General features: G+C 66.5%; 33 protein-coding genes. 19 read left to right on the top strand and 14 right to left on the bottom strand.

The window, feature by feature from the left end:
- Nucleotides 1-386 precede the first annotated feature (386 nt).
- The 6 genes from ppsA (at nucleotide 387) to DQ229_RS04685 (ending at nucleotide 16,173) form a co-directional block, all read left to right on the top strand.
- Complete coding sequence (gene ppsA, locus DQ229_RS04710; RefSeq protein WP_114965125.1) at nucleotides 387-2,777, top strand: phosphoenolpyruvate synthase; 2,391 nt, start codon at nucleotides 387-389, stop codon at nucleotides 2,775-2,777.
- Complete coding sequence (gene pdhA / locus DQ229_RS04705; RefSeq protein ID WP_114965124.1) at nucleotides 2,774-4,777, top strand: pyruvate dehydrogenase (acetyl-transferring) E1 component subunit alpha; 2,004 nt, start codon at nucleotides 2,774-2,776, stop codon at nucleotides 4,775-4,777. Before ppsA ends, pdhA begins: the two co-directional genes overlap by 4 nt.
- Nucleotides 4,774-6,066, top strand: coding sequence for a dihydrolipoamide acetyltransferase family protein (locus DQ229_RS04700; protein ID WP_114965123.1), 1,293 nt, complete (start codon nucleotides 4,774-4,776; stop codon nucleotides 6,064-6,066). Before pdhA ends, DQ229_RS04700 begins: the two co-directional genes overlap by 4 nt.
- Nucleotides 6,063-6,308 (top strand): phosphopantetheine-binding protein, encoded by a 246-nt coding sequence (locus tag DQ229_RS04695; RefSeq protein WP_114965122.1) that lies wholly within the window; start codon nucleotides 6,063-6,065, stop codon nucleotides 6,306-6,308. The genes DQ229_RS04700 and DQ229_RS04695 overlap by 4 nt, the downstream gene beginning before the upstream one ends.
- 311 nt (nucleotides 6,309-6,619) lie before the next feature.
- Complete coding sequence (locus DQ229_RS04690; protein ID WP_114965121.1) at nucleotides 6,620-7,660, top strand: universal stress protein; 1,041 nt, start codon at nucleotides 6,620-6,622, stop codon at nucleotides 7,658-7,660.
- Complete coding sequence (locus tag DQ229_RS04685) at nucleotides 7,657-16,173, top strand: GH36-type glycosyl hydrolase domain-containing protein (RefSeq protein WP_114965120.1); 8,517 nt, start codon at nucleotides 7,657-7,659, stop codon at nucleotides 16,171-16,173. Before DQ229_RS04690 ends, DQ229_RS04685 begins: the two co-directional genes overlap by 4 nt.
- Before the next feature lie 43 nt (nucleotides 16,174-16,216).
- Here the strand turns inward: DQ229_RS04685 and DQ229_RS04680 are convergent, their stop codons facing one another.
- The 7 genes from DQ229_RS04680 to DQ229_RS04650 form a co-directional block, all read right to left on the bottom strand.
- A complete protein-coding gene (locus DQ229_RS04680; protein WP_114965119.1) occupies nucleotides 16,217-17,026 on the bottom strand; it encodes an ABC transporter substrate-binding protein in 810 nt (269 codons plus the stop codon).
- An 8-nt stretch (nucleotides 17,027-17,034) separates the two neighbouring features.
- Nucleotides 17,035-17,751 (bottom strand): ATP-binding cassette domain-containing protein, encoded by a 717-nt coding sequence (locus DQ229_RS04675; protein WP_114965118.1) that lies wholly within the window; start codon nucleotides 17,749-17,751, stop codon nucleotides 17,035-17,037.
- Nucleotides 17,745-18,449, bottom strand: a complete 705-nt coding sequence (locus DQ229_RS04670; RefSeq protein ID WP_114965117.1) for an ABC transporter permease — start codon at nucleotides 18,447-18,449, stop codon at nucleotides 17,745-17,747. Before DQ229_RS04670 ends, DQ229_RS04675 begins: the two co-directional genes overlap by 7 nt.
- 109 nt (nucleotides 18,450-18,558) lie before the next feature.
- The gene (locus tag DQ229_RS04665; RefSeq protein ID WP_114965116.1) at nucleotides 18,559-19,038 is read right to left on the bottom strand and encodes a DUF6505 family protein; all 480 of its coding nucleotides are present in this window, start codon (nucleotides 19,036-19,038) and stop codon (nucleotides 18,559-18,561) included.
- A gap of 1 nt (nucleotide 19,039) precedes the next feature.
- Nucleotides 19,040-19,765: a biotin/lipoate--protein ligase family protein gene (locus DQ229_RS04660; protein ID WP_114965115.1), complete on the bottom strand. Its 726-nt coding sequence runs from the start codon at nucleotides 19,763-19,765 to the stop codon at nucleotides 19,040-19,042.
- Nucleotides 19,762-20,838, bottom strand: a complete 1,077-nt coding sequence (locus tag DQ229_RS04655) for an Mrp/NBP35 family ATP-binding protein (RefSeq protein WP_114965114.1) — start codon at nucleotides 20,836-20,838, stop codon at nucleotides 19,762-19,764. Before DQ229_RS04655 ends, DQ229_RS04660 begins: the two co-directional genes overlap by 4 nt.
- A complete protein-coding gene (locus DQ229_RS04650) occupies nucleotides 20,835-21,047 on the bottom strand; it encodes a DUF6494 family protein (RefSeq protein WP_114965113.1) in 213 nt (70 codons plus the stop codon). Before DQ229_RS04650 ends, DQ229_RS04655 begins: the two co-directional genes overlap by 4 nt.
- A gap of 117 nt (nucleotides 21,048-21,164) precedes the next feature.
- Here DQ229_RS04650 and DQ229_RS04645 point away from each other — a divergent pair, with 117 nt between their 5' ends.
- Nucleotides 21,165-21,965 carry a cytochrome c family protein gene (locus DQ229_RS04645; protein ID WP_155326444.1) on the top strand — a complete coding sequence of 267 codons (801 nt, stop codon included), beginning with the start codon at nucleotides 21,165-21,167 and terminating at the stop codon, nucleotides 21,963-21,965.
- Here DQ229_RS04645 and DQ229_RS04640 read toward each other — a convergent pair.
- Entirely contained in the window at nucleotides 21,959-23,938 is a 1,980-nt protein-coding gene (locus DQ229_RS04640) for a 4Fe-4S binding protein (protein WP_114965111.1), read from the bottom strand. The two genes, DQ229_RS04645 and DQ229_RS04640, sit on opposite strands and share 7 nt — an antisense overlap.
- A gap of 380 nt (nucleotides 23,939-24,318) precedes the next feature.
- Between DQ229_RS04640 and DQ229_RS04635 the strand changes: the two genes are divergently transcribed.
- The 10 genes from DQ229_RS04635 to DQ229_RS04595 all read left to right on the top strand — a co-directional run bounded on the left by DQ229_RS04635 (nucleotide 24,319) and on the right by DQ229_RS04595 (nucleotide 35,021).
- Nucleotides 24,319-24,855, top strand: a complete 537-nt coding sequence (locus DQ229_RS04635) for a DUF3305 domain-containing protein (RefSeq protein WP_114965110.1) — start codon at nucleotides 24,319-24,321, stop codon at nucleotides 24,853-24,855.
- Nucleotides 24,855-25,550, top strand: coding sequence for a DUF3306 domain-containing protein (locus DQ229_RS04630; RefSeq protein WP_114965109.1), 696 nt, complete (start codon nucleotides 24,855-24,857; stop codon nucleotides 25,548-25,550). The genes DQ229_RS04635 and DQ229_RS04630 overlap by 1 nt, the downstream gene beginning before the upstream one ends.
- Entirely contained in the window at nucleotides 25,547-26,167 is a 621-nt protein-coding gene (locus DQ229_RS04625; protein ID WP_114965108.1) for a TorD/DmsD family molecular chaperone, read from the top strand. Before DQ229_RS04630 ends, DQ229_RS04625 begins: the two co-directional genes overlap by 4 nt.
- An 86-nt stretch (nucleotides 26,168-26,253) precedes the next feature.
- Nucleotides 26,254-26,451, top strand: a complete 198-nt coding sequence (locus DQ229_RS04620) for a twin-arginine translocation signal domain-containing protein (protein WP_114965107.1) — start codon at nucleotides 26,254-26,256, stop codon at nucleotides 26,449-26,451.
- A gap of 91 nt (nucleotides 26,452-26,542) precedes the next feature.
- Nucleotides 26,543-29,437, top strand: coding sequence for a formate dehydrogenase subunit alpha (locus tag DQ229_RS04615; protein ID WP_114965106.1), 2,895 nt, complete (start codon nucleotides 26,543-26,545; stop codon nucleotides 29,435-29,437).
- A gap of 12 nt (nucleotides 29,438-29,449) precedes the next feature.
- Nucleotides 29,450-30,055 (top strand): formate dehydrogenase FDH3 subunit beta, encoded by a 606-nt coding sequence (gene fdh3B / locus DQ229_RS04610; RefSeq protein WP_114965105.1) that lies wholly within the window; start codon nucleotides 29,450-29,452, stop codon nucleotides 30,053-30,055.
- Nucleotides 30,056-30,213: 158 nt separating this feature from the next.
- On the top strand, nucleotides 30,214-31,443 hold the full coding sequence (locus DQ229_RS04605; RefSeq protein ID WP_114965104.1) for a formate dehydrogenase subunit gamma: 1,230 nt from the start codon (nucleotides 30,214-30,216) through the stop codon (nucleotides 31,441-31,443).
- A 59-nt stretch (nucleotides 31,444-31,502) separates the two neighbouring features.
- A complete protein-coding gene (locus DQ229_RS16890) occupies nucleotides 31,503-31,628 on the top strand; it encodes a hypothetical protein (RefSeq protein ID WP_274378822.1) in 126 nt (41 codons plus the stop codon).
- Between the two features lie 29 nt (nucleotides 31,629-31,657).
- Nucleotides 31,658-33,052 (top strand): sigma-54-dependent transcriptional regulator, encoded by a 1,395-nt coding sequence (locus tag DQ229_RS04600; protein WP_114965103.1) that lies wholly within the window; start codon nucleotides 31,658-31,660, stop codon nucleotides 33,050-33,052.
- Nucleotides 33,045-35,021 carry a sensor histidine kinase gene (locus DQ229_RS04595; protein ID WP_238380959.1) on the top strand — a complete coding sequence of 659 codons (1,977 nt, stop codon included), beginning with the start codon at nucleotides 33,045-33,047 and terminating at the stop codon, nucleotides 35,019-35,021. Before DQ229_RS04600 ends, DQ229_RS04595 begins: the two co-directional genes overlap by 8 nt.
- Nucleotides 35,022-35,261: 240 nt before the next feature.
- Here DQ229_RS04595 and DQ229_RS04590 read toward each other — a convergent pair whose 3' ends face one another.
- From DQ229_RS04590 to DQ229_RS04565, 6 genes are read right to left on the bottom strand one after another with little or no spacing between them, the layout of a single operon-like run.
- Nucleotides 35,262-36,893, bottom strand: a complete 1,632-nt coding sequence (locus tag DQ229_RS04590; RefSeq protein ID WP_238380958.1) for an FAD-dependent monooxygenase — start codon at nucleotides 36,891-36,893, stop codon at nucleotides 35,262-35,264.
- A gap of 9 nt (nucleotides 36,894-36,902) precedes the next feature.
- Nucleotides 36,903-38,342, bottom strand: a complete 1,440-nt coding sequence (locus DQ229_RS04585) for an aldehyde dehydrogenase family protein (protein ID WP_114965127.1) — start codon at nucleotides 38,340-38,342, stop codon at nucleotides 36,903-36,905.
- Between the two features lie 11 nt (nucleotides 38,343-38,353).
- Nucleotides 38,354-39,370 (bottom strand): amidohydrolase family protein, encoded by a 1,017-nt coding sequence (locus DQ229_RS04580; protein ID WP_114965100.1) that lies wholly within the window; start codon nucleotides 39,368-39,370, stop codon nucleotides 38,354-38,356.
- Nucleotides 39,371-39,387: 17 nt separating this feature from the next.
- The gene (locus DQ229_RS04575) at nucleotides 39,388-40,197 is read right to left on the bottom strand and encodes an IclR family transcriptional regulator (RefSeq protein WP_114965099.1); all 810 of its coding nucleotides are present in this window, start codon (nucleotides 40,195-40,197) and stop codon (nucleotides 39,388-39,390) included.
- Nucleotides 40,198-40,200: 3 nt separating this feature from the next.
- On the bottom strand, nucleotides 40,201-42,135 hold the full coding sequence (locus tag DQ229_RS04570; protein WP_114965098.1) for a TRAP transporter permease: 1,935 nt from the start codon (nucleotides 42,133-42,135) through the stop codon (nucleotides 40,201-40,203).
- A gap of 9 nt (nucleotides 42,136-42,144) precedes the next feature.
- Nucleotides 42,145-43,104, bottom strand: a complete 960-nt coding sequence (locus DQ229_RS04565; protein ID WP_114965097.1) for a TAXI family TRAP transporter solute-binding subunit — start codon at nucleotides 43,102-43,104, stop codon at nucleotides 42,145-42,147.
- Nucleotides 43,105-43,297: 193 nt separating this feature from the next.
- Between DQ229_RS04565 and DQ229_RS04560 the strand changes: the two genes are divergently transcribed.
- Both DQ229_RS04560 and DQ229_RS04555 read left to right on the top strand, forming a co-directional pair.
- Nucleotides 43,298-45,037: a thiamine pyrophosphate-requiring protein gene (locus DQ229_RS04560; RefSeq protein WP_238380957.1), complete on the top strand. Its 1,740-nt coding sequence runs from the start codon at nucleotides 43,298-43,300 to the stop codon at nucleotides 45,035-45,037.
- Nucleotides 45,038-45,299: 262 nt separating this feature from the next.
- Nucleotides 45,300-46,001, top strand: a complete 702-nt coding sequence (locus DQ229_RS04555; RefSeq protein WP_114965096.1) for an aldehyde dehydrogenase family protein — start codon at nucleotides 45,300-45,302, stop codon at nucleotides 45,999-46,001.
- The last annotated feature ends 105 nt before the right edge of the window (nucleotides 46,002-46,106 follow it).

Here is a 46,106-nt window from a genome sequence, read left to right as displayed (position 1 = left end):
TGCTATTTGCAACGTCGCAATGCGCCCTCCCGGGGGGAAGGTCGGGCGCGGCCCGGGCTGGTCACCCGGGCGGGACCTGTGGCGGGCGTGGTGTGAAACAGTTTCCCGGTGCCGAGTTTGGAATCGGTTTGGCGCGACACTTTTCAGCAGCCTGATAGCGCCTTGTCCATTGATTGTCTGGCAAGACGGGTGCGGGGGAGACCCCGTTGCCCTCCTCGCAGCGTGTGCCCGTCCCGGAGCCGCGCGGTGCGGAGCGCCGCCTTGATGCACATCAAAGTGTTTCTGCATAGTCATGTTAAGAACGACCGGTGTTTGACGTTTGCTGGCGGATGGTTTGGCAGTGCGCCCCGCCAGCCGCGGCCTGTTCCAGCGCGTCGGGGGGATGCATGGACGATACCGGCAGACAGATCATCCGTTTTGATGACCTCGGGCGCGGCGATGTCGCGCGGGTGGGGGGCAAGAATGCCTCGCTGGGCGAGATGGTGCGCCATCTGGGCGAAAAGGGCGTGGCGGTACCGCCGGGATTTGCCACAACGTCGCACGCCTACTGGCAGTTCGTCGATGCAGGCGGCCTGCGCGAGGTTGTCGCCGGGGCGCTGGATATGATGCACGCGGGCAAGGCCACGCTGGCAGAGACCGGATCGAGGCTGCGCGATGCCTTCCTCAAGACCGACTGGCCCGAAGAGACAGCCGCCGCGATCCGCGCCGAGTATGACGCGCTGTGCAACCGCATCGGCCGTGCGGATGCCGATGTCGCGGTGCGATCCTCGGCCACGGCCGAGGATCTGCCGGATGCCAGTTTCGCGGGCCAGCAGGAGACGTTCCTCAATATCCGCGGCGCGGATGCGCTGCTCGATGCCTGTCGGCGCTGCTATGCCTCGCTCTTTACAGACCGGGCGATCAGCTACCGCGAGGCCAAGGGCTTCGATCACCTCAAGGTTGCGCTGTCGGTCGGCGTGCAGGCGATGGTGCGGTCCGACATTGGCGGCTCGGGTGTGATGTTTTCCATCGATACCGAAACCGGGTTCGAGCGTGTCGCGGTGATCGATGCCGCCTGGGGCCTGGGTGAAACGGTGGTGCAGGGCACCGTGGACCCCGATGAATACCAGGTGTTCAAGCCGCTTCTAGTTCGCGATGGCGTCGTGCCGATTGTCGAAAAGCGCCTCGGCGCCAAGGCGCAGAAGATGATCTATGCGCGGGCGGGCGAAGGCACCACCCGCACCGTGCCCACCTCGAAGGCCGAGCGCGCGGGCTATGTGCTTTCCGACGCCGAAATCGTGCAGCTTGCCCGCTGGGCCTGCGTGATCGAGGATCATTACGGCTGCCCGATGGATATCGAATGGGCCAGGGATGGCGAAAGCGGCGCGCTGTTCATCGTTCAGGCCCGGCCCGAAACCGTGCAATCGCGCCGCGAGGCCGGCGCCTACCGCAGCTACAGCGTGACATCAAAGGGCCGCAAGCTGGTCACAGGGCTGAGCATTGGCGACGCGGCGGTGGCCGGGCGGGTCTGTCTGCTGGACAGCCCGCGCGACATCGACAAGTTCGTCGATGGTGGCGTGCTGGTGACCGGCAATACCGACCCGGATTGGGTGCCGATCATGAAACGCGCCGCCGCCATCGTCACCGACCGCGGCGGGCGCACCAGCCATGCCGCCATCGTCAGCCGCGAACTGGGTCTGCCGGCCATCGTCGGCGCGGGCAATGCCACGCATGTCCTGCATGACGAACAGGAAGTCACCGTCTCCTGCGCCGAGGGCGATCAGGGCTTCGTCTACGAGGGCACGGCCGAGATCGAGGAGGAGATGCTGGATCCCGCGGCGGTGCCCGAAACCCGCACCCAGGTGATGCTCAACCTCGCCAATCCGGCAGCGGCGTTTCGCTGGTGGCGGCTGCCCGCCGATGGCGTGGGGCTGGCGCGGATGGAATTCGTCATCAACAACCATGTGCGCATACACCCCATGGCGCTGATCCATTTCGACCAGTTGGAGGATGCCGAGGCCAGGGAGAAGATCGCCCGGATCACCGCAGGCCACGACAACAAGGCCGAGTACTTCATTGACCGCCTGTCGCGCGGGCTGGCGCGGATCGCGGCGGCGCTGCACCCAAAGCCGGTTATCATCCGGATGAGCGATTTCAAGACCAACGAATACGCCGACCTGATCGGCGGCGCGCAGTTCGAGCCCCACGAGGAGAACCCGATGCTGGGGTTTCGCGGCGCCTCGCGCTACACCTCGCCGCGCTACCGCGAGGGGTTCGCGCTGGAATGCCGCGCCATCCGGCGGCTGCGCGATGAAATGGGCTTCGACAATGTCGTGGTGATGATCCCCTTCTGCCGCTCGGTGGCCGAGGCCGACCGGGTGCTGGCGGTCATGGCCGAGGAGGGGCTGGAGCGCGGCAAGGACGGGCTGGAGGTCTATGTCATGGCCGAAATCCCCTCCAACGTGGTGCAGGCGCCCGCATTCGCGGAACGCTTCGACGGGTTTTCGATCGGCTCCAACGACCTGACGCAGCTTACCCTGGGCGTGGACCGCGATTCCGAGGCGCTGGCCGAGTTGTTCGACGAACAGGACCCGGCGGTGAAATGGATGATCGGACATGTCATCACGGCGGCGCATGATGCCGGGGCAAAGATCGGTCTATGCGGCCAGGGGCCCAGCGACCACCCGGAATTTGCCCGCTTTCTGGTCGAATGTGGGATCGACTCGATTTCGGTCACGCCCGACAGCTTCATCCGCGTGAAAGAGCAGGTGGCCCGTGCCGAAAGGGGCGAGACATGAGCGACCCCACCAAGCCAAAGCTCGATCACGCCCATATCCGCGACCTGCTGCGCGGAATGCTGCGCATCCGACGGTTCGAGGGCAAATGCGCCGAGCTTTACACCCAGGAAAAGATCCGCGGCTTCCTGCACCTCTATGATGGCGAAGAGGCCGTGGCCGTGGGCGTGATGGCGGCACTGGAGGAGCGCGACCGCATCGTTTCAACCTATCGCGAACACGGCCATGCGCTGGCGCGCGGCATCTCGATGGAGGCCGCGCTGGCCGAGATGTATGGCAAGGCCACCGGCTGCTCGGGCGGGCGCGGTGGCTCGATGCACCTTTTCGACCATGAAACCAATTTCTACGGCGGCAACGCGATTGTCGGGGGCGGGCTGCCGCTGGCCACCGGGCTGGCGCTGGGCGACATGATGCAGGGCGAAGACCGCGTCACGGTGTGCTTCTTCGGCGATGGCGCGGTGGCCGAGGGCGAGTTTCACGAGGCGATGAACCTGGCCGCGCTGTGGAAACTGCCGGTTCTGTTCATCTGCGAAAACAACCTCTACGCCATGGGCACGGCACTTGAGCGCGCCCAGGCCGAGACCGACATCGCCATGCGCGCGGCCAGCTACGGCATGCCAGCCGAGGCCGTGGACGGCATGAGCGTTACCGCCATGGAGGCCGCGACGCGCCGCGCCGTGGCCGCGATACGCGAGAGCCCGCACCCGCAGTTCATCGAGGCGCGCACCTATCGCTTCCGCGCGCATTCGATGTTCGACCCCGAGCTTTACCGCGACAAGGCCGAAGTCGGGGAATGGCGCAAGCGCGACCCGATCGAACGCTTCAAGGGCTGGCTGCTGGAAAACAACCTGATCCACGAGGACGAGATCGCCGAGATTGAGGCCGAGGTTGAAGCACAGATCGCCAATGCCGTCGCGGCCGCCGAACAGGCCCCGTGGGAGCCGGTCGAGGAGCTGGAACGCGATGTCGTCGCCGCCGAGCGCCCCGCGCCGCCAGCCCCCTCCAAACCGTCGGGCGAGGTTGCGCAGACCACCTATCGCGAGGCCGTGCGCGCGGGGATCATGGACGCGATGCTGCGCGACGAGCGCGTGTTCCTGATGGGCGAGGATGTGGGCGCCTATGGCGGTACCTATGCCGTTTCCAAGGGCTTGCTGGCCGAGTTCGGCGAAGACCGCATCCGCGACACGCCGCTGTCGGAGTCCGGCTTCACCGGGGCCGGGATCGGGGCCGCGATGGTGGGTATGAAGCCCATCGTCGAGATCATGACGGTCAATTTCAGCCTGCTGGCGCTTGATCAGATCCTCAATACCGCCGCTACCATCCGGCACATGTCGGGCGGGCAGTTTGCTGCGCCGGTGGTGATCCGCATGGCGACGGGCGGCGGGCGGCAGCTCGCCGCGCAGCATTCGCACAGCCTTGAAGGGTGGTATGCGCATATTCCGGGGTTGCGCGTGCTTGCGCCGGCCACGCTGGAAGATGCGCGCGGGATGCTCTGGACGGCGCTGCACGACCCCGACCCGGTGCTGATCTTCGAGAACCTGCTGCTTTACAACCAAACGAGCGATCTGGCGGTCGATGCCGGAGCGGTCGAGATCGATCACGCGGCCATTCGCCGGCCCGGGCGCGACCTGAGCCTGATCACCTATGGCGGCTCGCTCTACAAGACGCTGGAGGCCGCCGAGGCCCTGGCCGCCGAGGGCATCGAGGCCGAGGTGATCGACCTGCGCGTGCTGCGCCCGCTGGATGACGAGACGATCATGGCCTCGGTTGCGCGCACCCGCCGCGCGGTGGTGGTGGACGAGGGCTGGCGAACCGGCTCGCTCTCGGCCGAGATTGCCGCGCGGATCATGGAGCAGGGCTTCTGGCGTCTGGATGCGCCGGTCGGGCGGGTGTGCTCGGCCGAAGTGCCGATCCCCTATCCCAAACACCTGGAAGCGGCCGCGATCCCGCAGGTGGCCGATATCATGGCCGCTGCCCGCGCGACGTTGGGGGGGCAGCCATGAGCGTATTCAAGATGCCCTCGCTGGGCGCGGACATGGAGGAAGGCAAGCTGGTCGAATGGCTGGTGAAGCCCGGCGACGAGGTGGCGCATGGCGATGTCGTCGCTGTTGTCGAAACCCAGAAGGGCGCGATCGAGATCGAGATTTTCGAGGCCGGCACCGTCGAAAAGCTGCTGGCCGAGCCGGGCGAGACCTTGCCCGTTGGCGCGCCGCTCGCGCATGTGCGCGCGCCGGGCGAGGAGGCGGCAGAAGAGACTGAGGAGGCCGAGATAAGCAAACAGGCCGCGCCGCCCGAAACACCGGCAGGGAAACCCGCGCCCGCGAGATCTGCGCCGGAAAAGCCGGTGGCAAAGCCCGCCGCACCGCCGCCACCGCGCACCGGTGAAAGTCCGCCACCCGCCTCGCCCGCCGCCCGTGCGCTGGCGGCTAAGGAAGGGGTCGGGCTGGACGACATCACCGGCAGCGGGCCGGGGGGCGCGATTCTGCTGTCGGACGTGGAGGCGTGTCTCGCCGCGCCCCGCGGCGCGCAGAGCGCAGAAGATACGCCCGGCGCGCGCCCCGAAGCCGGCGGGAAACCGGCCGGGATTGCCGGCGGGGGGACGCCGGCCACGGGCAAGCCGGGCCTCGATATGGGCGCCATGCGCCAGGCCATCGCGGCGGCGATGAGCCGCTCGAAGCGTGAAATCCCGCATTACTACCTTGAGCGCACCATCGACCTTCAGCCCGCCACCGACTGGCTGGCCGTGCAGAACGAAGGGCGCGATCCCGACGCGCGGCTGCTGATGGGCGTGCTGTTTCTGCGCGCCACGGCACTGGCGGCGGCCAAGGTGCCCGAGTTCAACGGCCATTACGAAGACGGCGCATTCCGGCCCTCCGAGGCTGTTCATGCCGGGCTGGCCGTGGCGCTGCGCGGCGGCGGTCTGATCGCCCCGGCGATCCGCGATGCGCAGGCGCTGGGGCTCGATGCCATGATGGCGGCGATCCGCGATGTGGTGGCGCGCACACGCACCGGCCGGCTGCGCAATTCCGAGATCACCCAGGGCACGATCACCGTCTCCAGCATGGGCGAGGGCGGGGCCGACGCGCTTTATGCGGTGATCTACCCGCCGCAGGTGGCGATTGTGGGTTTTGGCACGCCGGTGCGCCGCGCCTGGGTCGTGGATGACGCGCTGCAGCCGCGCACCACCGTCACTGTCACACTGTCAGCTGATCACCGGGTCAGCGATGGCCGGCGCGGGGCGCGCCTGCTGAGCGAGATCGAACGCCTGCTGAAGGAGCCAGAGACACTATGACCGATGCCGAAATCCGCAAGGCCTTTCTGGACGAACTCGCCTCCGTCGCCCCTGATATCGATCCGGCGACGGTGGGCGATGACGATCACCTGCAGGACGATCTGGACCTCGACTCTATGGATTTTCTCAATCTGGTCGCGGCGCTCCACAAGCGCCTTGGCGTCTCGGTGCCCGAGGCCGATTATCCGCAGATCGCGACACCCGGACATGCGGTGCGGTATCTTGCCGATGCACTCGATTGAATGCAGACGGAAGGAGGAGTATCAGTTATGTATCAGGACCCAATGGGGAACGATTATTTGCCTCTTGGGTTGGCATAGCATCGAATAGTTAAAGACTGCGCCGCATATCGGAACGCCAGCATTTTAACGAGCGACCGGCGCAGAACCACATCGGGGACAGTGGATCCGAGGCTCAAGGCTGCACCAATGACGGTGCGGCTGGGGCAGGGACTCGGACGTAAGGCACGAACAAGGCGGGCGCCCCGCCCGTTTCGACTTGTCCAGAGCACAACGCGCCTGCCGGCGCTGCGTGCAACCCCGGAGGAGAAACCATGCCACAGACCACGAGACCGAACACGGCTACCGGCGTTGCCGAAGTTACACTCTCCCAGTTTGCAGGCGCCGACAGGGCCAAGCCCGTCATTCTGGCCTGCGTCGATCGCTCGCGCCATGGGCGTCGGGTGCTGGCGCATGTGGGCGCGCTGGCCAGGGCCGTTGGTGGCCAGATTATCCTCATGCGGGTGCTGGACCCCCATTCGGGCAACGATCTGCCCCCTGATCCGGTCGACTGGGAGGTGCGCCGCCGCGAGGCCGGATACGCGCTTGCCCGCATGGCCGAACGCGGCGGTATCGATGCCCGGATCATCCTTGCCCAGGGCCGCCCCAGCGAAGAGATCTGCCACGAGGCCGCCCGCCTGGGCGCAGAATACATCGTTCTCGGCCGTTTCGGAGAAGAGGTCGAAGACATGGACCGCACAGCCGGGATCGGCGCCACGGCGCGCGCCATTCTCGAACAAGCGCAGGAAAAGGTGCTGCTGGTGCCCGAAGGCGACCGGCGGGTGCCGTGCTTCCGGCGCATTCTTGTGCCGCTGGACGGGTCTTGCTGGGCCGAAAGCGCGCTACCGACTGCGATGCGCGTTGCCGGCTCGACCAATGCCGAGATCGTGCTGGCGCAAATCATGACGCCCCCCGAATTCGTTTGTCCCACGCCGCCCGAACCCGAAGATGTGGAGCTGCGCGCGCGGATCACGGAGCGCAACAATCGCGCTGCACGCGGCTATCTTGAGCGCCAGCGCGCCATGCTTGCCGAACAGGGCGTTACGGTGCGCAAGCGGGTCGTTGACGGGGCGGATGCGCGCGGAAGTTTGCTGGAACTGCTGCGCGAGGATGCTTACGATCTCGTTGTGCTCTCGGCGCGGGGAAGCGGTTTTCGCCATCTGCCGGGCCTTCACTTCGGCAGCGTCGCCGCCCATCTGAGCCTTCACAGCGCCACGCCGCTGCTGTTCGTTCGGCCTGACACGGATGTATCGCAGCGCCGCAGCGGACGGCGCGCGGTGGCCACCGCACCGCCACCCGCGGCATTGCACGCATGACCGAGCCCACGTCCGAGACCACGTCCGGTTCGGCCTCTCAACCGCCCGAGGTGCGGGCAGCATGGGATCTCGCTGCGCGGCATCATCTGCATGACGGGCCGCCGCGCCCGCCGCCCGCCCTGGCAGAGCTTGGTGCCATAAGCGACTGGGTGCCGCGTGCGCTGACTGCCGCGCGCGCGGCCGCCCCCGAAAACCTGACCGCTGCCGAGTGGATGCTCGACAACGATTATCACCTGCGCCGCGCGTTGCGCCAAATCCGTGCAGACATGACCCCCGCGTTCCTGAACCGGCTGCGTGCTCTGCCGCCGCAGGCTGTCGTAACCGGGCCGGATCAGGCTGGCCGCCGCGCCGGCCCGCCGCGCATTCACGCCATGGCCCACGGTTTGCTGGCGGCGTCGCAGATGCAGCTGTCGCTGCCGGTCTGCGTGCGCTTCCTGCGCGCCTATCAGGATCGCGCGCCGCTCGATATTGCCGAGCTGTGGGCCTTTCCCACGATGCTGCGGGTCGCGGCGCTGGAGGTGTTGATCGCAGCCGTCAGCCAGCGCTTTGCGGACGTCGCGCCGCCGTTGTCGCCCGAGCAGCTGGCAGAGCTGCCCGCGGGGCTTGACGCCTCGGAATGCGTCGCAAGGGCAATGGCAACGCTGTCGGTGCTGAAAACGATCGACTGGAAACTGGTTTTCGATGCCTCGAGCCTCGTCGAAGAGATCCTGGCCCTGGATCCTGCCGGGGTTTACCCGCTGATGGAGTTTCGCAGCCGCGATGATTATCGCAAGGCCATCGAGACGATCTGCGGATCATGCCGTCACAGCGAGCGCGAGGTTGCCGCGGCGCTGGTTACGCTCTGCGCCGGGTATCCGGGCGACAAGCTTCGCGGCCATGTCGGCTGGTGGCTGCTGGGCGAGGGGCGGCACGATTTCGAGGCACGCCTCGGCGCGCACCGGTCGGTCATGCACCGCCTGCGTCACGCGGCGGGGCGGCAGGCGGGCAAGCTTTACGCCGGGGCGCTGGGACTGGCGTGGCTGGGGGCGTTGGCGGTTCCCGCGGCCTATCTTTGGCTTGTGTCCGCTGGGCCGGTGGCCTGGGCTGCGGGTATTGCGCTGGCGCTGGTGCCGGCAACGGTTCTCGGGATGACGCTGGTCAACTGGCTGGTCACGCTTCTGGTTGCGCCGCGCCGCCTGCCGAAGCTCGATTTCCGACGTGCCATCGCCCCCGATTGCCGCACCGCGATTGCGATTCCGGCGCTGGTGTCCAAGCCCGAGGATGCGAAGGAACTGGCGCAGGCGCTCGAGGCGCACCGGCTGTCAAACCCCGATCCGATGCTGCAATTCGTCCTGCTCAGCGATCACGCCGACGCACAGGCCCGCACGCTGCCGCAAGATGCCGAGGTCGAGCGCGCGTTGGTCGCGGCCATCGACGGGCTGAACGCGCGCTATGGCGACGGGCGCGGCGGCGGCCCGTTTCACCTGCTGCACCGCGCAAGGCTCTACAACCCGGCGGAAGGCTGCTGGATGGGCTGGGAACGCAAGCGCGGCAAGCTCGAACAGCTCAACGCCCTGATCCTGAGCGGCGATCGCGACGCCTTTCACTGCCGCGCCGGCGAGACTCGTGCGCTGCGCCGGGTCCGGTTCGTGCTGACAGTTGATGCCGACACCAGGCTTCCGCCGGGCTCGGCCAACCGGCTGGTGGGAACGCTGGCGCACCCGCTGAACACGGCGCGCTTCGACGTCGCGACCGGACAGGTGCGTGGGGGCTATACCATCCTGCAGCCCAGGGTGGAAATTTCGCCGGAGGCGGCAACGCAATCGCTGTTCGCGCGCCTGTATGGCGGCGACACTGCGATCGACATCTATTCGCGCGCAGTCTCCGACGTCTATCAGGACCTGTTCGGCGAGGGCAGCTTCACCGGCAAGGGTCTTTACGAGGTCGCCCCCTTCGCGCGCAGCCTGGAGGGGCGGGTGCCCGAGGGGCGCATCCTCAGCCACGATCTGTTCGAAGGGCTGCATGGCCGTGTCGGGCTGACCAGTGACATCGTGGTCTATGAGGGGTTCCCGCAAGGCTACCCCGAACAGGTCGCGCGGATGCATCGCTGGATTCGTGGCGACTGGCAGCTTCTGCCCTGGCTGGGGCGGCGCGTTCCCGGCCCCGAGGGCGTGAAACTGGCAAGTCGCTTCACGCATCTCGGGCGGTGGAAACTGCTGGACAATTTGCGCCGGTCGCTCGTGCCGGTCAGCCTGCTGGCGCTGGTTCTGGCGGGCTGGGCGGTGCTGCCGGGCAGCCCCTGGGTCTGGACGGCGCTGGCGGTTCTGGTGCCGGGGGCGCATCTGTTCACCGATCTGGTCACCGGCTTCACGCAGGGGCGCAGGCGGGGGGCGGTGCGCTCTGCACTCCTGCGCGCGCGTGAACATGCGGGCCGCTGGGCGCTGGCGGTTATCTTTCTCGTCAACGATGCGGTGACGGCGCTCGATGCCATTCTGCGTACCCTGTGGCGGCTGTGGCGCGGCCAGCGGCTGCTGGAATGGACACCGGCCGCGCAGGTCGCGGCGCGCCTTGCCCGGCGCGGACCGCGGAGCGCCGTATGGGCGGTGATGTGGCCTGCGCCCGCGGTTGCCGTTCTGGCCGGTGCCGGGCTTGCCATGATCGCTCCGGCGGCGCTGCCCGCCGCGGCCGGGTTGCTGGCGCTGTGGTTTGCCGCGCCCGAGATCGCGCTGGCCGCCAGCCGCCCGGCAGAGGAGCCCGAGGCCGCGTTCGACGCGCGCGACCGCGCCTTCCTGCGGCGGATCGCCCGGCGCAGCTGGCTGTTCTTTGAAACCTTCGTGCGCCCCGAAGACAACTGGCTGCCCCCCGACAATTACCAGGAGGCGCCGCAGCAAGGGGTCGCGCACCGGACCTCGCCCACGAATATCGGGATGATGCTTCTGTCGTCGCTGACTGCGTGGCGTCTGGGATATCTCGGCCTGCCCGAACTGGTGATGCGGACGCGCAACACGCTGGACACAATGGACCGGCTGCAAAGCTGGCGCGGCCATCTGCTCAACTGGTACGAAACCCGGCATCTGGAGCCGCTGGAGCCGCGCTATGTCTCGACGGTGGACAGCGGCAACCTGGCGGTCAGCCTGATCACGCTGGGCCAGGCGGCGCAGGCCGCCCGCCTTGAGCCCGCCTTCAGCCCCGCCCGCTGGGACGGGCTGCACGACACGCTTGCGCTCCTGGCCGAAGCGATGGCGATGGAGGACAACGCCCAGCTCTTTCCCTCGGGGTGCCCGCAGGTGCTGCATGACATGCAGGCGGATGCCGCGCGGCTGCGCGACCAGCGCGCGCAATGGCCCGAGGCGCTGGCGCGGCTTTGCGACGCGTTGATGCCGGCGCTCGAGGCCTGCGTGCGCGAGGCCATCGCGGCAAGCGAGACCCTGCCAACGGCTTCTCTGCGCGAAGTGCAGACCTGGCTGGAGCGCGGCCGCCAACATCTGAGCGCAATGCGGCGCGACCTGAACGCGCAGCAGGGCTGGCGCATGGTGCTGGCGCAGGCGCCTGAGGGTTGCGCCGGGCGGGCACAGGCAGTGGCGCAGGCGTTGCCCCATGATCTGCCACTGGCCGCCACGAGCACCGCGTTTGCAACGGCCCGCGACCGGCTATCCGAACACGGCACCTTGCTGGAGGATGAACCCTCGCGGGAATGGATCGACGCGCTGGACCGCGCGCTCGAGGACGCGGCACAAGCCCATGCCGGGCTGGAGCGGGCCCTGCGCGCGATCTCGGCGCGGGCGCGGGACTGGGCGCACGGGATGGATTTCCGCATGCTGCTTGACCCAAGCACGCGGCTTTTCTTCATCGGCTACGATGTCGGCGTCGGGCGGCTTGATCCCAATCGCTACGACCTGCTCGCCTCGGAGTCGCGGCTGGCCAGTTACTTTGCCATCGCCAAGGGCGATGTGCGCCTTGAACACTGGTTCCAGCTGGGCCGGCCCGTAACTGGCGACGGCAGGGGCCTTGCGCTGGTGTCGTGGAACGGGTCGATGTTCGAATACCTCATGCCGCGCCTTTTCAAGAGCAGCCCGGCCGCGACGCTGCTGGGGCAGAGCGACCGCGCCGCCGTCGACATGCAGCGCGCCTATGGCGCGCGTCTTGGCGTGCCCTGGGGTATTTCGGAATCGGGCTATGCCGCGCAGGACCCTGAAGGGAAGTACCGTTACCACGCCTTCGGGGTGCCCGGCCTGGGCGTGCGGCGCGGGCTGGCGCGCGATCTGGTGATTGCGCCCTATGCCACGTTTCTGGCACTGCAACTGCGCCCGCAGGCCGCGCTGGCCAACCTGCGCAGGCTGGCCGGGATGGGGCTGATGGGGCGCTACGGGTATTTCGAGGCGGTCGATTACACTGCCGATCGTGTCCCGGTGGGGGAAAGTTTCGTGCCGGTGCGCTCGTATATGGCGCATCATCACGGCATGGGGCTTGCGGCGCTGGGCAATGCGTTGTGCGATGACATGCTGGTGAACTGGTTTCAGCAGGATCCGCATATCCGCACGGTGGAATTGCTGCTGAGCGAGCGGATCCCGTGGGAACTGCCGGTTGAGGAAATGCGCGCCGAGGAAACCCTGCCGCAACCCGAGGACACGCCTGAGGCGGCGCCGGCACTGCACCCCTGGTTGCCGCCCGCGGATGGCCGTGACCGCCTGCTCCACGCGATTGCAAATGCCGACATGACCGCACGGCTGGGCGATGGTGCCGGCGGTAGCCTTTGGTGGCACCGGCACCTGCTGACGCGGGCAATCGGCGGCGATGTGGACGGGGTTGGCGGGCGCAGCCTGTATCTGCGCGACAGCGAGGATGGTGCACTGTGGAGCCTTGACAGCCCGGCCGATAATGGCAGCACCGACGACCCGCGGCGGGTGGTGCTGCATCAGCATATGGTCGAATACCACCACCGCCAGAACGGCATCGCCATGAGCTTGCTGATCGGCATCGCGCCCGGCGACAGTATCGAGATCCGCCGGATCGCGCTGGTCAATGAAACCGACCGCCCGCGCAAGCTGTCGATCACCAGCTGCGCCGAGGTGGTGCTGGCGCCGATGGAGGACCACGATCGCCACCCGGCCTTCAGCCGGTTGTTCGTGGCCAGCACCCATGTGCCGGAACTGGGCGGTCTGATCTTCAATCGCAGGGGCCGCCGCCCCGAGGAATTGCACCCTGCGCTGGCGCACCGGATGGTCTGCGATGATGGAACGGCGAAGGTGTCGGGATACGAGACCGACCGCCGCGCCTTTCTGGGCCGTCACGGGACCGCGGCGGCCCCTGCGGCGCTTGGTGACGCGCAGCTGGGCGCGCGCACGGGCTGGACGCTTGACCCGGTGATCGCCCTGCAGGCCGAGGTGACCCTTGCGCCCCATGGCCATAGCGAGATCGCATTCGTCACCATCGCAGGCGAAACCCGCGCCGATGCCGAGGACGCGGCACGACGCTTCGCCACGCTGAGCACACTCGACTGGGCGCTTGAGGCGGCAGGCAGGCAAGTCGCGCGCAGCGTGCAGGGCTGCGGGCTGGCACCGTCGGATTTGCCGCAGGCACAGGCCTTGCTGTCGCAGCTGCTGCGGCCCGGCCCGCGCTTCGGCGGGCCTTTGACGGATATCCGCGCGGCGGCCCCGGCGCAGCCCGACCTCTGGGCGCACGGAATTTCGGGCGACGCGCCGATCCTGGCCCTGCGGGTCGGCGAGGGCCGCGCACGCAGCCTGACCGCAATGCTTCTTGCTGCGCATAAACTTTGGCGCAACAGTGGCTTGCGGATCGATCTTGTCATTCTGCATGAGGGCATTCCGGGCTATGTCGAGCCGGTGCGCGAGCGCCTTGTCGCGCAATTGCGCGACGCCGGATCGCAGGAGCTGCAGGGCCACCGGGGCGGGGTGCATCTTGTGGCGGTCGATCCCGCCGCGCCCGGCTCTGCAGCGGCGATTGAGGTGGTGGCTTCGGTCATGCTTGATGTCGACAACGGCGCGCTGGAGGCACAGCTTGCCGGGTTGCGCCCCGACCGGCCCGAGCCGCCGCGCTTCGCGCCGTCGGATGTTCATGACACAGCGCATGGGGCAGGCGCCCCGGCCCAACTGCCACCGCCCCCGGTGCTGATGCTGGACAACGGTTTCGGCGGGTTCTGCCGCGAAAGCGGCGACTATGTCATCGCGCTCGATCAGGCTGGGCCGCCCCCCGCGCCCTGGGCCAATGTGCTGGCCAACCCCGATTTCGGCACCATTGTCACCGAGGCCGGGCTGGGCTGGAGCTGGGCGCTCAACAGCGGCGAGAACCGGCTGACGCCCTGGCGCAACGATCCGGTCAGCGACCCGCAGGTCGAGGCGCTTTATCTGCGCGACGAGGTGAGCGGGCATGTCTGGACGCCGACACCGCTTCCCGCTGGCGGCGGTGGCGCCTTTCGGGTGCGCCACGGCACTGGCGCCACGACATGGCACAGCGCGGGGCAGGGGCTCGAGCAGGAATTGCGGGTCTGCGTTGCAACCCGTGATCCGGTCAAGCTGGTCCATCTGCGCCTGCATAATCGCTCGGCACAGCCGCGCCGCATCACCGCGACCTATTTCGCCGACTGGCTCCTGGGCGCGGTGGCGGGGCGGCCTGATCCGTTCCTGAGGGCCGCCTATGACAGCGCGGCGCGTGCGCTGATTGCCCGAAACGCGCGCAACCCGGTCTTTGCCGGGCGCGTGGCGTTTCTCGCGGCCAGCCACGATGCGCATAGCGTGACCTGTTCGCGCCCCGATTTCCTTGGCGTAGAGGGAAACATGGCCAGCCCCGAGGCCCTGCAGCGCTGGAATCTGGGCGAGGCCAGCGATTGCACCGGCGATATCTGCGCGGCCTATCAGGTTCACCTGAACATTCCGCCGGGCGAGAGTGTCGAGGCACATTTCGTGCTGGGGCAGGGCGAAAGCACCGAGGACGCCGCCGCGCTTGCCGGGCGCTGGCGCGAGGCCGGGCGGGTGCGTGCCGAATTCGACCGGGTGCGCGAGGCATGGGCCGCGCGCCTGAATGCGGTGCAGGTGCAGACCCCGGATCCGGCGCTGGACATCATGGTCAACCGCTGGCTGCCCTATCAGACCGTCAGTTCGCGGATCGATGCGCGCGCGGGGTTCTATCAGGCCGGCGGCGCCTTCGGGTTTCGCGATCAGTTGCAGGACGTGCTGTCGCTGTTGCATGGCGATCCACAGATTGCGCGCGCGCATATCCTGCGCGCTGCCGCCTTTCAGTTCGAGGAAGGCGATGTTCTGCACTGGTGGCATCCGCCCGAGGGGCGCGGCGTGCGCACCCGCTGTTCGGACGATCTGCTGTGGCTGCCTTATGCCACCGCCGCCTATGTCGAGGCCACCGGCGACACCTCGATCCTGTCCGAGGAGGTGCCGTTTCTCAGTGCCCCGCCCCTGAGCGATCAGGAACATGACCGCTATGCCCTGTTCGAGAGCACGGCGGATAGCTGGCCGCTCATGGAGCATTGCGAGCGCGCGCTGCAGCGCGCCCATGTCATGGGCGCCGACGGCTTGCCGCTGATCGGCACCGGCGACTGGAATGACGGCATGGATCGCGTGGGTGCGAAGGGCCGGGGGCAGAGCGTCTGGCTCGGCTGGTTCCTGATCGCCACGATACGCGGGTTTCTGGACCTGTGCCCCGCCGCCGGGCGCGACGATCTGACCACGCTCTGGCGTGAACGCCTGGATACGCTGAGCCGCACCGTCGAGGCCGCCGGCTGGGACGGCGCGTGGTACATGCGCGCGCGCGACGACGAGGGGCGCCCCTGGGGTTCGGCGAAAAACAGCGAATGCCGGATCGATTCGATCTCGCAATCCTGGGCGGTGCTCTCGGGCGCGGGCGACGAAGGGCACGCGCGCCGCGCCATGGACGCCGCCGCAAGCCACCTGATGCGTGACGATGACACCATCGTTCGCCTGCTGGACCCGCCGTTCGAGGCCACGCCGCGCGATCCCGGCTATATCCGCGCCTACCCGCCGGGCATCCGCGAGAATGGCGGGCAGTATTCCCATGCCGCCGCATGGCTGGGCATCGCACTCGCCGAACTTGGCGACGGCGCGCGCGCCCTGGCGGTGTTCGACCGCCTCAACCCCGTTCGGCAGGCCAGCACGCCCGAGGCCGCCCGGCGCTACATGACCGAGCCCTATGTCATGGCCGCCGATATCGGCGGTGTCGCCCCCCATCTGGGGCGCGGGGGATGGAGCTGGTACACCGGCGCGGCGGGCTGGGGCTGGCGGCTGGTGGTCGAGCATATCCTGGGCCTGCGCCTGCGCGGCGGTGCGCTTGTCATCCGGCCCTGCCTGCCGCCTGACTGGGATGGCTTCACCGCCCGGCTGGTGCGCGGCGGTGGCGCGATCGAGGTGATCTGCGAGAAGCCATCGGGCCTGGCCGGCGGAAGCCTTGCCTTCACGGTCGATGGCCAGGCGGCAAGCAGTGAGAGCGTGACGTTCCCGGAAAGCGGCAAGACTCGAACGGTGCACCTGCGCATCACGGCCAGGTGAAGCGGGGGCAGTCGAACTTGACCACGCGATGGGGCAGCCCGGCCTATTGCGCGACGTGGGCGTTGAAATGGAAAAGCTGGACCCCGTCCCGGTGGAACCCGTCGATCAACGTCTGCGCGGTCTGCGAGGTCAGCCATTCGGCCAGCCGTGCCACTGCCTCGGCCCGCACATGCGGGTGGCGTTCGGGATTGACCGGCAGGAGGGCATACTGGTTGAAAAGTGCCGGATCGCCTGAAAACAGTAACGCAAGCCCCCTGCGATTTTCAAAAGCGAGCCATGTGCCGCGATCGGAAAGCGTATAGGCCTCCATCGCTGCGGCGGTGTTGAGTGCGGCCCCCATGCCTTGCCCGATCGCACGATACCAGGCACCGGATGGTTCGATGCCAGCGGCGTGCCACAGCCGCCGTTCGGCCACATGCGTGCCGCTTTCATCGCCACGGCTGACAAAGAGCGCGCCGGCTTCGGCGATCCGGACAATGGCTTGCGACGCGGTCGAGGCGCCGGCCACGTCGGCCGGGTCGTCCCGGGGGCCGACGATCACGAAGTCATTATACATGATCTCGCGGCGCTCGGTGCCGTACCCTTCGGCAAGCCACGCGGCCTCGGCCTGCGGATCATGGGAAAGGATCACATCGACATCGCCTGCAGCCCCCATTGTCAGCGCCTGGCCGGAGCCGACGATCAACAATTGCACAGTGATCCCGGTTTCCTCGCGAAAGCGCGGCAGCAGCGCCTCTGCCAGGCCGGAATTCGCAAACGAGGTCGTCACCGCCATGCGCATGACGGTTTCCGCGCTCGCGGCCGGCGCGGCGCAAGCAGCCAGCAGCACCAATGCAAGTGTTCTCAGTCGCATGGCGTTCCTCAGGTCAGCAGGTCTCCGCGCAGGTATGCTGCCGCTTCCGCGCTTTTCGGTGCAGCGAAGAACGACGCCCCGCGCGCCTCTTCCACAAGCTTGCCATCATGCAGGAACACAACACGGTCGGCCAGCCTCCTGGCCTGCCCGATGTCATGGGTCGACATGATCAGCGTGGTGCCGGCATTCCGGGCCTCGGTCAGGATGGTTTCGATATCAAGCGTGGCCCGGCCGTCGAGATTGGCGCATGGCTCGTCGAGAAACAGCACCTGCGGGTCACGGATCAGGGCGCGCGCCAGGGCCATTTTCTGCCGTTCGCCCCCCGAGAGCACATGCGCCGGCTGGTTCAGACTGTCCGCGAGGCCCACCTCGGCGCCCTTCTGCGCGGCCAGCGTTCTGGCCGCGCCGCGCCCCATTCCGCTCAGCCGCAAGGGGTATGCGATACAGTCGACAACCGTCCGGCGCATCAGGATGGGGCTTTGAAACACGAAGGCCTGCGATGCGCGCACGCGCTCGGTCTCGCCGGACCAGCGCACTTGCCCCGCGTTGATTCGCTCCAGCCCGTGCATGGCGCGCAGAAGCGAGGTCTTGCCGCTGCCATTGGGCCCCATCACGACGGTTATCCCGCCGCCGGGAATCTCCAGCGAGACCGGGCCAAGAATACAGCGCCCGTTCCGGTGCAAGGTGACCTCTTCCAGCGTGAGGGGCAGAACCGTGGCTACCACCTGGCCCCCCTTTCGGTGTTCGAGACCATGTGCAGCGCCAGGTTGACTGCGATCGCAAGGGCAATCAGGACAAAACCCAGCCCCAGCGCCATGTCGAACGCCCCCTTTCCGGTTTCCAGCGCGATGGCGGTGGTCAGCACCCGGGTGGCATGGTCGATATTGCCCCCGACGATCATGATCGCACCGACTTCGCCGATGGCGCGGCCAAAACCGGCAAGCGAGGCCGTCATCAGGGCGCGCCGGCCGTCCCACAGCAGCGCGGCTATGCGCTGGCGCCGGGTGGTGTGGAGCGAGATCAGAAGGTCGCGGTATTCGCTCCAGAGTTCGCGGATCGTCTGATGCGTGATCGAGGCGATGATCGGCGTGATGATGATGACCTGCGCGATGATCATGGCCGTGGGGGTGAACAGAAGCCCGAGCACCCCGAAAGGCCCGGAGCGCGAAAACAGCACGTAAACGATCAGCCCCACAACCACCGGCGGAAGGCCCATCAGCGCGTTGAGCGTGGCGATCACCCCGCGCCGCAGCGGAAAGCGGTTGACCGCCAGCCAGGCCCCCAGCGGCAGCCCTATGGCTGAGGCGATGAGCGTCGCGGTCAGGCTCACGCGCAGCGAGAGGACAGTGATCTCGACAAGATCGGCATCGAGGCTGACCACCAGAATGAGGGCCTGCCACAGCCCCTGTGCGATATCGTTCATGGCATCTGTATCTGCGCTGCTGGCAGTTCCTGGTGTGGCGCGTTTGCGGCGGTGCGCTCGGGCGCCGCCATGCGCGAATGCGGCATCCGCCGAATACGTCGCGCCGTGTTCATTCCTCGGGCACCGAATGGATCGCGAATTGATCGAGTCCCGCCTCGTTGGGCGGGATGAAGCGGTATTGCTCGCGCACGCCGGCGCTGCCGAGTTCGCGCATCACGGTCAGGACGGTGTTGGGGTCGTGATCAGCGCAAAGCTCTGCCATCTGGGCGATTTCCTCGTCGGCGACGGGGCGAGCGGCCTCGATCGAGGGCGCGCCGTAGATCTCGACGAAATGCTGCGCGAGGCGGTTGGCCAGGTCTTCGATTTCGGACGGTTCGATCCGCGTGACCGCGACAAAGGTGACGCGGCCGAAGGTTTCCAGCCCCAGCCAGCCGTTGGCGAAGGCCTGGCGCGCCTTCCCGACAAGGTCGGCCTCGGTCCAGTCCGAGAATTCGAACCCGCCCGAGATCGCCCACTCGCCGGTGCGGGCGGGGCAGTGAAACACGTTGCGGTCACTTTCATCGAAATGGATCGCGCGCGCCAGATGCATGTCAGTCTCCTCCGAGTAGCGCGGAGAGCGGGATCAGCCGGGTCTGTCCGTCATCCTGTTTCAGCAACAGTCCGAAATTCTCGTCTACACCCAGAAAATGCCCCGTTTTCGGCCCGTCGGGCAAGCTTGCGGTGATGTTCCCGCCCTGTTTCCAGACCAGCCCTTCCCATTCGCGGTGCAGGACGGCGCGCCCGTCGGGGCGTTCGAGTTCGCTCAGCCAGAGCATGCTGTAGCGCGCCCAGGCCTCCAGCAGGTCGCCGGCGCCGATCTCGCCGCAGCCTTCCTGCCGCAACGAGGTGCGATCGGGGGTTTCTCCGGGTTCCACATCGTCGCTCAGGCGCAGCGTCAGCGACAGGCCGACCACCAGCCAGTCGGGCTCGTGCCGGGGGTCGCGCGGGCTGGCGGCTAGCTTGAACGCGCCGCAACGCGCGCCGTTGAGCCGTATCTCGCCGTCCCAGCCCAGGTGCACCGCGACCTCGGGGGGGCCCATCGCGCCAAGTGCGTTCTGTATGCCGAGGCTGCAGGCGATGTAGCCGGCCATCGCCTCTTCGAGCGGGGCTTCGGGCGCCAGCACAAGTGCCGCCCGCAGCCGGTCCGGCGTGATCGACCATGTCAGCAGGCCGGCATCCGTTCCCTGCTCGGCCTCTCCGCAGGCCACCTTGAACGGATCGGTCGGGCCGGTGGCGAGCCCCCGCATCAGCGGGGGGAGTTGCAGCGCCAGACTCATGCCATCCCCTCGTTGACGAGATGCCGCGCCAGTGCGCGGAAGACCTGTGCCTGGGGCGAGTCGCTGTCGGAGACGACCACCGGCGCCCCGCCGTCCGCCGCGGTTCGGATGGACATGGTGAGCGGGATCTCGGCAAGCAGCGCCACGCCCATCTTCTCGGCCTCGCGCGCCACGCCGCCATGGCCGAATGTGTGCTCCACATGGCCGCATTGCGAACAGACATGCATCGACATGTTTTCCACAAGGCCAAGGATCGGCGTTTCCAGTTTCCGGAACATGTCGATGCCCTTGCGCGCATCCAGCAACGCGATGTCCTGCGGGGTCGAGACGATGATCGCGCCATCGACACGCGCCTTCTGGCACAATGTCATCTGCACATCGCCCGTCCCCGGCGGCAGATCGACCAGCAGCACGTCAAGCGCGCCCCACTGCACCTGGAACAGCATCTGCTGCAACGCGCCCATCAGCATCGGGCCGCGCCAGACAACCGCCTCGTCCTCCTGGGTCAGCAACCCCAGCGACATCAGCGTGACACCATGGTTGCGCAGCGGCAGGATCGTCTTGCCATCGGGCGAGGCAGGGCGCCCCGACACGCCCAGCATCCGCGGCTGCGAAGGGCCATAGACATCGGCATCGAGCAGCCCGACCCGCCGGCCTTCGGCGGCGAGCGCGGTTGCCAGGTTGGCCGCCACGGTCGATTTGCCGACCCCGCCCTTGCCCGAGGCAATGGCGATCACGCGCGCGACGCCGGGTATCGGCTCGGGGCCCGTGGGTTTGGGCGCGGCCTGTTTCAGATCCGGCGGCGGGGCAGGGGCGCTGTGGGCCGTCATTACCACCGACACCGTGGCCACGCCGGGCAACGCCTTGAGCCGGGCTTCGGCCTGCGCGCGGGCTTCCTCCATCGTCTTGGCGCGTGCCGGGTCGATTTCGAGCACGAAACGCACGGTGGCGCCATCGGGGCCGGGGGTGACATTCAGCGCGCGCACCATGCCTGCGGCCACGATATCCTGCCCGCCGATCGGGTCGGTGATCTCGCGCAGGGCGGCGAGGACGTCTTCACGCGTGGCACTCATGCCTGCTGTTCCCCTTCCGGGGCTTCGATCCGGCCTTCGACCACATGTTCGAGGTCCAGCTCGTCGATCCGAAGCACCATTGTGGCGCGATAGCTCTTGCCGGCCGCTTCCGGGCCGGCGCTGCGCATGGCTTCCTCGATGGCTTGCTGGGAGGTCACTCCCACCTGTTTGAGAAACTTGCGCATCGACATGTTGAAAGCTTCGCTCATGATTTCCTCCGTGCTGTTCTGCGTGCTGTTCTGGCTGACGTTCTCAGCTCTGTCTTGGTTTGCGACCGGCTTGACCGTGATGGCATGTCCCCCCTAGCGTGGCACGGGGAGGCACCGATGGCCCATAGCCCATCTCGAAGGTCGCGATCCGGACGCTGGTGGCGGCCGGGGCAGGCAACGCTCAGGCTCGGGGCGGTGCTGCTTTGTGTGGCCGGGGGCGTCGCGGCCGAGGAGCCGCGGAGTTTTTCCTACCTGGCCCCGCCCGAGTTGAGCGAGAGCGGGTTTCTCGACCATGTCCTGCCGCGTTTCGCGCTGCGCTCGGGCCGGCGCGGCGAGCCGGCCGCGCAACCCGAGAAGGCCGACCTCTGGATCGGTCGTGCCGAGCCGGGCGCCGTCGTGTTCATGGCGCGGGGCGACGAGCTGCGTTACGCCTATCGCCTCCAGAGCGACAACGCCGCCGCCCGAATGTTCACCGACTGGCTCACCGCCGAGCCCGGGCACAACACCATCGCCGCCTTCACGCCGGAAACGGGCGCAGGTTTCACCCCGGTCGAGGCGAAGGAGGAAATGCTCGAAATCACCTTCGAGGGCGATATCGTTCTGGGCGAGCAACTGGCGGCCGAACATTGCGGGCGTTGCCATGTCACCGCCGAGGGCGGACGCGGGGGTATCGGCTCGACCCCCTCGTTTCAGGCGCTGCGGGCAATGGACGACTGGGCCTTTCGCTTCATGGCCTTCTACGCGCTGAACCCGCACCCGTCCTTCCTGCGGCTGCACGGTGTGAGTCCGCCCTTCCGGCATGATCGCCCGCCGGCGATCGTGCCGGTCGAACTGACGCTCGACGAGGCCGAGGCCATCCGTGCCTATGCCGCCAGTCTGGAACCGGCCGATCTTGGGGAAGAACTCCAGCATCAGTGATCGCGGCGCTTCGACAGGTAGTCTTCGGTCGTGCGCAGACGCGGTTTCTCGCCCATCGCAAAGGGGTTGTCGGCACTGTGAAACTGCGATTGCACGCGGCAATCGTCGCACATCTGGATCAGGCGCGCGGCATCCCCGCCCTGAAACATCGAGTGCTTGCCTGCCAGCTTGTCCATCATGCGCTCCACCGTCGAGCGCACACCGAAAAGCGCGCCGCATTCGATGCAGGCGAAGGGCTCCTCTTCGTTCAGCACTTCTTGCGACAGGGCTGAATCGGCGGGGTTGAAACGCGGCTCCAGGGTGATCGCGTTTTCGGGGCAGACCGTGGCGCAGATCCCGCATTGCAGGCAGGCATCTTCCTGAAAGCGCAACTGGGGCAGATCGGGGTTGTCCATCAATGCGCCCGACGGGCAGAGCGAGGCGCAAGCCAGGCACAGGGTGCAGCTGTCGGTATTCACATGCACCGCGCCATAGGGGGCGCCCTCGGGCAGGGGGATGGGTTCCTGCGCGCCGGGGTTGAGGGCCTGCGCGCTCAGCCGCGCGACCTGACGCCGCCCGCCCATGGGCAGGATCGGCGTGACCCCGGCGGCAATGCGGGTTTGCGAATAGAGGTGGTCGGACAATGCCTCGGGGTCGCCGATATCCAGAAGCGCGATGCGCCGGGTGCCGGGATCGTCGCCTGCGTCCGGCCCGGCCATGGCCTCGGCCAGCGCGATTTCCCGCGTGATAGGCTCGCGCTCGGTCCGCGGGGCGGGCAGGATGCTGACCGAGGCAAAGCCCAACGCCAGTGCCGCCAGCATTTCCGAATGGCCGAACCCGGCAAGCGCCGCCACCGAAAGCGGGATCACATCGCCCGGCAGGCCGCGCCCGAACCGGGCGGCCAGCGATATCATCTCGTTGCCATGCACATCGTCATGCACCAGCAGCCGCGGCGCCGTGCCGCCGGCGGTGCGGTAGGTTTCGGCCATCCGCTGCATGCGGCGCAGATCATGCGAAACCGGGGGCGCGTCATAGCTGATCGCACCCGAGGGGCACAGCGACGAACAGGCCCCACAGCCCGCGCAGACCCGCGGATCGACCGCCACATGATCGCCGTCAGGCCGGATCGCACCGGTGGGGCAGGCGTCAAGGCAGCGGGTGCACCCGGTCTTGCCCGCGCGCGAATGGGCGCAGAGGTGTTCTTCGAGCACCACGTGAAAAGGCTTCTCGAAGGTGCCGACCATCTGCGCGGCCTCGAACACGGCTGCCGCAACTGCGTTGGGGTCGCCGGGATCGGCGCGCAGATAGCCATCGCGTTTGTGGTGCGCCGGAAACAGCGGGGTCTCTCCCGACAGATCCAGGATCAGATCGCATTGCGTTTCCGCGCCGTCCTGCGGGGGGGCAAGCGTGAACTCGCCACGCCCGCCCGGCTCCACGGTCTGCAATCCGTCAAACGACAGCCGGAATGCGCCCAGCGTGCCTTCGGCCCGGCGCAGTTGTCCGCGGATCACCTCATAGGCGCGCGACAGGGGCAGGTCCGCCTCGTCGGTCAGCAGGACCGTCACCGCAAGGGTATCGGCCAGCCGTTCTGCGGCAGCATCGGCGACGCCACTTGCGCCGATGACAAGGCACAACCCCTCGGATGTCACATCCATGGATTTCGCGGCCGGAGGGGCGATCATCCCTTCGGCCAGAAGCGCGGCCATTTTCGGGGCGGTGTCGGCGTCGTCGCTCCAGCCGGCGCGGTCGCGGATGTCGATGCAGGCCGGGGCCGGGCGGTCGAGCGAATCGGCGATTTCCTCGAATCGCGCGGCCTCCTGGGCACAGGCGATGATGGTGTCGCCCTCGGCGATGTATTTCGCGGCAGTTTCGGCTTCGCGGGTGCAGAGCGCTGTGTGGACGCGCGAGCATTTCAGGCCGCTGGCCTTGCCGATCGTCTCTGCATCGATCGTCTGACTGCCGAGACAATCGCATAGAATCAATCGGTTAGCCATATTTGTATTTCTCCCCCCTGGCAGGAACCCGTGCAGAGACGCCCCTGCACGAATACTGACTTGGGGCGAGCAAGCCACGAAAGGCCCGCTCGCGTAAAGTCCGAATACGCCGCTGAGCGGGGTGATTCGCGGGTTTTTGGGCTGCCTTGTTGTCGAGCAAAACGATCAGATTTTGTGCATGGATCATTTCGTCCACATTTTTTGACGCGGCAGACGGTAGATTTGGACAATTTGTCCCTCGGGCCGGTTTGCGCGGCTTTCATGGACCGATTCGCGAAGAAACCCTTTGGCGAGATGCGCCGGCCCGCTAGCCTGATTTGCAAGTCGAAAAAAAACGATCTGGGAGGGTCCACGCCAAAATGCCGCTCGTGCACGAGACGATGCCACTGGGTGTTGTGGTCAGGCGCACACCGGGTGTGACGCGTTGGGCGCGTTGGGCCTGGAAGGTTGTTGCCGTCCTGCCCGGGGCCGGCCCGGCGGATTGGCGCGAGCTCCGCCGCGAGGCTGACGCGGTGGAATACCACGCTGCGACCCTCACGCTCGATCTCTATTCCTCGGACACTGAAGGGTATCAGGTCAATCTCGGCTCCACGGTGCCCGGGGTGACGGTGGTTTTGCGCGATAACACTGACCCTGGCGCGCGCATACCCTGGCGGCCGGCTTTCGTGACCGTCTCGGCCTATGAAGGGCAGGATTACCTGGACAGCGGCGATGGCCTGGTTGAGCTGGTGCCGATGCCGGCGGGGCTGATTGCCTGGGTGCAGGCCTTCGTGGATGCCCATCACGTGGAAGAGCCATTTGTCAAACGCAAGCGCGACCGGCAACGCGTCGATCTGGTCGAGGACGGCAAGGGCGATCCGCGGGTGCGTCAACTCGCCGATGTCTTTCGCGCGCCGACGACACGGAGGTCCGTGTAATGGGGCGTGAAGGGGCAGGCACGGACTTCTGGTCGCGCCGTCGCGCCGCCGTCGCCGCGCAGGAGGCCGCCGAGCAGGAAGCGGCACAGGCTGCCGCCCTGGCCGAGGCCGAGGCCGAGCGGGCTGTCGCGCAAGAGCAGAAAACCGACGAAGAGTTGCTGGAAGAGTTGAAATTGCCTGATCCGGACAGCTTGCAGATGGGCGATGATTTCTCCGTGTTCATGCAGAGCGCGGTGCCCGAGCGTTTGCGCCGCCGCGCGCTGCGCCGGCTGTGGCGCTCCAACCCGGTGCTGGCCAATCTCGATGGCCTGGTCGATTTCGGCGAGGACTTCTCTGATGCCGCCATGGTCGTGCCGGACATGAAGACGACCTATCAGGTCGGGCGCGGCCTGTTGCGCCACGTCGAGGAGCTGGCCGCGCAGGCCGAGCGCGAGGCGCAGGCCGATACCGTTGCCCGCGACGCGCCGGAGGGCGCGGCCAAGGAGCCGGCCGCCGCAGACGCAGATGACATCCCTGCCGGCGAAGCCGATACCGTAACAGCCGCCGGTCATGCGGAGGAGTGGGGCAGCGTGCCCCCTGAAAGCGCAACCGCCTATTCCGAAACCGTGCCCGAAGAGCCCGCTGCCGCCGAACGGCCGCGGCGCCGCATGCGCTTTGCCTTCAGGCCCGAACCAAGCGAGGGATCGACCGAATGAGCCAGGCCAGTGCCGCCCAGCCACAAGTGCCCGAAGAGGACCGTCTACGCGCGGACCTGTACATGTTCCTGTCGGCGATCCTGGCCGCGCCGCCCGATCGTGCGCTGCTTGATCGCACCGCCGGGCTGAGCGGCGATCAGGAGACGGATCTGGGCCGGGGGTTCAGCACGCTTGCCAAGCTTGCCCGCAAGGCCACGCCCGGCTCGGCCGAGCGCGAGTTTACCGATCTCTTCATCGGTATCGGCCGGGGGGAGCTGCTGCCCTATGCCAGCTATTACATGACCGGCTTTCTCAACGAAAAGCCGCTGGCGTATCTGCGCCGGGACATGGCGGCACGCGGGATCACCCGCGCGCCGAATGTGTACGAGCCCGAAGACAACATCGCCAGCCTGATGGAAATGATGGGCGGCATGATCCTGGGCCGGTTCGGCACACCGGCTTCGCTGGCCGACCAACAAGCCTTCTTCAACCGGCATATTGCTCCTTGGGCGATGCATTTCTTTACCGATCTCGAAGCGGCGGAATCAGCCTTTCTGTATGCGCCGGTGGGCGCGATCGGCCGCGCCTTCATGGAGATTGAGCGCGAGGCATTCCGCATGAGCGGCGCGGAGGCCTGACACACCGATGATGCGGGCGCGGTGTCGCGCCCGTCATACCCATGCGGCGCGGCCGCAAGACAGTTCAAAAGGGGAGGGAAAAGCCCATGGCAAGAAAATCCGACAAGACCAGCGAGAGCCGGCGCAGCTTTCTGAAGCTCGCATCGGTTTCCGCACCGGCGGCGGTGGCGGCCGTCAGCCTTGGCCATAAACCGGCCGAAGCGGCGACCATCTCGGATTCGGGCGAGCCGCGGCTCGCCGATACCGGCCACGCGCGCGCCTATTACGACAGCGCCCGTTTCTGACCCGATTGCCGGGCGCCCGCCAGCGGGCGCCGGGTTCACCAGATATTGACCCAGCAGTCCGGGCAGGACCGGCGCAGCAAGGGAGAGAGAGATGCTGAGAAAGAAAACAGGCGGGGGGGCACGCGTCGCACATCGCACGTCGTTCCTGTCGCAAATGGCCGAAAAGACAGTGGATCGCCGCGGGTTTCTGCGCGGTTCGGGGCTGGCGATCGGCGGGCTTGCGGCGATCGGCATGTCAGGCGGAACGGTAACGCGCGCGGATGCGCAATCTGCCGCGACGAGCGCGGTCAGCACGGTCAAGTCGGTCTGCACGCATTGTTCGGTCGGTTGCACGGTGATCGCCGAGGTCAGCGACGGCGTCTGGGTCGGACAGGAGCCCGGCTGGGACAGCCCGTTCAACCTGGGCGCCCATTGCGCCAAGGGCGCGGCGGTGCGCGACAACGTGCATGGTGAACGTCGCCTGAAATACCCGATGAAGAAAGTCGACGGCGCCTGGCAGCGCATCAGCTGGGAGCAGGCGATCGACGAGATCGGCGACAAGATGCTTGAGATCCGCGAGGAAAGCGGCCCTGACAGTGTCTACTGGCTGGGCTCGGCCAAGCACAACAACGAACAGGCCTACCTGTTCCGCAAGTTCGCTGCTTACTGGGGCACCAATAACGTGGATCACCAGGCGCGGATCTGTCACTCGACCACCGTGTCAGGTGTGGCGAACACATGGGGCTACGGCGCCATGACCAACAGCTACAACGACATCCACAATTCCAAGGCCATCCTGCAGATCGGCGGCAACCCGGCCGAGGCGCACCCGGTTGCTATGATGCACATGCTCAAGGCCAAGGAAGAAAACAACGCCGCCTTCATCGTCTGCGACCCGCGCTTTACCCGCACCGCGGCGCATGCCGACGAATTTGTGCGCTTCCGCCCCGGCACCGATGTGGCGCTGATCTGGGGGATCCTGTGGCACATCTTCGAGAACGGCTGGGAGGATCGCGAGTTCATCCGCACCCGTGTCTGGGGCATGGACCAGATCCGCGATGAGGTCGCCAACTGGACACCCGATGAAGTGGAGCGTGTGACCGGCGTGCCCGGCACCCAGCTGGAGCGCGTGGCGCGCACCCTGGCCAACAACCGGCCCGGCACCCTGATCTGGTGCATGGGCGGCACCCAGCACACCAGCGGCAACAACAACACCCGCGCCTATTGTGTGCTTCAGCTTGCGCTGGGCAACATGGGGACCAGCGGTGGCGGCACCAACATCTATCGCGGCCACGACAACGTGCAGGGCGCGACTGACCTTGGCGTGCTCAGCCATGACCTGCCCGGCTATTACGGCCTGGCCGAAGGTGCCTGGGCTCACTGGGCCGCTGTCTGGGAAGAGGATCTGGATTGGCTCAAGGGCCGCTTCGACAGCTACACCGATGCTGACGGAAACACCGTCAACCTCATGAATACCAACGGTATTCCGGTGTCTCGCTGGATCGATGGCGTGCTTGAGGACGCCGAGAACATGGACCAGCCCGACAATGTGCGCGCGATGGTTCTGTGGGGCCACGCCCCGAACAGCCAGACCCGCATGACCGAGATGAAGACGGCGATGGAAAATCTCGACATGCTGGTCGTGATCGATCCTTACCCGACTGTCTCGGCGGCGCTGCATGACCGCACCGACGGGGTCTATCTGCTGCCGGCAACGACCCAGTTCGAGACCCGCGGCTCGGTCACGGCCTCGAACCGCTCGCTGCAGTGGCGCGACAAGATCATGGAGCCGATGTTCGAATCCAAGGTGGATCACGAGATCATCGCGCTCTTCGCGCGCAAGTTCGGCTTCGAGGATCGTCTGCTGCGCAACATCTCGATGGACAGCGAGAGCGAGCCGAATGTCGAGGACATCACCCGCGAGTTCAATCGCGGCATGTGGACCATCGGCTATACCGGCCAGTCGCCCGAGCGGCTCAAGCTGCACATGGCCAATCAGCACACCTTCGATCGCACCACGCTGCGCGCCAATGGCGGGCCTTGCGACGGCGATTACTATGGTCTGCCCTGGCCTTGCTGGGGAACGGCCGAGCTGGGCCACCCCGGCACGCCCAACCTCTATGACATGTCCAAGCCGGTGTCGCAGGGCGGCCTGACCTTCCGCGCCCGCTTCGGGGTCGAGCGGGACGGGCAGAACCTGCTGGCCGATGGCGTCTATTCGGTGGGGTCGGACATCCAGGACGGGTATCCGGAGTTCACCATGCAGATGCTGATGGATCTGGGCTGGGATTCGGAGCTGACCGAAGAGGAGCTTGCCGCGATCGAGGCCTCGGGCGGGCCGAACTCCAACTGGAAGGTCGACCTTTCGGGCGGCATCCAGCGGGTGGCGATTGCGCATGAATGCGCGCCCTTCGGCAATGCCAAGGCCCGCACCGTGGTCTGGACTTTCCCTGACCCGGTGCCGATCCACCGCGAGCCACTTTATACCAACCGGCGCGATCTGGTGGCCGACTACCCGACCTATGCCGACCGGAAGTTCTATCGTCTGCCGACGCTCTACGCGTCGATCCAGAACCAGGACTTCAGCCAGGACTACCCGATCATTCTCACCTCGGGGCGCCTGGTCGAGTATGAGGGCGGCGGCGACGAGACCCGCTCCAACCCCTGGCTGGCCGAACTGCAGCAGGACATGTTCGTCGAGATCAACCCGCGCGATGCGAACAATCTCGGGGTGCGTGACAAGGCGCAGGTCTGGGTCGAGGGGCCCGAAGGTGGCCGCGTCAAGGTGATGGCGATGGTGACCGAACGGGTCGGGCCTGGCGTGGCCTTCATGCCCTTCCACTTTGGCGGGCATTACCAGGGTCAGGACCGGCGCGAAATGTACCCGTCCGGGGCCGATCCCTATGTGCTGGGTGAATCCTCCAACACCGCCCAGACCTACGGCTACGACTCCGTCACGCAAATGCAGGAGACCAAGGCCACACTCTGCAAGATCAGCGCAGCATAAGGAGCCGAAAGAATGGCAAGAGCTAAATTTCTCTGCGACGCCGAGCGCTGCATCGAATGCAATGCCTGCGTCACCGCGTGCAAGAACGAGAACGAGGTGCCCTGGGGCATCAACCGTCGCCGGGTGGTGACCATCAATGATGGCAGCCCCGGGGAGCGGTCGATCTCGGTCGCCTGCATGCATTGTTCTGATGCGCCCTGCATGGCCGTCTGCCCGACCGACTGCTTCTACCAGACGGCGGACGGCATCGTGCTGCACTCCAAGGACCTGTGCATCGGCTGCGGCTACTGCTTCTACGCGTGCCCCTTTGGCGCGCCGCAGTTCCCGCAGGCGGGTAACTTTGGATCGCGCGGCAAGATGGACAAGTGCACCTTCTGCGCCGGTGGCCCGGAAGAAAACCACTCCAATGCCGAGTTCTCCAAATATGGTCGCAACCGGATCGCCGAAGGCAAGCTGCCGCTCTGCGCCGAGATGTGCGCGACCAAGGCGCTGCTGGCGGGCGATGGCGATGTCGTCGCCACGATCTACCGCGAGCGTGTTGTCGCACGCGGGTTCGGCGCCGGCGCCTGGGGCTGGGGATCGGCATATCGCGAGACCTCGGCGACTGCTCGGAACTGAGTGCCACGCCTTGGGGCCGGCGGTGCAATGATGCACCGGCGGCCCGCGCGGCCCTTGCGGCATGACAGGCCGTAACGGGCCGCGTTACCCGTTCTGGCGCACTTGGCGAACCCCGTTCGGGTCAATGACGAATAACAACGAGACGACAGGACACGCGCATGGCTTTGTTTCGATCCCTGGTGGTTCTTCTGCTGCTGGCAGCCTTTTCGATGACGACGGGCGCCGGGCAGGCCCAGACCCCTGAAGCGAGCGAGGCGCCCGCACGCGCGGAAACCGGCGGCGCACAGACGCTGGAGGACATCCTTGCCCGGCAACGCGGCGAGCAGATAGATGACAGCTTTCGGCGCACCGAGATCGGTGATCCGGGCGCTGCCGCCACCATGAACGAGATGCTCGGCACGCTGGGTGGTGCCTCGGACAGCGATGTCTGGCGCGCGCTGCGCTATAATCAGGCCGATGTGCAGGTTTCTTCGCGCGTGGCGGCCGCCGAAGTGCTTATGCAGGATGGCGGCATGCGCTGGCTTGAGTTTCGCAGCGGCCCGCTAAAGACATACGGGGGCTATCTGCTGCTCGGCATGCTGGCCGTTCTGGTGGTGTTTTTTGCCCTGCGCGGACGGATCCGCATCGATGGCGAAAAGACTGGGCGGCGCATGCTGCGATTCAGCGCGATCGAGCGTTTTGCCCACTGGATGCTGGCGGGCTCGTTCATCCTTCTGGCGATCACCGGGCTTGTGCAGCTTTTCGGGCGCGCTTTCATCATCCCGCTGATCGGGCGCGAGGCCTTCGCCCCCGTCGCGCTGGCGGGAAAATGGGTTCACAACAATTTCGCCTGGCCCTTCATGCTGGCCCTGCTCATGGTGATCGTGTTCTGGCTGGTTCACAATCTGCCCAACCGGCACGACTTGAAATGGCTGGCCAAGGGCGGCGGGCTGTTCAGCAAGGGCACCCACCCCCCGGCCAAGAAGTTCAACGCCGGCCAGAAGCTGATCTTCTGGGCGGTTGTGGTGCTGGGGCTGTCGATTTCCGCCTCGGGGCTGGCGCTGCTGTTCCCCTTCCAGATGCCGCTCTTTGCCGTCACCTTCGAGAAGCTCAACGCGCTTGGCCTGCCGCAGCTGTTTGGCTATGGTGCGTTGCCCGAAGTGCTTGCCCCGCACGAGGAAATGCAACTCGCCCAGGCGTGGCACGCGATCGTGGCCTTTGTCTTCATGGCGATCATCATGGCCCATATCTATCTCGGCTCGGTCGGGATGGAGGGGGCCTTCGACGCGATGGGCAGCGGCGAGGTCGAGGAGCAGTGGGCAAAGGAGCACCACAGCCTCTGGTTCGAAGAAGAGAAGGAAAAGCAGGCCACTGCCTCCAAGAAGCCGGCAGCACAGCCGGCAGAATGACAGGGCTAATGCAATTGCTTGCGCCGCCCCCGCGGGCCGCACGCGAACTGGAGTGAATGATGAAAGCGATGTACCTGGCCTTTGCAGCGACGATCGTTCTGGCCGTGCTGGCAAATATTGCGCTTGACCGGGCGGGTTTTTCGACCGAGGAAGTTACCAGCGGGCCTGCGGTCCGCCTGGACTGACAATTGCGAGCGATCCAAAGGGCCACGTAATGCCGTCCGCCACCGACGCCGCGCGCCGACCGGCGCGGACGCATCCTTCCGGTCAAGCGCCCTTCGAGGCGGAGCAATCCGGGGCGACACTCGCCCATGCCTCGATCCTGGTGGTCGACGACGAGCCAGGTATGCGCAATTTCCTCGTGCGTATCCTTGAGCGTCACGCCAAGCGGGTAGATGCGGTGGGCAGCGCCGAGGATGCGACGCGGCAACTCGATGCGCACCACTACGACCTTGTTGTGCTCGACAATGTGATGCCCGGGCAATCGGGGCTCGACTGGCTGGATGAGCAACGCCATATCGGGTTTTTCTCCGAGGCGATCCTGATGACGGCATATGCCGATCTCGAGACTGCCATCCAGGCCTTGCGGCTGGGCGCGGCCGATTTCGTGCTCAAGCCGTTCCGTTCGAACCAGATCCTCAATGCGGTGATGCGCTGCCTCGACAGGCGGGTGCTGCGGCGCGAAAACTTTCTTCTGCGCTATGAGCTGGGGGCCGAGTCTCCGGCGGCACGGGGGCGGTTGCTGGGAAACTCGCCCTCGATCGAGGCGGTGCGCGCCACTCTGGAAAAGGTCGCGCCAATGTCGATGCCAGTGTTGCTGACAGGCGAAAGCGGCACCGGAAAGGAAATTGCCGCGCGCACGCTGCACTCCATTTCGGATCGCGCCGAGCGCCCCTTCGTGCCGATCAACTGCGCGGCCATCACGCCGGACCGGATCGAAAGCGAACTTTTTGGCGAGATCGGCGCCGCCGGGCATGAGGGGCTCTTGGTGAATGCCTCCGGTGGGACGTTGTTTCTGGACGAGATCGCCGAGTTGCCCCTGCAGGTGCAGGCCTCGCTGCTGCGTGTGATCGACGAGAACCGTCTGCGCCCCAGCGGATCGGAACGGGAAGTTCCGCTCAACCTGCGCTTTGTCGCGGCCACCAATGCCGATCTTGAGCGGGCGGTGGCCGACGGAACTTTTCGCCGCGACCTCTATTACCGGATCTCGGGCATGACGATCCGCATGCCGCCGCTGCGCGAAAGGGTGGGCGATATTGCCGATCTCGCGGCCATGTTCATGGGCCGCAGCGCGCGCGAGATGGGCGCGCCACCCCTGCCGTTGAGCGAGGAGGTGCTGGTGCGTCTGGGCCGCTACGACTGGCCCGGCAATGTGCGCGAGTTGCGCAACCTGATCGAGCGCGCGGTGATCCTGGGCGAGTTGCCGCCAGAGTTTGCTCCCAGCAACGACACGCATCAAGCCGAGCCTTCCGAAAGCCTCGAAGCGGTGGAGCGGCGCCATATCCTGACCGTGCTCGAGGCTTGCGGCGGCAACCGGGCCGAGGCCGCGCGCCGGCTCGGCGTGGCGCGCAAGACCATCGACCGCAAATGCGCGATGTGGAATGTCTGATCCGGCACCTGCGATCATGGCGCGGCTTCCCTTCTACAAGACGGTGCGCGCGCGGTTGCTGGTGATCGCGCTGTTGCCGGTGCTGTTGCTGATGCCCTTGTTGCTGGGCGCCACGATGCGCGGCTGGATCGCCCAGTTCGACGATACGCTCACCGCCAAGGTCAACAGCGAGTTGACCATCGCCCATCAGCATCTTGCCGGCCTGATCGAGAGCCGCGGTGCCGCGGTCGAGGCGCTGGGTGGCTCCTGGCTGGTGGTGCGGCATCTGCGCGGAGGCGAACCACTGGAGCCCTTGCTGGAGCGCGAAGCCGGGCCGCTGGGTTTCGATTACCTGCTTTATCTGCCCGCGCGGGAAGCAGCGCAGGCGCGATGGCCGGTTGTGCAGCGCGCCCATGATGGCGAGCGGGCCGGTGCCATCGACATACTCGATCAGGAAGAGCTTGCCGCCCTGTCACCCGACCTGGCCGAGCGCGCTATCGTTCCGCTGGTGGAAACCCGCGCCGCCGTGCCCACCGACAAGACCATCGAGGACCGGGGCATGGTTGTGCATGTCGCCGCGCCTGCCCCCGGCGGGGTGCTGCTGGGCGGCGTTCTGCTCAACCGCAACCTGGGTTTCATCGACGAGATCAACACCATCGTCTACCCCGAGGCCAGCCTTGCCGCGGGCAGCCAGGGCACGGCCACGCTGTTTCTCGACGATGTGCGGATCAGCACCAATGTCCGCCTTTTCGAGGATGTCCGCGCGCTGGGCACGCGGGTTTCGGCAGCGGTGCGCGGGCGGGTTCTGGATGAGGGCGAAGTGTGGCTTGACCGGGCGTTCGTGGTCAATGACTGGTATGTGTCGGCCTATGAGCCGATCACCGACAGTTTCGGCAACCGGGTGGGCATGTTGTATGTCGGGTTCCTGGACGCGCCCTATCGCGCGGCCGAACGGCAGATGATGATCCGTGTGGGGGCGGCGTTCCTGATCGTTCTCGCGGTGGCGGTGCCGCTTTTCCTGTGGCTGGCGCGCGGCATCTTCCGCCCGCTCGAGCGGATCAACGCCACGATCGGGCGGGTCCAGCAAGGCGATCTGGGCGCGCGCACCGGCACCATCGCGCAGGATGACGAAATCAGCCGTGTGGCCGCACAGCTCGACAGCTTGCTTGAGCAACTGCAAAGGCAGAACCGTGCACTTAAGGACTGGGCCGAAGAACTTGAGGATCGCGTCGCCGCGCGCACCGCGGACCTGGCCGAGGCCAATCGCCAGATCGAGACCACGAGCAAGCAGTTGATCCTGTCCGAGAAGCTGGCGGCCATCGGCGAGATCACCGCAGGGGTCGCGCATGAGATCAATAATCCGCTGGCGGTTATCCAGGGCAATTTCGATGTCATCCGCGAAGAACTGGGCGCGCGTGTCGAGCCGCTGCGAACCGAGTTTCAACTGGTGCAGGAACAGATCCAGGCGATCCATATCCTTGTCACCAAGCTGCTGCGCTTTGCCCGTCCCGAGGAATACGCCGACAGCGGCGGCGGTGTCGACCCTGACCAGGCGATCCGGGATACCCTGCCTCTGATCCAGCATGTGCTCACGCGTTCGGAAATCGAACTGCGGCTTGACCTTGACGCGGGCGGGCAGGTGCGAATGAACCAGACCGAGCTTCAACAGGTCATGATCAACCTGATGGTGAATGCCATCCAGGCGATGCCGGGCGGTGGCCGGCTCGAGATCGTCAGCCGCAGCGACACGCTGCATGGCGCCGATGCGGTGCGCATCGAGGCGCGCGATACCGGCATCGGGATGCCGCCCGAGGTTGTTGCCAAGGTCTTCGACCCGTTCTTTTCGACCAAGCGCAGCGAGGGGACGGGCCTGGGTCTTGCGGTGTCGCGTGATCTCGTGCAGCGCGCCGGCGGCGAGCTTGGCGTGACCAGTGAACCGGGGCAGGGAAGCTGCTTTACCGTCGTCCTGCCCTGCACGGGGAAGGAGTGACGCGCCCTCGGGGTGCCGTGACCCTGGCCAGAGAGCTGGACACCGTGCCGCCCGCGCTTGAGGGCGTTGACCGTGTGGAACAGCCCGCCGTTCCGGTTCATCGGATGCGGGGACTGAATAACTATAGCGTGCCCGCGCTTGAACGGCATCACCCCGCCCAGGACGCTTGCGGCCCGGGCATACGCCCGCCCGCCGCCCAGGCGGGCGCATGCCCTCAGATCGGTGCCGGACGAGTCCAATTCAACGCGACACGTCCTGGCGGCGCCCTGCAGCGTGGCGCAGAATGGCTTCTGCATCCTCGGCATCTTCGCCCGTCCAGGCGATGAATTCATCCGGCCGCACGAGGATCATCGCCGCCTTCCACGCCTCGCGCCCGTCGCGGCGCGTATCGCGAACCACGGTTAGCGGGATGCCTGTTGCAGCCGCGGCTTTCTCGAAGGCCGCCACGGCGGCTTCGGGCGCGTCCAGCGCCAGCAAGGTGAAACCACGCCCCAGCGCCTCGAACACGTTGCGGCCGTCGGACAGCTCCTGCGGGGGCAGGTGGTGCCCGGCGCGGGCCTCGAAGCTGTGCGCGCCCACCGCACTGGGGCTGCCCGCGGCGCCGCCCACCGTCACTGGCGAGCCGCGATAATTCGGCTCAAAGGCGTTGACCTCGTCGCGGGCCCCGACGGCGCGGGCTTGCCACGCGGCCTCGAACGCGGCGCGGTCCTTTTCGGGGCTGTGGGTGGCGAGAAACTCCGCGTCTTCCTCGATGAAGTTCTCGATGAAATCACGCGAGGTCGAGACAAAGACGGGGCGGCGCTCGGCGTCGTAGCTGTCCAGCAGTTCCGGCCCGGCCCAGCCCTCGAGATGCGCGGCCAGCTTCCAGCCCAGGTTGCGCGCATCCTCAAAACCCGAATTGATGCCGAAGCCCCCATATGGCGGATGGCTGTGCGCCGCGTCGCCTGCGATGAACACGCGCCCGGCGCGGTAGCTGTTGGCGATGGCAAAGCGCAGGTCCCAGAAGCCGACATAGTCGAGATCGACCGCGAACTCGGCGCCCACCGCGCGATGGAGATAGGCCTTGAAGTCGAAATTGTCCTCGGTCGTATCCATCGGCACCGGGGCATGAAAGAACCATGTCGACCCCAGATCGACGCGCCCGAAAAACATCCAGTAGCCCTCAAGATCCGGGTGCAGGGCGTTGTAGAACTGTTTGTCGGGATAGCGTTCCAGCAGATCGTGCAACTCGGTCGAACGGAACACCAGAAGCACCATCTTCTTGTCGTGATCGCGCCGGTCTTCGGAGATTCCGGCCTGCTCGCGTACCAGTGAGCGGCTGCCATCGCACCCGGCAAGATAGCTGCCGCGCAGGGTCTTGCGGGCGCGGTCGTCGCGCGCTTCGATCTCGACGCTCACGCCGCTGTCGTCCTGGGTGAAGCCCACGCCGCTCCACCCGTAATGCACGGTTATCTGCGGGATCCGGGCGGCACGCGCGCGCAGAACGGCCTCGGTCGCGTATTGCGGCAGGCGCTCGTTCTCGGTGAAGTAGTACTGGCGCACCAGGTCACGCTGCAGCCAGTCGTAATGGTAATCCGAAAGCACTGTCCCGTAACAGGTCAGCCCGCCGATACCGTGGCCCTTGGGCACGGTGCGCGCGGCGCGCAGCTCTGCCTCGGCCTCCCATGCGTGAAAATGCTCCATCGTGCGCTGCGTGAGGTTCTGGCCCTTGGGCACGGGCTGGGGCTCTGTATAGCGCTCGACCACGCCGACACGCACGCCGCGCTGGCCAAGTTCGATCGCCAGCCCCAGTCCGACCGGGCCGCCGCCGACGATCACCACGTCATATTTTTCCTGCTCTGTCATGTTTTCCCGCTCTGTCATATGTTTCATGGCAGCGGATCAAACGCTGCCCTGCTCCATGTAGATGTGCTTGGTTTCGAGAAAGTCGTTCAGCCCTTCGACGCCATGCAGGCGCCCCAGGCCCGACTGGCCGTAGCCTCCGGTTTCCCCTTCGGCGAAGAGCCGTCCGTGGCAATTCAGCCAGACCGTCCCCGCGCGGATCGCCCGCGACACCCGCATCGCCCGCTCGAGGTTCGCGGTATGAACGCTGGCGGCCAGCCCATAGACAGTGGCGTTGGCGCGCTCGACCGCTTCGGCCTCGTCGCCGAATGCCTCGATCGAAACCAGCGGCCCGAACAGTTCTTCTTGCACCAGCGGCGATTGCAGGTCGTCGGTCCTGAACAGGCTGGGCGTCAGAAACGCCCCGCGCGCAAGCTTGCCACCGGGGTTGGCGCCGCGCAGGATCAATTCGCATTCGTCCCCCGCGCGTTCGATCAGGGCGGCGACCCTAGCTTCGTTCTCCTTGTCGATCAGCGCGCCCATCTGGCTGGATGCGTCGGCACCGGGGCCTGTCCTGACCGACCGGAAGGCTTCGGTGATGCGGGCGGTGAATTCGGGCAGGATGCTTTCCTGCACCAGAAACCGAGTCGCGGCGACGCAGATCTGCCCCGCCATGACCAATGCGCCGCGTGTCAGCTCGCGCACCGCGCGGTCCAGATCGGCATCATCGAACACGACCGCCGGCGCCTTGCCGCCCAGTTCCAGCCCCACGCGCTTGAGCGTGGGCGCGGCCCCCGCCATGATCTTGCGCCCGGTGGCCGAAGATCCGGTGAAGCTGATCACGTCGATATCGCGCGAGGCGACCATCGCCTCGCCCACCTCCGAGCCGTTCTCGTTCACCGAATTCACGACGCCCGGCGGCAAGGCGGGACAATCGGCCAGGCATTCCATCACCCGCTGATGGATCAGCGGTGTCTGGTGTGCGGGCTTGATCACGCAGGTGCACCCCGCCGCCAGGGCCGGGCCAAGCGAACGCGCCAGCAGCATGACCGGTGCGTTCCACGGCACGATGATCGCCGCCACGCCGGCGGCCTCGCGGTGCATCATGGAAAGGGCCCCGGTCTGCGCCTCGAAAGTGCGCCCGAGGATCGTGCGGGCCAGGCCGCCATAGTAGCGCAGCTCGGATATGGCGCCGATCATCTCGCCCATCGCTTCGGAACGAAGCTTTCCGTTCTCGGAGACGATCAACCCGGCGATCTCGTCTTGCGCCGCCTCCAGCCGGTCGGCGATCTGGAACAACGCATCCGCGCGCTGGCGGGGCGATGTCTGCCAGTTGGTGCCGAAGAACGCCCGGCGCGCGCTGGCGGCGGCCTCCTCTGCCAGCGCCTTGCTGCCTGCGTGATACTGGCCCAGCACCGCGCCGGTCGCCGGGTCGAGGCTGTCGCGCAGCGCCCCCTGACCCAGCCATTCGCCGTTTATGTAGTGTCTTGCGGGAGTCATGGTGCCCTTGGTCAAAGTTTCAGGCCAAGCAGGTTCACGGCGTTGTCCTGATAGAGCTTCTGGCGCTGCGCGTCGGTGATCTCCATCCGGTCGATGATCTCGATGGTGTCACGGATGTATTTCGGCCCGCCTTCCGGATCGAAGGGCGCATCCGAGGCGAACAGCACCCGATCCTCGCCGAAGAATTCCATCGCGTGTTCGATCGCCTTTTGCGAACCGAAGCTGGCAGTGTCGGCGTAGAACTCCTTGAAGTAATCCAGGTGGGGCCGTTTCAGGGCCTTGCGCACGGCAGCAAGGTCGCGGTCCGTGGTCCGCGCGCCCATCTGGTCCCAGCCGGGGCCCACGCGGCCCTCGAAGAACGGGATCATGCCGCCGGCGTGGTGGGTGATGATCTTGAGGTTCGGCCAGCGGTCGAAAAACTGCGAGAACACCATGCGTGCCATCGCGGCCGAGGTTTCATAGGGCCACCCAAGGGTCCACCAGATTTCGTATTCCGACTGGTCCTCGGTCAGGTAATCCGAAAAATTCGCGCCGCGGGCCGGATGCAGCCAGACGGGCTTGCCGACGCTGTCCATGTATTCGAAGAAGGGCGCGAACTCGGGCAGGTCCAGCGGTTTGCCGTTGACATTGGTGAAAATCTGCATGCCCACGGCGCCCAGATCTTCGATCGCGCGGCGCGATTCCGCGACCAGCCCTTCGGGGTGCGTCATCGGCGTCGTGCCGATGAAGGCGGGAAAGCGGTCGGGGTATTTCTGGCAAAGCTCGGCCATGGAATCGGAACCGATCTGCGAAAGCTCGAGTGCCTTGTCGGAATCGACCAGCTTTTCAAGCGGCGGCGAGGCCAGCGAAAGCACCTGGCAGTAATCCGGGCCGAACTCGTCCATCACCTCGAAGCGGCGGTCGAGATTTGTCATCATCGGCACGTCGCCCGACCGTTTGGTGATGTCGCTCATGGTGCCGATATGGCCGATCAGCGCATCAAAGAACTTTTCCGGCCAGATGTGGTTGAAAGCGTCAATCTTCTTCATGTGTCCTCCGTTTGAGTTCATGCCCGGCGCGCGGTTGGCGCGCCCTCCTGGGCCTGTTTCGTTTCATCCTCGGCGCGCTGGCGTTCCAGTTGCGCGCTGATCCTTTCTGCTAGGTCGGACACGCGGCCGCCGATCTCGTCGATCCGATAGGCTGCGGCCAGGGTGCCGGCGATGGTTACGCAAAGGCTTGCGACGGGCACCCGCGCGGTGTCGAACACGGGCGCCGCGATTCCCACGACGCCGGGTGTCACTTCGCCACAAGCCACGGCGTAGCCCAGTTTGCGCACCTCGCGCATACGCTCGGCAATGTCCGCAACAGAGCTGCCCAGACCGATGCTGCGCAGTTCGTCGAAATTTTCCTCGATCATCGCAAGCATCTGGCGGCGCGGCAGGAATGCCATGATCGAGCGCGAGATCGCGCCACGCGCCAGCGGCATCGGGCGGCCACGCGGATAGCTGGAAAGCGGATCGGGTATGGAGCAATCCGCCGCCACGCACAGGATGCGCTGCCCGTACCAGCGCACCAGAAGCGCCGAACACGGATAGCGTTCGGTCAGGTCCTCGAGGTGCGGGCGCCCGTGGCGCACCATCGCGTCGGACTTGCGCATGAGATAATCCATCTCGACCACGCGCGGGCCCAGCGTGAATCCCGCGTTGGGATACGAGGCCAGAAGCCCCGCATCCTTCATCGTCTTGAGGTAGCGATAGAGCGTCGGCCGTGAATAGCCCAGTTCCTGCATCAGCTCGTCAGGCGTCCATTCCAGGCGATCCTCGGTGAACAAATCGAGGATCGCCAGGACGCGGTCGAGACTGTTGAGGCCGCTCATACGTTACGCCTCTTCGGACTTGCGCGCAGCGCGCAGGAAGCTGGTCACGATCAGCGCAAGGCCGCCGGCAACGCCGACGAGATCGCTGATCCAGGCGCCATCGAACATGCCGGCCGGAAGCAGCGCCAGCATCCCGAAGCTGCCGAACAGGACGCGGACGAACGGCGTCATCCGTTCGGCCATGAAGCCCGCCAGCGCCGCCGAAACCAGCCAAACGCCGATAACGGCCGTAAACAGCGCCAACCCGATCTGAAGCGGCGCGCCGATCATCAGAAGCGATGGCGAGAACACGAACAGCACCGGAATGACATAGGCCGACCACCCGAAGCGCATCGCCGCGAAGCCGGTCGCCATCGGCGCGGCCCTGGCGATGGAGGCGGCCGCAAAGGCGGCCATCGCAATGGGCGGGGTGATCATCGACATCATGCCGAAATACAGGACATAAAGATGCGCGGCGATCGGTTCGATGCCAGTCTGGATAAGCGCGGGTGCGACCAGTGCGGCCAGCAGCACATAGACCCCCAGCGTCGGAAGCCCCATGCCCAGCACGATGCACACCAGCGCGGAAAGCGCCAGCAGCGCGATCATGCTGCCTGCCCCGATCTGCACCAGTGCATAGGTCAGGTTGAAGCTCAGCCCGGTGACGTTCAAGACCCCGATCACGATGCCGGACGCGCCCGAGATCAGCAGGATCTCGACCACCGAGAACCCCGTTTTCGGGACCGCGCCGATGATGGTGTCTAACCCCGGTCGCGCCTTGCGGTATCCCAGCACGAGCGAGGTCACGATAACCGACGCCGCTGCCGCCATCGCGGCCCGTTCGGGCTGCCAGTTGAGCGAGAACAGCGCATACATCAACACGACGAAGGCGAACAGGAAGTGAAGCCCCGTCAGCACCTCGCTCCGGGGCGGGATGCGCGATTTGGGCACGCTGGAAATTCCCAGCTTGGCAGCCTCCAGGTCGGCCTGAATGAAAAGCGCGACGTAATACAGAAGCGAAGGCGCAAGCGCCGCCAGCACGATGTTGGTGTAGGGCACGCCCAGGAATTCGGCCATCAGGAACGCGGCCGCGCCCATCACCGGCGGCATCAACTGCCCACCGGTCGAGGCGACGGCCTCGATGGCCCCGGCCTTGTGGCTAGGATAGCCGTCGCGCTTGATCAGCGGGATCGTGACGACACCGGTGCCGACCACATTCGCCACCGCCGACCCCGAAACCGAACCGAACAGCGCCGAGGCCAGCACCGCGATCTTCATCGCGCCCCCGCGAAAACGCCCCATCACCAGAAGCGCCGCATCGGTAAAGAAATTGGACCCGCCCGAGACATTGAGAAGCTGTCCGAACAGGATGAAAGCCACGACGACAGTGCCCGCCACCGCCATCGGGATGCCAAGGATGCCGTTCGAGTCGAGCGCCATGTATCCGGCCAGCACCTCGAAGCTCTGGGCACGGCCCTGCATCCGCCCGGGAACCAGATTGCCAAACAGCGCGTAGAGCAGAAAGACCGATATGATGATGACCAGCGCCCAGCCCGTGGCGCGACGCAGCGCCTCGAGCAGCAGAAGGGTCATGATCACGCCGGGCAGCCAGATGTTCATCGGGCCCATGAAGATGAGGTTCACCATCTGCGGGTAGTAGAGAACGATGTAGCCAACCGCCCCCAGACACGCGATGGCGGCGACCGCGTCATACCACGGCAGCCGGTCGCGCAAGGCGCTGCGCCGCAAGGGCATGGACACGAAGGCGACCGCCATCGACAGCCCGAGGATCACCGCAAGGATCTGCTGCGGATAGTAGGAAATGCCAAGCATCCTGGGCACGCCAAGCGCCCAGCCCACCGCGACCAGAGTGATGCATGTTGCGAGGATGTTCGCGATGGGCCGCCAAACGGCGGGGGAAAGGCCGCTTTCGGCCTTTCCCTTCAGGTCATTCGACATATGCCTGGCTCACTCGTTCCAGAGACCGACTTCTTGGTAGAAGCGAATCGCAGCGGGGTGATAATCGGTCACGCCCGTGTCGCCGACCATGTGCTCTTCGGGATTGAAGGCATTGAACGGCGGGAAGGTGTCGCCAAGGATCTCGGTCTGCTCATAGAGCGCCTTTGTCATCGCGTAGACGGCTTCATCAGGCGCGTTCGCATGGGTGAAGACGAGCTGCGGATAGGCAAAGTACCAGCCATCTTCCAGCACGCCGGGCATCGCGCCCTCGCTCAGATGGTGGAAGAATGCCACCGGCCAGTGTTCGCGTGCCCGTTCTAGGTTTTCCTCGGTCGGTTCGACAGTCAGGGCGCGCAATCCGCCGACCGCGGCATCCGCCTCGCGGACCTTGCCGGCGCCATGGGCAAAGATGAACCCGACCGAGTCGCCTGCGATGAAGGCATCCGCCCCGGCAACCACGCTGGGCACGTTGACGGGCTGCATGTCGGCACGCGTCAATCCGACGGTCGAATAGATTGCATCGAGCTGCGGGATGATGGTCTGCTGCGCGGTGTAGCCATCCACCATGCGGTGCCCTTCAAGGTCGGCGACCGTCATGATGTCGGAATCGGCGCGCACGAAAATCGCCTCGACCAATGGCATGATCAGGCCGACGACGCGCAGGTCGGGGTTTTCGCTGCCGCTGAACCATTCGGCCCCTTGCTGGGCGTAGTTCACCTCCTGAAGGTTGGCGACACCAAACTCGATACCGCCCGATGCGACAAGCGGGATGTACTGGTTGGGGCTGGTGGCGGGCTGGATCGTGGCGCGCAGGCCGGAGGCATTGGCCGCGTTGGCCACGGCGGTTCCGATATTGTGGAACAGTGAGCCGGGATTGGACGTGGCGATGCCCACGTTCTGGGCGCTGGCCGCACCGCCCGCGATTGCAAGCGCAGCTGTCAGCGCGGCTCCGGAAACGAGATGTCGCATTCTTTTCCTCCCTGGATGGATATGCGTGTGTCGGCCTGGCTGGCCGATCTCCTCTACAAAATCCCGATATTTGAGATTTTGATACATCTTTTTTGCTTGTCATCCGCCGCATTTCAAGAGGAGATTTCACCGGAGAGCCGGAAAATGATGTGGCCTGAGGCTGCATCCAACTACGCTTGCGAGGAGTAAGATATTGATAAACCGTGATTCCGATGAAGGCGCGTCGCGAGCAGAGGCTTCCGAATCCCGCAACCCGACCGGCGCGGAGGCCCTTTTGGGTAGCCTCAAGCGCAACGGGATCGACTATGTATTCTCAAATGCAGGGACCGACTTCCCGCCGATCATCGAGGCCATCGCCACGCTGGAGGCCGACCAGCGGCCCGAAATGGTCCTTGTTCCCCATGAAACCGCCGGTGTCGCCATGGCGCATGGCCACTATCTTGTGACCGGCCGGGCGCAGGGTGTGATGGTTCATGTCAATGTCGGCCTGGCGAACTGCGCCATGGGCATCATCAATGCCGCAAGCGATGATATTCCGGTTGTCATGATGTCGGGCCGCACGCCGATCACCGAACGCGGTCGTCCCGGCGGGCGAATGACACCGATCCAGTACGGCCAGGAGATGTATGACCAGACCTCGCTGGTGCGGGACGTGACCAAGTTCAACTATGAAATGCGCTATCCCGAGCAAGGCGAATCCCTGCCCACGCGCGCCGTTGCGCTTGCCAACAGTGCGCCCTGTGGGCCGGTTTACCTGAGCCTGCCGCGCGAGCCGTTGATGGAGCAGATACCGGCAGGCCTGGAGGAGGCGACCCCGCAGCAGCCCTCATCCCTGCCACATCCCGATCCGGCGGCCATTGGCCAGCTGGCCGCATGGCTGGCGCAGGCGGCCAATCCGCTGATCCTGTGCCAGCGCAGCGATACCGAAGGCCGCGCGGCCTCGGCGCTGGCAGTGTTGTCCGAACGCCATGGCATTGCCGTGGCCGAGCCGTTCCTGGTGCGAAACGTGCTGCCGGGCGATCACCCGATGCTGATCGGCAACGACCCCAAGGCGGCGATCGCCAATGCCGACCTTGTCATCGTGCTCGACAGTGGTGTGCCCTGGATCGAGGCGGCCCATCGCCCCGGTTCGGGAACCCGTGTCGTGCATATCGGCCCCGATCCGCAATTCCGCCGAATGCCGGTGCGTGGCTACCGCACCGATCTTGCCATCCAGGCCGACCCGGCGGCCGCGCTGCATGCGCTGGCCGCGGCACTTGGTGCGCCGGACGAGGCGGTGGAAAAACGACGCCGCGCAATCGCGGCGCAATCGGCCGAGCGCCGCGCAAAGGCGGATGAAGTCGCGCAAAGCGGCGCCACCAGCCCGATGAGCGGTGAGTGGCTCAGCAAATGCGTGTCCGACATCATGGACCAGGATGCCGTCGCGTTCAGCGAACTGGGGCTGGTGCCGGGCGCGATGTCCGCGAAGGGGCCGAACCGCATCTTCAACAATCCCCATTCCGGCGGGCTCGGGTGGGGGTTTCCCGCGGCGCTTGGCGCTCAACTCGCGGATCGCGACAGGCTGGTGATCGCCTGTATCGGCGACGGCTCCTACATGTTCGCCAATCCTGTGGCCTGCCACCAGATCGCCGAGGCGCTGGAACTGCCGGTTCTGGTCATCATCAAGAACAACGGCATCTGGAACGCCGTTCGGCGTGCCGTGATCGGCTCGTATCCCGATGGGGCGGCAGCGCGCGCGAACACGGTTCCGCTGACCTCGCTCCAGCCGGCCCCCGATTACCTGATGGTCGCCGCGGCCAGCCGCGCGCATACCGAGCGCGTGCTTGATGGCGCCGATCTGCCCGGCGCCCTGGCCCGCGCCGTGGAGGTCATCCGCAGCGAACGGCGGCAGGCGGTGCTCGACGTGGCGGTCGCACTCTCGGATCGGCACTGACCGCTATCAGAAGGGTGGAAATGGGGCAGGCCGGGCATGCGCCCGCCCCGCCGGCGGTGCACCTGCGGCACGACGCGGGCGCATACCTTCCGGTCGGAGTTGGATGAGTTCAATTCAAGACAACACCTCCTGATCTGGCTCTGACTGGCGCGGTCCGGTCTGAAAGGGGTGGCAACCGGCTCATCTTCTGGAATGATGCCCGAAGCGAGGCTGACGACGAAAGGGAGGCGCCGGTGGGGCAGGCGATGGGGGGCCGCGGCTGATGGAACTCGGCGAACGGTTGCTGGTCTATTACATCGCGGGCGCGTGGCGGGCGCCGCTGGGCACCGCGATGCGGCCCGTGCCGCTGGCGCGCGGCGGGCAGAGGGCGCTGGTCGAGGCCGGACCCGAGGATGTGGCGCGCGCCTTGGCGGCGGTGCAGTCGGGCGGGCGGGTGCAGGTTGGGCCGGGCGCCGGAGGTGAGGCCGTGGCTGCTGCGCTGGAGGCACAGGCCGACCTGCTGACCGAGGCTATCATGCTTGAACATGGCGTCACCCGTGCCGAGGCTGCGCGCGAACTGGCCGCGAGCCTGCGCGCGGCGTCTGTGCCGCCCGATCTGCCCGTGTTGCCCAAAGAGGGGGCGCTGCTGCTGCTGGGGGCGGTGGGGGCGCGGCCTGCGCTCTGGGCGGGGGCGCTTGCCGGCGGGCTGGCTGTGGGGCGGTCGTTGCTGATCAAACCCGCGCCACGCGCGCCAGTGGTGCCCCTGATGCTGGTGGCGGCGCTGCACGGGGCGCGATTGCTGCGGCCTGGCGCCTTGGGGCTGGTGCAGGGCGGCGGCGCGACCACCGGGCGCGCGCTCCTGGTGCAGCCGGGGCTGGCGGGCGCACTGCTGCTGGGCAGGGGAGCGGCCCGCCCGGGATTGGCGGGCGCGGCGGAAGACGCCGGGCTGCCGCTGATCTGCGTGCCCGGCCCGGACGGCCTGTAAAAGGCCGCAGCAGACTACGGCCCGAGAAGAGATCCGAGGGCAGCGCCTGCCGGGATGGAGGGGGACCGTCGCCCCGGTGGGGCGGCGTAAGCCCCCGGAATGGCA

Origin of the sequence: Alkalilacustris brevis (assembly GCF_003350345.1) — a bacterium.
Classification (GTDB): Bacteria; Pseudomonadota; Alphaproteobacteria; order Rhodobacterales; family Rhodobacteraceae; genus Alkalilacustris; species Alkalilacustris brevis.
The sequence above is the reverse complement of the archived record's forward strand: the minus strand, read 5'-3'. Positions and strand labels throughout refer to the sequence as shown.

Excerpts from the sequence above, each read along its gene's own strand:
- ppsA (WP_114965125.1), top strand. The coding sequence starts at position 387 with ATGGACGATACCGGCAGACAGATCATCCGTTTTGATGACCTCGGGCGC.
- DQ229_RS04600 (WP_114965103.1), top strand. The coding sequence starts at position 31,658 with ATGCCGTCCGCCACCGACGCCGCGCGCCGACCGGCGCGGACGCATCCT.
- pdhA (WP_114965124.1), top strand. The coding sequence starts at position 2,774 with ATGAGCGACCCCACCAAGCCAAAGCTCGATCACGCCCATATCCGCGAC.
- DQ229_RS16890 (WP_274378822.1), top strand. The coding sequence starts at position 31,503 with ATGAAAGCGATGTACCTGGCCTTTGCAGCGACGATCGTTCTGGCCGTG.
- DQ229_RS04625 (WP_114965108.1), top strand. The coding sequence starts at position 25,547 with ATGAGCCAGGCCAGTGCCGCCCAGCCACAAGTGCCCGAAGAGGACCGT.
- DQ229_RS04640 (WP_114965111.1), bottom strand. The coding sequence starts at position 23,938 with ATGGCTAACCGATTGATTCTATGCGATTGTCTCGGCAGTCAGACGATC.
- DQ229_RS04555 (WP_114965096.1), top strand. The coding sequence starts at position 45,300 with ATGGAACTCGGCGAACGGTTGCTGGTCTATTACATCGCGGGCGCGTGG.
- DQ229_RS04665 (WP_114965116.1), bottom strand. The coding sequence starts at position 19,038 with ATGCATCTGGCGCGCGCGATCCATTTCGATGAAAGTGACCGCAACGTG.
- DQ229_RS04690 (WP_114965121.1), top strand. The coding sequence starts at position 6,620 with ATGCCACAGACCACGAGACCGAACACGGCTACCGGCGTTGCCGAAGTT.
- DQ229_RS04595 (WP_238380959.1), top strand. The coding sequence starts at position 33,045 with ATGTCTGATCCGGCACCTGCGATCATGGCGCGGCTTCCCTTCTACAAG.
- DQ229_RS04630 (WP_114965109.1), top strand. The coding sequence starts at position 24,855 with ATGGGGCGTGAAGGGGCAGGCACGGACTTCTGGTCGCGCCGTCGCGCC.
- fdh3B (WP_114965105.1), top strand. The coding sequence starts at position 29,450 with ATGGCAAGAGCTAAATTTCTCTGCGACGCCGAGCGCTGCATCGAATGC.
- DQ229_RS04565 (WP_114965097.1), bottom strand. The coding sequence starts at position 43,104 with ATGCGACATCTCGTTTCCGGAGCCGCGCTGACAGCTGCGCTTGCAATC.
- DQ229_RS04680 (WP_114965119.1), bottom strand. The coding sequence starts at position 17,026 with ATGCGACTGAGAACACTTGCATTGGTGCTGCTGGCTGCTTGCGCCGCG.
- DQ229_RS04685 (WP_114965120.1), top strand. The coding sequence starts at position 7,657 with ATGACCGAGCCCACGTCCGAGACCACGTCCGGTTCGGCCTCTCAACCG.
- DQ229_RS04580 (WP_114965100.1), bottom strand. The coding sequence starts at position 39,370 with ATGAAGAAGATTGACGCTTTCAACCACATCTGGCCGGAAAAGTTCTTT.
- DQ229_RS04645 (WP_155326444.1), top strand. The coding sequence starts at position 21,165 with ATGGCCCATAGCCCATCTCGAAGGTCGCGATCCGGACGCTGGTGGCGG.
- DQ229_RS04670 (WP_114965117.1), bottom strand. The coding sequence starts at position 18,449 with ATGAACGATATCGCACAGGGGCTGTGGCAGGCCCTCATTCTGGTGGTC.
- DQ229_RS04635 (WP_114965110.1), top strand. The coding sequence starts at position 24,319 with ATGCCACTGGGTGTTGTGGTCAGGCGCACACCGGGTGTGACGCGTTGG.
- DQ229_RS04575 (WP_114965099.1), bottom strand. The coding sequence starts at position 40,197 with ATGAGCGGCCTCAACAGTCTCGACCGCGTCCTGGCGATCCTCGATTTG.
- DQ229_RS04695 (WP_114965122.1), top strand. The coding sequence starts at position 6,063 with ATGACCGATGCCGAAATCCGCAAGGCCTTTCTGGACGAACTCGCCTCC.
- DQ229_RS04655 (WP_114965114.1), bottom strand. The coding sequence starts at position 20,838 with ATGAGTGCCACGCGTGAAGACGTCCTCGCCGCCCTGCGCGAGATCACC.
- DQ229_RS04590 (WP_238380958.1), bottom strand. The coding sequence starts at position 36,893 with ATGAAACATATGACAGAGCGGGAAAACATGACAGAGCAGGAAAAATAT.
- DQ229_RS04605 (WP_114965104.1), top strand. The coding sequence starts at position 30,214 with ATGGCTTTGTTTCGATCCCTGGTGGTTCTTCTGCTGCTGGCAGCCTTT.
- DQ229_RS04615 (WP_114965106.1), top strand. The coding sequence starts at position 26,543 with ATGCTGAGAAAGAAAACAGGCGGGGGGGCACGCGTCGCACATCGCACG.
- DQ229_RS04570 (WP_114965098.1), bottom strand. The coding sequence starts at position 42,135 with ATGTCGAATGACCTGAAGGGAAAGGCCGAAAGCGGCCTTTCCCCCGCC.
- DQ229_RS04620 (WP_114965107.1), top strand. The coding sequence starts at position 26,254 with ATGGCAAGAAAATCCGACAAGACCAGCGAGAGCCGGCGCAGCTTTCTG.
- DQ229_RS04700 (WP_114965123.1), top strand. The coding sequence starts at position 4,774 with ATGAGCGTATTCAAGATGCCCTCGCTGGGCGCGGACATGGAGGAAGGC.
- DQ229_RS04650 (WP_114965113.1), bottom strand. The coding sequence starts at position 21,047 with ATGAGCGAAGCTTTCAACATGTCGATGCGCAAGTTTCTCAAACAGGTG.
- DQ229_RS04585 (WP_114965127.1), bottom strand. The coding sequence starts at position 38,342 with ATGACTCCCGCAAGACACTACATAAACGGCGAATGGCTGGGTCAGGGG.
- DQ229_RS04660 (WP_114965115.1), bottom strand. The coding sequence starts at position 19,765 with ATGAGTCTGGCGCTGCAACTCCCCCCGCTGATGCGGGGGCTCGCCACC.